This window comes from Pseudaminobacter soli (ex Li et al. 2025), from assembly GCF_003012705.1.
GTDB lineage: Bacteria > Pseudomonadota > Alphaproteobacteria > Rhizobiales > Rhizobiaceae > Pseudaminobacter > Pseudaminobacter soli.
In genome coordinates, this window is record NZ_PXYL01000028.1 from 1 (window position 1) to 45606 (window position 45606).

Annotated in this window: 43 protein-coding genes and 4 pseudogenes; 23 read left to right on the plus strand and 24 right to left on the minus strand. The window is 59.3% G+C overall.

Features of this window, described 5'->3' with window-relative positions:
* Positions 1 to 741: 741 nt before the first annotated feature.
* A complete protein-coding gene (locus C7I85_RS27670; RefSeq protein ID WP_106727229.1) occupies positions 742 to 2097 on the minus strand; it encodes an epoxide hydrolase family protein in 1356 nt (451 codons plus the stop codon).
* A gap of 242 nt (positions 2098 to 2339) precedes the next feature.
* Positions 2340 to 3083: an SDR family oxidoreductase gene (locus C7I85_RS27675; RefSeq protein WP_106727230.1), complete on the minus strand. Its 744-nt coding sequence runs from the start codon at positions 3081 to 3083 to the stop codon at positions 2340 to 2342.
* 98 nt (positions 3084 to 3181) lie between these two features.
* Here C7I85_RS27675 and C7I85_RS27680 point away from each other — a divergent pair, with 98 nt between their 5' ends.
* Complete coding sequence (locus C7I85_RS27680) at positions 3182 to 4120, plus strand: AraC family transcriptional regulator (RefSeq protein WP_106727231.1); 939 nt, start codon at positions 3182 to 3184, stop codon at positions 4118 to 4120.
* Between the two features lie 962 nt (positions 4121 to 5082).
* On the opposite strand, the gene C7I85_RS27685 is transcribed toward C7I85_RS27680, so the two are convergent.
* The 11 genes from C7I85_RS27685 to C7I85_RS27735 all read right to left on the minus strand — a co-directional run bounded on the left by C7I85_RS27685 (position 5083) and on the right by C7I85_RS27735 (position 15642).
* Positions 5083 to 5817 carry an SDR family oxidoreductase gene (locus tag C7I85_RS27685; RefSeq protein ID WP_106727232.1) on the minus strand — a complete coding sequence of 245 codons (735 nt, stop codon included), beginning with the start codon at positions 5815 to 5817 and terminating at the stop codon, positions 5083 to 5085.
* 62 nt (positions 5818 to 5879) lie between these two features.
* On the minus strand, positions 5880 to 6773 hold the full coding sequence (locus C7I85_RS27690; protein WP_106727233.1) for a 2-keto-4-pentenoate hydratase: 894 nt from the start codon (positions 6771 to 6773) through the stop codon (positions 5880 to 5882).
* A complete protein-coding gene (locus C7I85_RS32395) occupies positions 6707 to 7372 on the minus strand; it encodes an RraA family protein (RefSeq protein WP_106727234.1) in 666 nt (221 codons plus the stop codon). The genes C7I85_RS27690 and C7I85_RS32395 overlap by 67 nt, the downstream gene beginning before the upstream one ends.
* Before the next feature lie 35 nt (positions 7373 to 7407).
* On the minus strand, positions 7408 to 8601 hold the full coding sequence (locus tag C7I85_RS27700) for a PLP-dependent aminotransferase family protein (RefSeq protein ID WP_181257422.1): 1194 nt from the start codon (positions 8599 to 8601) through the stop codon (positions 7408 to 7410).
* A 137-nt stretch (positions 8602 to 8738) separates the two neighbouring features.
* Positions 8739 to 9938, minus strand: coding sequence for an ABC transporter substrate-binding protein (locus tag C7I85_RS27705; RefSeq protein WP_106727235.1), 1200 nt, complete (start codon positions 9936 to 9938; stop codon positions 8739 to 8741).
* 52 nt (positions 9939 to 9990) lie between these two features.
* Positions 9991 to 10989 carry a branched-chain amino acid ABC transporter permease gene (locus C7I85_RS27710; RefSeq protein ID WP_106727236.1) on the minus strand — a complete coding sequence of 333 codons (999 nt, stop codon included), beginning with the start codon at positions 10987 to 10989 and terminating at the stop codon, positions 9991 to 9993.
* A 12-nt stretch (positions 10990 to 11001) separates the two neighbouring features.
* Entirely contained in the window at positions 11002 to 11874 is an 873-nt protein-coding gene (locus tag C7I85_RS27715; protein WP_106727237.1) for a branched-chain amino acid ABC transporter permease, read from the minus strand.
* Between the two features lie 12 nt (positions 11875 to 11886).
* Positions 11887 to 12594, minus strand: a complete 708-nt coding sequence (locus C7I85_RS27720; protein WP_106727238.1) for an ABC transporter ATP-binding protein — start codon at positions 12592 to 12594, stop codon at positions 11887 to 11889.
* Positions 12591 to 13337, minus strand: coding sequence for an ABC transporter ATP-binding protein (locus C7I85_RS27725; RefSeq protein ID WP_106727264.1), 747 nt, complete (start codon positions 13335 to 13337; stop codon positions 12591 to 12593). The genes C7I85_RS27720 and C7I85_RS27725 overlap by 4 nt, the downstream gene beginning before the upstream one ends.
* A 355-nt stretch (positions 13338 to 13692) precedes the next feature.
* Entirely contained in the window at positions 13693 to 14706 is a 1014-nt protein-coding gene (gene dmpG, locus C7I85_RS27730) for a 4-hydroxy-2-oxovalerate aldolase (RefSeq protein WP_106727239.1), read from the minus strand.
* Positions 14707 to 14709: 3 nt separating this feature from the next.
* Complete coding sequence (locus C7I85_RS27735; protein WP_106727240.1) at positions 14710 to 15642, minus strand: acetaldehyde dehydrogenase (acetylating); 933 nt, start codon at positions 15640 to 15642, stop codon at positions 14710 to 14712.
* 395 nt (positions 15643 to 16037) lie between these two features.
* Between C7I85_RS27735 and C7I85_RS27740 the strand changes: the two genes are divergently transcribed.
* The 4 genes and pseudogenes from C7I85_RS27740 to C7I85_RS27755 all read left to right on the plus strand — a co-directional run bounded on the left by C7I85_RS27740 (position 16038) and on the right by C7I85_RS27755 (position 18462).
* Entirely contained in the window at positions 16038 to 16835 is a 798-nt protein-coding gene (locus tag C7I85_RS27740; RefSeq protein WP_181257423.1) for an AraC family transcriptional regulator, read from the plus strand.
* Positions 16836 to 16929: 94 nt separating this feature from the next.
* Positions 16930 to 17024, plus strand: a pseudogene (locus tag C7I85_RS27745) (IS6 family transposase); the annotation flags it as partial.
* A 329-nt stretch (positions 17025 to 17353) separates the two neighbouring features.
* Positions 17354 to 17827: a GAF domain-containing protein gene (locus tag C7I85_RS27750; protein WP_181257424.1), complete on the plus strand. Its 474-nt coding sequence runs from the start codon at positions 17354 to 17356 to the stop codon at positions 17825 to 17827.
* A gap of 11 nt (positions 17828 to 17838) precedes the next feature.
* Positions 17839 to 18462, plus strand: coding sequence for a GGDEF domain-containing protein (locus C7I85_RS27755; protein ID WP_245445137.1), 624 nt, complete (start codon positions 17839 to 17841; stop codon positions 18460 to 18462).
* A 363-nt stretch (positions 18463 to 18825) separates the two neighbouring features.
* On the opposite strand, the gene C7I85_RS27760 is transcribed toward C7I85_RS27755, so the two are convergent.
* Complete coding sequence (locus C7I85_RS27760; protein ID WP_106727244.1) at positions 18826 to 19473, minus strand: glutathione S-transferase family protein; 648 nt, start codon at positions 19471 to 19473, stop codon at positions 18826 to 18828.
* A 673-nt stretch (positions 19474 to 20146) separates the two neighbouring features.
* On the opposite strand from C7I85_RS27760, the gene C7I85_RS27765 reads away from it, so the two are divergent.
* Entirely contained in the window at positions 20147 to 20566 is a 420-nt protein-coding gene (locus C7I85_RS27765) for a tyrosine-type recombinase/integrase (protein WP_245445138.1), read from the plus strand.
* A gap of 14 nt (positions 20567 to 20580) precedes the next feature.
* On the opposite strand, the gene C7I85_RS27770 is transcribed toward C7I85_RS27765, so the two are convergent.
* The 3 genes from C7I85_RS27770 to C7I85_RS27780 form a co-directional block, all read right to left on the minus strand.
* The gene (locus tag C7I85_RS27770) at positions 20581 to 21012 is read right to left on the minus strand and encodes a hypothetical protein (RefSeq protein WP_181257425.1); all 432 of its coding nucleotides are present in this window, start codon (positions 21010 to 21012) and stop codon (positions 20581 to 20583) included.
* An 84-nt stretch (positions 21013 to 21096) separates the two neighbouring features.
* Positions 21097 to 21330, minus strand: a complete 234-nt coding sequence (locus tag C7I85_RS27775) for an excalibur calcium-binding domain-containing protein (protein WP_106727245.1) — start codon at positions 21328 to 21330, stop codon at positions 21097 to 21099.
* A 47-nt stretch (positions 21331 to 21377) separates the two neighbouring features.
* Positions 21378 to 21800, minus strand: a complete 423-nt coding sequence (locus C7I85_RS27780; protein ID WP_106727267.1) for a thermonuclease family protein — start codon at positions 21798 to 21800, stop codon at positions 21378 to 21380.
* Between the two features lie 387 nt (positions 21801 to 22187).
* Here C7I85_RS27780 and C7I85_RS27785 point away from each other — a divergent pair, with 387 nt between their 5' ends.
* Complete coding sequence (locus tag C7I85_RS27785; RefSeq protein WP_106727246.1) at positions 22188 to 22562, plus strand: hypothetical protein; 375 nt, start codon at positions 22188 to 22190, stop codon at positions 22560 to 22562.
* Positions 22563 to 22645: 83 nt separating this feature from the next.
* Entirely contained in the window at positions 22646 to 22915 is a 270-nt protein-coding gene (locus tag C7I85_RS27790) for a hypothetical protein (RefSeq protein WP_106727247.1), read from the plus strand.
* Between the two features lie 109 nt (positions 22916 to 23024).
* On the opposite strand, the gene C7I85_RS27795 is transcribed toward C7I85_RS27790, so the two are convergent.
* Positions 23025 to 23558, minus strand: coding sequence for a hypothetical protein (locus C7I85_RS27795; RefSeq protein WP_106727248.1), 534 nt, complete (start codon positions 23556 to 23558; stop codon positions 23025 to 23027).
* A gap of 116 nt (positions 23559 to 23674) precedes the next feature.
* Positions 23675 to 23947 carry a hypothetical protein gene (locus tag C7I85_RS27800; protein WP_106727249.1) on the minus strand — a complete coding sequence of 91 codons (273 nt, stop codon included), beginning with the start codon at positions 23945 to 23947 and terminating at the stop codon, positions 23675 to 23677.
* Positions 23948 to 24088: 141 nt separating this feature from the next.
* Here C7I85_RS27800 and istA point away from each other — a divergent pair.
* From istA to C7I85_RS31235, 3 genes and pseudogenes are all read left to right on the plus strand, one after another.
* Positions 24089 to 25618 (plus strand): annotated as a pseudogene (gene istA, locus C7I85_RS27805) (IS21 family transposase).
* A complete protein-coding gene (gene istB, locus C7I85_RS27810; RefSeq protein ID WP_106727250.1) occupies positions 25608 to 26420 on the plus strand; it encodes an IS21-like element helper ATPase IstB in 813 nt (270 codons plus the stop codon). Before istA ends, istB begins: the two are co-directional and overlap by 11 nt.
* Before the next feature lie 484 nt (positions 26421 to 26904).
* Entirely contained in the window at positions 26905 to 27051 is a 147-nt protein-coding gene (locus tag C7I85_RS31235; protein WP_181257426.1) for a hypothetical protein, read from the plus strand.
* A gap of 207 nt (positions 27052 to 27258) precedes the next feature.
* On the opposite strand, the gene C7I85_RS27815 is transcribed toward C7I85_RS31235, so the two are convergent.
* Together C7I85_RS27815 and C7I85_RS27820 are read right to left on the minus strand one after the other, a co-directional pair.
* Complete coding sequence (locus C7I85_RS27815; RefSeq protein ID WP_106727251.1) at positions 27259 to 29025, minus strand: hypothetical protein; 1767 nt, start codon at positions 29023 to 29025, stop codon at positions 27259 to 27261.
* Positions 29026 to 29109: 84 nt separating this feature from the next.
* Positions 29110 to 31488 carry a phosphotransferase gene (locus C7I85_RS27820; protein ID WP_181257427.1) on the minus strand — a complete coding sequence of 793 codons (2379 nt, stop codon included), beginning with the start codon at positions 31486 to 31488 and terminating at the stop codon, positions 29110 to 29112.
* 442 nt (positions 31489 to 31930) lie between these two features.
* On the opposite strand from C7I85_RS27820, the gene C7I85_RS27825 reads away from it, so the two are divergent.
* Complete coding sequence (locus tag C7I85_RS27825; protein ID WP_106727253.1) at positions 31931 to 33040, plus strand: POTRA domain-containing protein; 1110 nt, start codon at positions 31931 to 31933, stop codon at positions 33038 to 33040.
* A gap of 56 nt (positions 33041 to 33096) precedes the next feature.
* Here C7I85_RS27825 and C7I85_RS27830 read toward each other — a convergent pair whose 3' ends face one another.
* Complete coding sequence (locus C7I85_RS27830; protein ID WP_146148988.1) at positions 33097 to 33414, minus strand: hypothetical protein; 318 nt, start codon at positions 33412 to 33414, stop codon at positions 33097 to 33099.
* Between the two features lie 534 nt (positions 33415 to 33948).
* Here C7I85_RS27830 and C7I85_RS27835 point away from each other — a divergent pair.
* The 5 genes from C7I85_RS27835 to C7I85_RS27855 all read left to right on the plus strand — a co-directional run bounded on the left by C7I85_RS27835 (position 33949) and on the right by C7I85_RS27855 (position 39277).
* Entirely contained in the window at positions 33949 to 34752 is an 804-nt protein-coding gene (locus tag C7I85_RS27835; protein WP_106727255.1) for a glycosyltransferase family 2 protein, read from the plus strand.
* A gap of 8 nt (positions 34753 to 34760) precedes the next feature.
* On the plus strand, positions 34761 to 35693 hold the full coding sequence (locus C7I85_RS27840) for a glycosyltransferase (protein WP_210203096.1): 933 nt from the start codon (positions 34761 to 34763) through the stop codon (positions 35691 to 35693).
* The gene (locus C7I85_RS27845; protein ID WP_106727256.1) at positions 35690 to 36979 is read left to right on the plus strand and encodes a glycosyltransferase; all 1290 of its coding nucleotides are present in this window, start codon (positions 35690 to 35692) and stop codon (positions 36977 to 36979) included. Before C7I85_RS27840 ends, C7I85_RS27845 begins: the two co-directional genes overlap by 4 nt.
* A 70-nt stretch (positions 36980 to 37049) precedes the next feature.
* Complete coding sequence (locus tag C7I85_RS27850; protein ID WP_106727257.1) at positions 37050 to 37307, plus strand: hypothetical protein; 258 nt, start codon at positions 37050 to 37052, stop codon at positions 37305 to 37307.
* 896 nt (positions 37308 to 38203) lie between these two features.
* The gene (locus C7I85_RS27855; RefSeq protein WP_181257428.1) at positions 38204 to 39277 is read left to right on the plus strand and encodes an acyltransferase family protein; all 1074 of its coding nucleotides are present in this window, start codon (positions 38204 to 38206) and stop codon (positions 39275 to 39277) included.
* Between the two features lie 654 nt (positions 39278 to 39931).
* Here the strand turns inward: C7I85_RS27855 and C7I85_RS27860 are convergent.
* Positions 39932 to 40555, minus strand: a complete 624-nt coding sequence (locus tag C7I85_RS27860; protein ID WP_106727259.1) for a CGNR zinc finger domain-containing protein — start codon at positions 40553 to 40555, stop codon at positions 39932 to 39934.
* Positions 40556 to 40720: 165 nt separating this feature from the next.
* On the opposite strand from C7I85_RS27860, the gene C7I85_RS27865 reads away from it, so the two are divergent.
* The 5 genes and pseudogenes from C7I85_RS27865 to C7I85_RS27880 all read left to right on the plus strand — a co-directional run.
* Positions 40721 to 41425, plus strand: coding sequence for an alpha/beta fold hydrolase (locus C7I85_RS27865; RefSeq protein WP_106727260.1), 705 nt, complete (start codon positions 40721 to 40723; stop codon positions 41423 to 41425).
* A gap of 52 nt (positions 41426 to 41477) precedes the next feature.
* A complete protein-coding gene (locus C7I85_RS27870) occupies positions 41478 to 42323 on the plus strand; it encodes an alpha/beta fold hydrolase (protein WP_106727261.1) in 846 nt (281 codons plus the stop codon).
* 149 nt (positions 42324 to 42472) lie between these two features.
* Positions 42473 to 42685 carry a hypothetical protein gene (locus tag C7I85_RS31875; RefSeq protein WP_245445139.1) on the plus strand — a complete coding sequence of 71 codons (213 nt, stop codon included), beginning with the start codon at positions 42473 to 42475 and terminating at the stop codon, positions 42683 to 42685.
* Between the two features lie 127 nt (positions 42686 to 42812).
* Positions 42813 to 42998: pseudogene (locus C7I85_RS31880) on the plus strand (zinc-binding dehydrogenase); the annotation flags it as partial.
* A 63-nt stretch (positions 42999 to 43061) separates the two neighbouring features.
* A pseudogene (locus C7I85_RS27880) lies at positions 43062 to 43448 on the plus strand (MBL fold metallo-hydrolase); the annotation flags it as partial.
* Positions 43449 to 43517: 69 nt separating this feature from the next.
* Here the strand turns inward: C7I85_RS27880 and C7I85_RS27885 are convergent.
* On the minus strand, positions 43518 to 44441 hold the full coding sequence (locus tag C7I85_RS27885; RefSeq protein ID WP_106727269.1) for an SDR family NAD(P)-dependent oxidoreductase: 924 nt from the start codon (positions 44439 to 44441) through the stop codon (positions 43518 to 43520).
* Positions 44442 to 45054: 613 nt separating this feature from the next.
* Between C7I85_RS27885 and C7I85_RS27890 the strand changes: the two genes are divergently transcribed.
* Positions 45055 to 45309 (plus strand): hypothetical protein, encoded by a 255-nt coding sequence (locus C7I85_RS27890; RefSeq protein WP_106727262.1) that lies wholly within the window; start codon positions 45055 to 45057, stop codon positions 45307 to 45309.
* Positions 45310 to 45606 lie beyond the last annotated feature (297 nt).

Below are 45606 nucleotides of genomic sequence, written 5' to 3' on the forward strand. Positions count from 1 at the left end.
ATAATCAAGGAGGCGGCGGCTTCGACAATAGCGACATTGGCTGGGGCTGGTATGGTTTTGGCGTGCCGTATTCCTACTGCAACCCCTATACCTACGGCTACTATGGCGCCTGCTATCCGGGATACTACCAGGGGTATTGATTGCGCCGGACACACGAAATCAGGCTGAGGTTTCGGCAGCATCTGCACCATGGTGAGCCCGTCCAAGGCGACGGGAAAACAAGCGACGACAACACGTTTGACGGGGGATCACGCGAAGCTTCTGGCGTCATTCGCGGTTTCCACCGGACGCCAGATGCGCCCGTCAACAGTCCGAGCCTTAGCCGCGAATATGCGCGCCTGTTTGGCGTTCCTCCCGCTCGCGACTCGCGAAGCAGCCCTCCGCGCTGGAGACTAAAGACACCGTGATTGGTTTGGCTACCCGACATCACTTCGTTGGGGTCTGCCGCGCCCTGGCGCATGCGAAACTTCTCGCCGTCCCTGGAACCGAGACTTGATCTCAAGCATCTCGATCGCCAGGGGCCCGATCCACCTTTCATTTGGCCCAGCAGACGACGTTACGCGTGGCCTTGCACGAGCGACGTGGGCATCGCACCGCGGAGTGGCCGCCCTTCGGTGCCCCATGGTAGTGGATCCGCTTCGGATACGCCTTCTCGGCTCAGTTCCGCTGAGCGGTATAGATCTCGTACGGGAAGGAGGTCACGGCGATCGGCGCGTGCTACGCGCGCCGATAGCTTCAGATCTAACTGCGCAGAGGCCGAAAGGCGTCGCGGACTTCTCTGCTGAAGATCACTGGTTGCTCCCACGCGGCGAAATGACCGCCGGCCTCGGCCTGATGGAAGTAGATCAGGTTGTGGTAGGCCTTCTCCGCCCAGCTCCGCGGCGCCACGTAGCTCTCGCCGGGAAACGCGGTTACAGCGGCCGGGATCGAGACATTGGCGGGCAGATAGAGATTGGTCTTGTTTTCCCAGTAGAGTCGCGCCGAGGAGATCGCGGTGTTGGTCAGCCAGTAGAGCGAGATGTTATCAAGCACATCGTCGCGGGTCAGTGCGCCGGAGGAATGCCCGTTGACCGCCCGCCCAAGCACGGCCGATTGCATCGCCGAGGCCGGCTGGGCATAGCCGTCGCCATGGTCGAGCAACCAGGTCGCGAGACCGGCCGGCGAATCCGTCAACGCTGAAAGCGTCTGCGGACGGGTGCCCATGATCTGCGCATAGGCACGCCGCTTCGTGAATTGAAGCTTGAGTTGATCGAAGGCCTGTTTCTCTTCGACCGAAAGATTCGCTGGCGGCGCATCACCCGAGGCAATCGCCTTGAAGACTTCAGGTGGAACGACGCCGGGCAGGTTGACATGAATGCCGAGCAATTCGGGCGCGCCAAGCTTGGCCATTTCATGGGAGACCGGCGAGCCCCAGTCGCCACCCTGCGCCACGAATTTCTCGTAGCCCAGCCGCTTCATCAGCACGACCCAGGCGCGGGCGATCCGCTGCGGATCCCACCCCGTCGTGGACGGCTTGCCCGAAAATCCGTAACCGGGCATCGACGGAATCACGAGGTGGAAGGCATCGTCCGCGCTGCCGCCATTCGCCGTCGGATTGGTCAGAGGATCGATGATCTTCATCTGCTCGATGACGGAGCCGGGCCAGCCATGCGTCACGATCATGGGTAGAGCATTTCCATGCTGCGAGCGGACGTGGATAAAGTGGATATCGAGACCGTCAATCTCCGTGATGAACTGTGGCAAGGCATTGAGCCGCGCTTCCACCTTCCGCCAGTCATAGTCGGTCTGCCAGTGGCGGACGAGGTCCTGCATCATTGCCAGCGGCACGCCTTGCGAGTCGTCGGCGACCGTCTCCTTCTCAGGCCACCGCGTTGCCGCCAACCGTCGGCGAAGGTCGAGGATGTCCTCGTCTGGCACGTTGACACGGAACGGGCGGATCGCATCTTCGGGGGCCGCGTACGTGGGAGATGCGGGCCACATTCCGGCAGCGCCTACCGCCATCAACCCCGTGGCTGCGCCAACCAGAAGCCGGCGCCTATCTCGATCGATGCCATCCCGGCCGGAGCCTGATGTGACGGGCGTCTTGGACGTGTCCATCGAGTTTCTCCTTCAGAGAGACGCCAATTGTGCGGCGTGAACGTTCGAGGATGCGCGGCGGTTCCCGGCCAGGCACCTTCGCAATGGTCTCGATCCGTCCCTAAGGTGACATCCACGACAAGCCGCGGGGCGACGGCAACGCCGACAAAGCGGACGTTTGGCCGAGCGCTGGTTCTGCAGCAAACCGGATGATTTCGGGGCACCGATCATGGCGACAAAGCCCATGATCGATGCCAGGGCAATTAGGCGACCCGAGCGAGGGCAACGGCGTCGGAACCAGCCGGATAGTGCAGACGATCCGAAGCGTCTGTGGCTGCTTGCAGCACGGCCGCGGCCACGTCACCTTCTTTCGTGGTCAGCGCCGGGTTGGCGAAGGCGGCAAAGATTGGTCGCGCGAAATCCGCATAGGCCTCGGGGATCAGGTCCATGACAGGAATATCAGTGTTTGCCGTGAACCGCGTCGATGGCGCATAGCCGGGCTCCACCAGCTTGACCCGGACACCCAAAGCGCCCAGTTCATGCGCCAGCGATCCGGTGAAACCTTCGATGGCCTGCTTACTGGCCGTATAGGCCGCCGCCAGCGGCATCGATGCGAGCGTCACACTGGAGGTGACATTCACGATAACACCCGAACGGCGCGCCCGCATCTGCGGGATCACCGCCTGGGTCATCGCCATCACGCCGAAGGTGTTGGTCTCGAACACCTTGCGCACATGGGACATCGGCGTCACCTCGAACGCCCCGACCACGCCGATCCCGGCATTGTTCACCAGCACGTCAATTGATCCCGCGGCCTCCAGCGCAACCGTGATGCTTTGCGGGCTGGTGACATCGAGTGGCAGGACGCGGAGGCGCTCCGACTCGCGAAGCACTGCCTTGTGTGGATTGCGCATGGTGGCAATGACGTTCCAGCCCTGCTCGTGAAAGCGGCGGGCGGTTTCCAAACCATAGCCGGACGAGCAGCCGGTAATGAGGACGGTTTTCATGTCGGTCTCCTATGTTTAACGTTGACGCGACAGATCATAGCGGCATGATCAGGACTATCATCAATCATTGGTCCGATTTTTGTTTGAGATAGTCCGAAATGACCGATCCGCTTTCCGATGTGATCCAGCTTCTGCGGCCCCGCGCCGTGTTCTCGAAAGGGATCAGCGGTGCCGGACGCTGGGCCGTGCGCTATGCCGAGTTCGGCCAACCGGGCTTCTGCGCCGTGATCGAGGGGCGATGCCGCCTTGCCGTCGATGGCGAGCCGGCAGTCGTCCTCGAAGAGGGCGACTTCGTTCTGCTGCCCGCGACGCCAGCCTTCACCATGTCCGGTTTCGAGCCCACGCCCCCCTTGCGCATCGACCCGAAAACGGCCGTGCCGCCCGACGGAGAGATCCGGTACGGCCGGCTGGCCGGGCCGCCCGATGTCCGGCAGTTCGGGGGCTATTTCTCCTTCGGCTCACCCGACGCCGCACTACTCGTTTCGCTCCTGCCGCGCATGATCCACATCCGCGGCATTCAACGACTGACCCAGTTGGTGCGTCTCGTTGGCGACGAGGCGGCGCGCGACGACATCGGTCGCGACCTCATCCTCGAGCGCCTCGTGGACATCCTGCTGATTGAGGCGCTTCGAGCCGCCCCGGCAAAGGCAGCCCAGCCCGGCCTCCTCCGCGGTCTGGCCGATCCCCGGATCGCCGCCGTTCTGCGCGGCATGCACGGCGATGTCGAGCGGTCCTGGACCATCCCCGACCTCGCACGCGAGGCGGGCATGTCCCGTTCGGCATTCTTTGACCGCTTCGTCCGCATGGTGGGGGTCCGGCCGATGCAGTACTTGCTAGCTTGGCGCATGGCCATCGCAAAGAACCTGTTGCGCAGCGGAGGGATCGGGCTCGACGAGGTGGCCAGACGCGTCGGCTACGGCTCCGCGAGCGCGTTCAGTACAGCCTTCAGCCGCCATGTCGGCCTGCCCCCCGGCCGCTTCATGAAACGTTCGGATGCGCAGAACGAAAATACATGCGCTTTGCCGGCTGGGAACTGACCGCGGCGTCAGCCAGGGATGTCATCTATTGCCTCTGTGATCTCCTCAATAGCCGCTAGAATTTGCGTGATTTTGGCGTCTGCTCTGGACCGTCACCAGACAGGCGGCTTTCGGTCGAAGCACGGGGGAAGCAGACGTCTCAAAGCGTGCTGACCCAAGCCGTGGCGCTCCCGAAATAATCAGCTTGCTCGAATAGCAACTGCCAATGCCTCGCCTGCGCGAAGCGGACACGCGCGGCGTCTCAAAGGGCGAGAAGGTGAGCGTGCTTTGGCCGACGACCAAGAAGCTGTGACAGCGTTCCGGAAGGCAACCGAGACGATAGGGGCGCTGTCGCAGTCCACGGCTGCACTCTGGTCATGGCGGCGGCCGGAACCAGCGGATGGGTTGGGTGACATCGGCAGGTTGCACAGATCGGCGGTAGCCGGCGGTGGCGTGGGCCAAACAACACGGCGGCAATTGGCACAAATCACATCTGACTCGCCTCAACAACGTGTATGGTGCTGAAGAATTTTGCTTCAACTATGGCGAGAATGGCCGGCTGCTTTCCTTCATTTTTGCGAGGCCAAGAATGAGTTTGGCGCAAGGCGGCTAAAGTTTCCGAAACAGCCCGATCACACTACACGCGGTGACAGAAAAAGCGCTCGGAGGTGCAACACCCATATCCCAAAAGCTATTTCCAATAGTGGGGAAAGTTGGAAGATGGGGCCACGCATTGTTAAAACGACGGGTTCGGCGCGGCCCGCGCAGTCCGACGAAAGCGTCTGAGTGAATGCCGCGCTCCAGATATGCCTTACCGAGGCGGCCAAGTGCGAAAATCTTCCCACTCGACATTTTGACTGTGGAACGTGCTGGTAACGGCCGAGATCGAGTTTGAAAAGTTCGCGGAGCAGCACCGAACGGGCGCGGGGTCATGTCCTCCCCGCGCGAGCCGGGCCGCAGATCAAGCGTTGGCCATTCTCAATTCAAATCGACCACAAGGCGCCGCCGTCGCAGGCGATCGCTTGCCCGGTGATGTAGCTTGCCCTGTCAGACGCCAGAAACGTTGCGAGTGCAGCAAACTCTTCCGGCTGGCCGATGCGCCCCATGGGGATCATTCCGGCGACCTTTTGGAGGTCGAGCTTCGCCTCCGCAAGCCGCTCCGTCATGGTGTAACCCGGCATCAGGGCATTGACGGTAATGCCGTTGGCGGCCAATTCGCGACTCAGGGTCTTCGTCAATCCATGCAGTCCGGCGCGCAAGGCGTTCGAGATGGTGAAATTGTTGATCGGTTCCTTAGCGGCGATCGACGTCACCAGCAGGATACGACCCCAGTTGCGTTCGCGCATGCCGGGTATCGCCGCCCCAATAGCATCGGTCGCGCTCATGAACAGCCCCTCGAAGGCACCGCGCCAGTCATCGGCGGAGATACTTTCGAACGGCATCGTCGCCGGTCCGCCCGTGTTGACCACAAGGATATCGACCGAGCCGAGTGTCGCGGCCGCCTGCTCGACCAAGCGCCGTCCCGCACCGGGCTGTCGCAAATCGCCGACCAGGGCAGTTGCCCCAAGCCTCTCCGCGGCCCCTCTGAGTCGAGCTTCATCCCGCGCGCAAATGGCGATTTTCACGCCTTCGGCGGCCAGTTCCTTAGCTACGGCAAAGCCAAGCCCTTTCGACGCGCCCATGACGAGGGCGGACCTACCGCTCAATCCGAAGTCCATGAACAGCCTCTTTCTTCAGTGCACCATTGAAGTCTGCCCAAAGACAGACAGCCCTGCCGGGGTCAGGCCCCCCTGACCTTGACGCTGCCAATCCCGGAGACATCGAAGCGATAGTTGAAAGGTCCAGCCGGGAAGCGTGTGGTCACGATGCTGCCCGTCATGACGACATCGCCCTTGCGCAAGATTTGGCCGGAGGCCGCGAGATGGTTGGCGAGCCAAGCCAACGGCACGAATGGGTGCCCGAGCGCATCCGCGCCACGGCCGCGCGCAATTTCAACGCCTTCTTGGTAGGCGATGCCCTCGGCTTCTTCCATGCGGGCCGGCGGCGATACGAATGGTCCGACCACGATCCCCGCATTCCAGGAATTGTCTGCCACCAACGTCTCACAGTGGAGAACGCTGTAGTCGGCATGGCGGTCATCCACCAGTTCGATTGCTGCGGCAACCGCATCGACAGCAGCTCCCGCACTTTCGGGTGTGAACGGAACACCGTTCGGCACCAGGTCATGACCAAGCCGGACGCAGATTTCGAATTCAAGGCCGAGATGGTGATAATCTGCCAGTGACAGGTGGACGTCGGAACCGAAGACACGATTTGTGAAGACGGATCCCCTGATGGGCTGGTCGATGCCGCACATCTCCTGCATGCGCTTTGATGTCAGGCCAATCTTGTAGCCCGCTGTGCCGTTTTCGCCGATGATCGCGGCGACATAAGCATCCTGCACCCGATAGGCGTCGGACAGGTCATTGATTCCGTCCAGCCTGTGGAATTTGGTGCCGTCGTCATGTTCGGCAACCAGCTTTCTGGCGATCTCGCCGATAGCCTGTGTCAAATCCTCGTCCTCCGATTTCGATAAAATCGTTTTCAAGCGCGCAATAAAAACAGCCTCTAGATGGCGTCCGGGACGCTGAACACATCGAGCAAAGTCCTGCCCTCCGCCAGTTCCGCCGCCCATTGTTCTTCGAGGCGAACGCGCTCAAGAGCCAGGGCGAGAAGGGCTTCGGCTTCTTCCGCTGGAACGATGGCAAGACCATCATTGTCACCCAGAACGACATCGCCGGGCCTCACTGGAACGCCGCCGAAAACAATCGGCCCGTTCACGAAGCCGCGCTCCTTCGACAAGGGTCCGCGCGCAGTGGTGCCAAGACAATACACGGGAAAATCGGGCCAGTTTGCGATTGTGTCGATGTCGCGAACGGCACCGTTGACGATCAGACCGGCAATCTTCTTTCGGCGAGCGGCACCGCACAGCAGTTCGCCGACATATGCCGTGTCAATGCTGCCGCCAGCATCAATGACAACGATGTCGCCTTCCCCGGCAATGTCGATCGCATGCAGCGACGGTCCGAAGTCAGCGCGTTCGCACCACGCAGTGACAGCCTGCCCGAACATCCGAGTGCCGAGCTCGAACGGGCGGAGCGGCCTTATCCGGCTATCCGTCAGCAGTCGGCCGCTAGTCACGTCCGACAAGATCGTCACGGGGACCGCGGCCCAGCCTTGCAGAACGTCATGCGCCACGCTGTTTGGACGTGTGCTGTGGATTTTTGTAGGCATCGGTTCGTTCCTTGATTGCAGGCAGCCGGCAAAGGTCAGGCGTTGCGCCTTGCAGTCAGCAGCTTGCCAAGCGCGGTGATCCCCTGGACGATGACTTCGTCCGTTTGAGTGGAATAGCTGACGCGCGCGTGATTGACCTCCTGCTCGAGCGGGAAAAACGTCGCGCCGGGAACGTAAGCAACCTTCGCCTCTGGCAATGCGTGGTCAGCCATGAAGCGAGCGGTGTCAAATCCTTCCGGAAAGGTCAGCCAGGTGAAAAGGCCGCCGCTCGGTTCGGTGAATGCAACGTCCTGTGGGAAGGTGCGCCTGATAGTGTCGAGCATCAGGTCCTTCTTGTGGCGATAAATCTGGCGGATAGACGCGATGTGCGCATCGATGTCGTATTTTTCGAGAAACAGGGATACCGCCGCCATGTTAAGCGTGCTGCACTGCGTATCGGCGGCAAGCTTCAGCAGGCCAAGCTGCTGGATGAGTTCCTCGGAAGCGACGGCCCAGCCCAACCGCAAGCCGGGCGCGAGAATCTTGGAGAAACTGCCGAGATAGATGACGCGGCCTTCGGTGTCGAAGCTCTTGATGGGCGGGATCGGCTCGCCCTGATAGCGGATTTCGCGATAGGGCGTGTCTTCCAAGACGACGAGATCAAACCTGTTCGCCAGTTCGACCAGTTTCTTGCGGCGCTCCAGGCTCAGCGTCACGCCGGTTGGGTTCTGAAAGTCGGGCACGGTATAGATAAGCTTGGCCCCTGGGCTGCGCTCAAGCGTCCGCTCGAGGTCGTCCATGTCCATGCCGTCATCGTCCATCCGCACGGCGGCATAGCGGGGTTCGCAGGGGTTGAAGGCGATGAGTGCGCCAAGGAAGGTCGGATTTTCCGTGACGATGACGTCGCCCTTGTCGACCAGCATTTTTGCCACGAGATCCAGCCCCTGCTGGCCGCCCTGCAGGATCAGCACGTTGTCGGCCCCGCAGGCGATGCCGTCGCGCGCCATTCGCGTAGCGATCTGCTCGCGTAGCTTCGGGCTGCCGTTGGAGACGGTGTATTGCAGCGCTTCCCGGCCATTGCCAGCGATTGAAGCGCGGAAGACTGCCTCCAACTGTTCGAGCGGGAACAAGGAAGCGTCGGGGTAGCCTCCGCCAAAGGACATGATGCTGGGGTCCGCACCGAGCCGCAAAAGCTCGCGGATGGCAGACGGCTTCACTTGGGACATGCGGTTGGCAAGCCGGATGTTCATCGTCACACTCTCACTTCATCGGCAGGGGCCGTCAGCAATGTTGCCACGGGCGCGCACCTACTTATCGTCCGATCGCGGTCGCCTCGAGGGCGGAATAGTGTCGGCGCGACGGGTTCGAACCCGCCGCGCCGGCATGGTTATTTCATTTCGGTTTCAACCGCCCAGTCGTCACCTGCGACCTTGAACAGGGCGTAGCTGCCTGGGACGTCGCCATTGGCGTCGAAGTTGAGTTCACCGGAAGCGCCCTTGTAGTCGATCGCCTTACCGGCAGTGATCAGTTCCTTGGCCTTCTTCCATTCGCCGGGAAGAATGGGCTCGCCCTCGCCGTTCGAAACGGCACGCAGCGATTCCGACAATTTGGACTTGTCGCCGCCGGCTTTCTCAATGGCCAGCGCCAGCAGAAACACGGCATCGTAAGAAGGACCGACATAGCTGGCGTTGATGTCGCCGCCAGCTTCGGCAAATGCCTTGTTGAAGATATCGAGAGCCTCGGACTTCGTGCTCACCGGCGCGGAGGCCATGAACGTCGTAAGATTGTCAGCGCCGATCGCCTTGACTGGAGCGGATGTCTTCATGCCCTCGGCACCAACGAACTTCTCGAAGAAGCCGTTTTCGATCGCCTCGCGCAGGACGGTCAGGCCGGACGTATCGCCATAGTCAAGCAAAACCAGTGTGTCGGCACCGCCCTGGGCCAACCCTGCAAGGTCGGCGCGGTAGGACGACTTGTTTTCCTCATGCGCCTCATAGCCGGCAATCTCTCCGCCCTTGGCTTCGTATTCCTTCTTGAACGCTTCGGCGATGCCCTTGCCGTAGTCGTTGTTGATGAAGGAAACGGCTACTTTCTTGGTGCCGCGGTCCAGCAGCGTCCGCGCCAGCGCCTGGCCCTGATATTCGTCCGACGGAATCGTCCGGAACACCAGGTCGTTGTCCTTGAGTGTCGTGATCTCGGGCGACGTCGCGGCCTGCGAGATCAGGATGACACCGGCCGGGATCGTCGCCGAATTGACAGCCGCCATCAGCGCTCCCGAGCACAAGGGCCCGACCACGCCGATGACCTGGGAGACGTTGACGAGCTTGGTGGCCGCGTCGGCGGCGACCTGCGGGCTGCACCCGTCGTCGGCCATGATGCCGACCAGCTTTTCACCCTGCAGGACGCCGCCCTGTTCGTTAATCTGATCCACCGCGAACTGGAGCGACTTGGTTATTTCCGGCGCCATTGCAGCGGCGCCGCCGGTAATCCCGTTCAGCAGGCCGATATTGACGTCGGCAAGCGCCGGCGTCGCCAGGGCACTCGCCCCCAGCAACAGCGAGGCCAGTCCAAGGTGCTTCGTTTTCATTCCATCCTCCATCGTTGTCAGGTCGGCGAGCCATTCGCCTTGGTGGGTAAACTCAATTGATGATGTTCCCGGTGGCCTGTGTGGCGGAGGCTTGTTCCCCCATCGGCCGCTCCTCCCGGGATTCTTTGCGCAACTTCTCCGGCAAGATCCCTTCGGGCCGGAAGCGAAGCACGAGTTGCAGCAGCAGCCCGATCAGGAACATGCGGCCGTATTTGGCTTTCAAGGCGTATTCCGACGGCAACTGATCGGTCACGATCTCGGATGTGGACCAAATGACCCAGACGATAATCGCCCCGAGCAGCACGCCACGGTTGTTTCCCGCCCCCCCCAGAATGACCATGATCCAGACCAGGAATGTGATGAGCATCGGGTCGATGGCGTCCGGCGTGATGGTGCGGGCGAGATGGACATACAGCGCACCCGCCAGGCCCATCAGCGCCGAACCCAGGATGAAGGCTTCGAGGCGGCGGTAAGGCACATCCTTGCCCATGGCCTGAGCCGCACTTTCGTTATCGCGGATAGCACGCATCATCCGGCCCCACGGCGAGACGGCCTGTCGCTGGACAAGCACATAAGCGACGAGCAGGATCAGCGCGGTGATGCCCAGATAGACCAGTTGTGCCTTGGCATAAGGCAGGTCACCGAAAGGCCGAGGGATGGCGCTGATTCCGCGCGCGGAATTGGTCAACCACTCCTCGGAGCGCGCAACGAGACGAATGCCTTCGGCCACGCCGATCGTGACGATCGCCAGATAGTCGGACCGGAAGCGCAGGCATATCTTACCGATCGGCCATGCGAGCAGGCCGGCCAGTAGCATCGCGCCGACGAGCCCAACGGGAAATGGCAGGTCAAAGCCGCCGAGGCGGCCTTCGGCCCATGGCGACGTCAGGATCGCCGAGGCATAGGCGCCGATCGCGAAGAACCCCGCGACACCGGCATTGAAAAGGCCCGCATAGCCCCATTGAATGTTCAGCCCGATGGCGAGGCAGCCGTAAATGCAGATGAAGATCGCCAGATAGACCGGGTAGTTGAGGACGGTGATCCATTCCATGAGACGTCCTCCCTAGAGTACCTTGCCGCGGAACAGACCGGTCGGGCGGAAGAGCAGCACGAGTAGGAGTATCCCGAACGCGCTCATGACCTTGTATTCGCCGGGAATGACCAGGACGGAGAGTTCTTCCGCGATCCCTACGATCAACCCTCCGACAATCGCGCCTTCGATCCTCCCTACGCCACCCAGGATAGCGGCGGCAAAGGTCGGCAAAAGGATGTTCCAGCCCATCAGAGACTTGAGCTCGGTGTTCAGGCCGAGGAAGAAGCCCGAAGCCGCACACAGACCTCCCGCGATGATCCATGTGAGCGCGATGACCTTTCCATTGTCGACGCCGGAAAACAAAGCGAGTTCCGGGTTGTCGGACATGGCGCGCATTGCTTTGCCCCATTTGTTCCTTGTCAGGAACAGATGCAGCGCGACGACCAGGGCAATGGCCACCAGAAGCGTCACGATCTCATGGCTCTTGACCCGGATTCCGAACCAGTTTTCCGGCCGGGTGATGCCCCGCGTGTAGCTGGTCGTATTCACACCCCATACGACCTGGACGAAGGAGCGCAACATCAGCGCGACACCGAAGGATGCAATCGTGGTGATGATTTTGGGCATGGCGCGCAGATGCGCATAAAACAGCCGGTCTAGGGCCACGGCAAATACGCCGGTGGCCAGCACCGCGAGAGGCAGCGCCGCATAAGGCGACAAACCAAGGACCGTGGTGAAGGCAAGTGCGATGAAGGCGCCAAAGGTGGCGAGGTCGCCGTGGGCGAAGTGGCCGTAGCGCATGATGGCGAAGACAAGGGTAATGCCTATCGCGCCCAGCGCGTAGATGGAGCCCTGCACGATGCCGGGAAGCAGGAAAAAGTTGATGAAGCTGTGCATGTCCATTGCGATTGCCGCCTATCCGCCTAGGAACATTTCGGCGATATGACGGTCCGCCAAGAGCTCGGAGGCCGGACCTTCATGTCGGTTACGGCCGGCAGCGAGCACATAGCCGCGATCGGCAAAGGCCAGAGCCTGCTTTGCATGCTGTTCGACTAGAAGGATCGCCACGCCGCTATCGCGGACATCGCGGCTGATCTGGAAGATCTGCTCCATGTATTTTGGCGAAAGGCCGGCGGTCGGCTCGTCCAGCAGTAGAACCTGCGGATCCAGCATCAATGCCCGCCCCATGGCGACCATCTGGCGCTGTCCGCCCGACAGTCTGCCGGCTGTCGCTTTCTGCTTCGTCCTGAGATCGGGGAAAAGGTTGTAAACGCGATCAAGCGCGGCGCTGTAGTCGCCTTTGCGAAGAAAGGCTCCCATCTCGAAATTCTCATGAACGGTCATTTCACTGAAGATATTCTTCACCTGCGGTACGTAGCAGATGCCGGCCTTGACGATGCGATTTGGAGCCCAGCCGGTAATGTCGGTTTCGCCGATAGCAATAGATCCCGCGCGGATATCGAGCAGGCCGAAGATCGACTTCATGGCCGTAGACTTGCCCGCTCCGTTCGGTCCGACGATGGCCACGATCTCACCCTTGGCGACCTCGATAGAAAGATCGAAGAGGATGTCCGAGTCTCCATACCCGCCACGCAGGTTCTTCATCGTCAGCAGGGCAGTCATGTGGCAGCTCCCTGCCTCTCTCCCAGATACGCCTCGAGAACGCGAGGGTCGGAACGCACCGTCTGGAAACTCCCCTCGATAAGCACCTTGCCCTCGGCCATGCAGATGACCGGCTCGCATAACCGCTCGATCATTTCCATGTCATGCTCGATAAGGATGAAGGTGTAGCCGCGCTCCCGGTTGAGATACTCGATCTTCTCTTCCAACTTCCTGAGCAGGGTGCGGTTGACGCCGGCAGCCGGCTCGTCGAGCAGGACCAGTTCCGCATCCGTCATGATGGTCCGCCCCAGTTCGAGGAGCTTCTTCTGGCCGCCCGATATTTGGCCCGCGCGCTGGTGTGCAACATGGGTCAGTTCCAAAAACTCCAGGGCCTCCCATGCCCTCCGCGAGGTCTCCGCCTCGGCTTTCCTCACCCTCGCACGGCTGAACCAGTTGCTTAGGAGCGTCTCCCCCGGCTGTGCCGGAGCCACCACCATCAGATTTTCGATGACGGAGAGATGATGGAATTCGTGGGGTATCTGAAAGGTGCGCACGGCCCCCTTGTGAAACCGCCGATCGGGAGCGAGCGCAGTTATATCCTCGCCGCGATACGCGATCCTGCCACCGCTCGGACGCAAGGCCCCGGCGATCATGTTGAATACCGTGGTCTTGCCGGCCCCATTAGGTCCGACAAGACCGGTTATGGAACCCTTCGCAACGGAAAATGAACAGCCATCAACGGCCCGAAAAGAGCCGAAGTCCATCGTCAGATTCTCGCAGGAAAGAATCGGAAATTCGTTCGTCACAGTGCTTTGCGGGCTCCGCCAGATCGAGCACGCCCGGCGAATGGGCGACAGATCGCACCGGCAGAAGCCCTTCTCCCACTTCCAGGCCTGTTCAACGGCCAACCGCCCCCGATCAGGCAGTTTGCCCTCTCTGCATGCCGCGTCATCATGGTTTTTGTTTCCCCCCTCACATACCGGCGCTCACAGTGGACGTCTGCCCCTTTGCCGCCGATTTGCAAAAGGCACCATAAACTTTCTGTCCGCGGATTTTTTCTTTCAAAAGGTCGGAAATTTCACAGGCAGGCCACAGCGTAATTCCTTCCCGATGTCGGCCCTAGGCATTGGCCCGCTCGACCAGATCGAGCGCCACATCCACGATCATGTCTTCCTGCCCGCCGATCAAACGCCGCCTGCCGATCTCGATCAGGATCGCACGCGGATCGAGATCAAATTGCTCGGCAGCTTTCTCCGCATGGCGCAGAAAGCTGGAATAGACATTGCCATATCCGAGTGTGAGCGTCTCGCGATCCACCCGAACCGGACGATCCTGGATCGGACGCACGAGGTCGTCAGCCGCATCCTGAAGCTTGAACAGGTCGCAACCGTGTTCCCATCCATAGAGATTAGCCACGGCCACGAAAGCCTCGATCGGACAGTTGCCGGCGCCAGCGCCCATGCCAGCGAGCGAAGCATCGACCCTGGTTGCGCCGTTTTCCACCGCGGTGACCGAGTTCGCCACCGACAGGGAAAGATTTTCGTGGGCATGGATGGCCCGCTGCGTATCGGCATTGAGCACGGCGTCGAAGGCCCGGAAGCGCTCGGCAATGGAGCGCATGGTCAAGCCGCCCGCCGAGTCCGCGACATAGATGCAGTCCGCTCCATAGCTTTCCATCAACCGCGCCTGTCCGGCCAACCCGTCGGCGGAATTGGCCGAAGACATCATCAGGAATCCCGAGACATCGAGCCCCATCTCCTTGGCCGCCGCGATGTGCTGCTCGGAGACATCCGCCTCGGTGCTGTGCGTGGCAATGCGGATCGACTGTATGCCGGCGTCGCGCGCCCGTTTCAGGTCGTCGATCGTGCCGATACCAGGAAGCAGCACGGTGGTCAGCTTTGCGCGTTTGCAGACTTTCGCAGCCTCCCTGATATAGGCGATGTCAGTATGGCGACTGAACCCATAGGCAATGCTGGAGCCGTCCAGCCCGTCGCCATGACCGACTTCAATTCCATCGACACCCGCCTCGTCGAGCGCTCCTGCTATTTCGCGGACATGACCCAGATCGTACTGATGGCGGATTGCATGCATGCCGTCACGCAGCGTTACATCGAGGATGAACAGTCTCGTCATCGATCAATTCCAGTGGCGAAGTTCGGCGAGGCGCTCGGCAGTCCGCAGCGCTGCCGACGTCATGATATCGAGGTTGCCGGCATAGGCCGGCAAATAGTGCGCGGCACCTTCGACTTCGAGGAAAACGGAGACTTTCAGGCCCGTGAACGGTGCGTCGCTGTGCGGCATGCGCAGCGGAGCATCCGCGCCGATACGCTGAATCTGGACTTCCTGCTTCAACCGGTAGCCAGGAACATATTCCTGGACCGATCGGACCATGCTCTCGACGGACTCCTTTATCAGCCCCTCATCGGCGGTGTCGCAAAGGCAGAACACCGTGTCTCGCATGATCAGCGGCGGCTCAGCCGGATTGAGAACGATGACCGCCTTTCCTCGAACCGCACCTCCGACGCTTTCCAATGCCCGCGAGGTCGTATGGGTGAACTCGTCGATGTTTGCCCGCGTTCCAGGACCTGCCGACTTCGAAGCGATCGAAGCCACGATCTCGGCATAATGCACCTTCGCGACGCGGCTTACCGCCGCCACGACCGGGATCGTTGCCTGCCCGCCGCAGGTGACCATATTGACGTTTTGCGTATCGAGATGGCTGTCCAGGTTAACCGGCGGGACGACGTAAGGACCTATGGCAGCCGGGGTGAGGTCGATGACCTGTTTGCCATGCCGGCGCAATATCGCATTATGCTTCGAATGTGTGCCGGCAGAAGTCGCGTCGAATACGATACGAATGTCCTGAAATTCGGGCATGCGCAGCAGGCCATCTATGCCGTCGTGGCTCGTTGCGACACCAAGGCTCGCCGCGCGCGCCAGACCGTCGGAACTGGAATCGACGCCTATGAGCGCAGCAACCTCCAAAGTCGTGGAGTTGCGCATGATCTTCATCATCAGGTCGGTCCCGATGTTGCCTGAGCCAATTATCGCTGACTTTATCTTTGGCATCCGCTTCTTTCCTGGCGCACCGACGTCGGACTCGTCCTCCTACGTCAGGGCTGAGGCTCGATGCTCGACAATCCTCCCCAACCTAGCCCCATGGGCGTGGCCGTGCTTGCTCCATAGAGCCATTTTTGACAGTAAATCGCCAATTGAAGCGGAGCCGCGCCAAGGGAGGGCCTATTGCCTAGTCACGGCGTTCCGCTTATCAACGCGCCGGCAATTGTGCACAACCATTGTAGGCTCTTTCTCGGTGGCAGGGCGGCCAGATGCAAAGGAATTCTCGGTCAGGGCCTCCAATGTCGAATAGCGCGTGGAGCGACTATTCGGACTTTTATCAGGGGTCGGGTTACGGGAAATTCCCTCAAGAGCATCGTCGTCCCAGGGGGCGACTTGCGTTCCGCATGATACTGGTCGAGCAAGGGCCTCACGATTTTAGCGATCCGGCATTTGACGAGACAATTCTTGCCCTTCCCCTCGAGGTCCAAAATGATTGCAATTGGGGCTGGAAGATCGGCGAGTATCGTCATCGCCAGAAGGCGGAGGCCGGCCGAATGCTCGTCGTCCCGGCCGAAACCGAGAGCAGATGGGAAGTAGACGGCAGCCGCAAGATCTTGGTTCTCGCGGTTCCCAACGATACCATTCGCAACGTCCTTGGCGCCGCATGTCCGCGACAGATCGGAGCGGCATTCTGGAAGCTCTGTGAACATACATGGGCCGACCCCTTCATCGAAGTGCTGATGAACAGGCTTTGGGAGACCACCGCCGGACACGAGGTTGCCCACGACCATTTGGCGGATGGATTATTGACATCGATCCTTTCGCAATTGCTGCTCAGGGCCGGGACGGATCTTCAACCGAATACGGCGATAGCGCTACCGCAATGGCGCCTCAAGCGCGTCAAGGAATTCGTCGACAACAACCTCGGGAACGAGATCGGCCTGGAGCACCTGGCTGACGCTGCGGGCCTCAGCCGAAGACATTTCGCCCGCAGCTTTTATCAGGAACTGGGCGAAACTCCGCATCGTTGGCTCATGCAGGAGCGCCTGGAAAAGGCAAAGGAATTGCTGACCGGCACCAACGCTTCCATCTGCGAGATTGCCGAAAACTGCGGCTTTTCCAGCCAGAGTCACTTCACCACCGCGCTGAAGCAATCCACCGGCATGACGCCGCATCGTTGGCGCCAGCTTTTTCGCCGGTGATATGGCTTTGCGGGCCGCGCCCGTTTTTAGGAAACGGTCGAGCCTACCACTTTGGCCGAAATGGGCGCAAAGCCGCCATGCGGTCAGCGTCTGCCTAGGCGACAAATGGCACCTGGACGAGTAATCACCATCAATGGCAAGAAACAATGGCTCTGGCGTACCGTCGACCAGGACGGCTTCGTCCTCGACGAGCGCTTGACCATATGTTGCCAGACGATCCTTCGTAGCTGCCAGCGACCTGTCCCATGTGGTCCTGCCTCCGGCACAACGCGGCCGCAAAGCTCGCAATAGCTCCGGGCCGACTCAATCAACAGGCCGAGGGAGCTGACTGCCTCTGGCCAGAAGCAGCCGCTCTCGATAAAGGACAGCGAACCTCTGGCTTGTTCGCGCACCGCATGGAGCCGCAGGCAAGTTGACTTCGATGCGGCAGGCCGCACAGGTTTGCAGTGGCATAGCGGTCGGAGCTTCCGCTTGGCAATCACTACTACCCCCCCAGCATGCTGGTAAGCGAGGTACCTATGCAGTTGCAACAAGACGTGTTCGAACAAGTGAGCGCCGATGTAAATCGTCTCGCCGCGCTTCGGGAGCTCGACATTCTCGATACGCCGCGCGAACTGGCCTTCGATCGCATATCGGAGCTGATCAAGCTCATTTTCGATGTCGAGATAGGCATCGTGTCCATGATCGACGCGCACCGGCAATGGTACAAGTCGGTGGTCGGTTTGCCGACCAGTGAGGCCTCGCTTGACGAAACGTTCTGTCGCTACACCCTGCAGCTTGGTCGCCCCGTGATCGTGCCCGACGCTACCAAGGACCCCCGTTTCTACGACAACCCTCATGTCACCGATGGACCGCGCATTCGGTTCTATGCAGGCGCGCCAATAACCACAAACACCGGCGTGGTTATTGGCACGATTTGCGCGATCGATGGGAGGGTCCCGATGAAGCCAATAAGCTTCTCGCGCTCGTCAGCCGCCACGGCATGCCCTTGAGCTGCATTGCCATGGATGTAGATCACTTCAAGCGCATCAACGATACTTATGGACATGCAGCCGGAGATCAGGTGCTGACCGGCATCGTTCGAGGCCTCAAAGCCGAATTGCGACAGAGCGACTTTGTGGGCCGAGTAGGCGGCGAGGAGTTTGCTGTGCTACTGCCGCAAACGGACTCAGCAACTGCTGTTCAGGTTGCGGAGAAGCTTCGTCAGCGCATCAAAGCGCTACAGTTTCCTGGGAGCGATCTACCCATAAAAGTCACCATCTCGTTAGGTGTCGCCAGCTACCATCAAGGCGATGATGTTGAGAGCCTGGTGGCGAGAGCAGACAAGGCACTCTACGAAGCCAAACGAACGGGCCGCGATCGCACATGCCGCTCTGATGGCCCGGCGGATCCCATAAAGATCAACCGACGCAGGGTACTCAAGGCGGGCCAGATCATCTTCGATAAAGGCAGGTCGGTTTACGACTGCACCATTCGGGCCTTCTGGGACAACGGAGCTGAAATCGCAGTGCCGCTTCCAACAGATATTCCGGATCAGTTCGAGCTGCTTGTCAAAGACACCGCAGATCGACACCATTGCAGATTGATTGGCCGGGATGCCGGTTCTGTCGAGGCTACCTTCGCGTAGAACTCCGTCTTATCATTGGGCAGCGCTTTCATCGATCTCCCCCTTATCGACGCGTCCTCGACGGCCTTCTGAAAAGCCAAGAAGCGGATATGTGGTGATGTCAGGTCAACTGGCAATGAAGCTGTCGGCCGGTAGCCGGCGGTGATGTTTCAGCCCCTTGTCTTCACGCCGAGGGAACTGAGATCTGAGCTGTGTTCCCGCTCTGCCTGCCGAGGGGCCGGCATGGGACCGGTTCCGGACCGTCCGCTGCTAGGCAGCAATGAGCGGATAGCTGCCGTTCCGCATCCGACCCAATTCAATCATACGCGTGGCGTGGACGCTGGCTTAAAACCTGCCGTAGGTCCAATTTCGTGCGGACACCTTTCAGCAAGTTGTTGGGGCGTTGATCGCCAGTTGCGCGGCGAAAGCTCGACGATAGGCCGGTCGGGCTTCGCCGCGAGCGACGTAAGCGGCTAGGTTCGGATATTCGTCCAAGATGCCCGACATTCTCAATCGGAGCAGCACCGACACCATCAACAGGTCGCCCGCGCTGAATGCACCGTCGAGCCAATCGGCATCGCCCAGGCGAGTGGACAGTTGTTCCAGCCGGGCACGGATGCGGTCAATAACCAGCGGCAGGCGCTCCTCGCTCCAAGACCTGTTGCCCTCGACTATTCTGGCAGTGACAAGGTCGAGGATCGGCGGCTCTACCGTGTTGAGGGCGGCAAACATCCACGTGATAGCGCGCGCCCGGGCATTTGCATCTTCGGGCAGCAGGCCCGCATGCTGCTCAGCAATGTGGAAGACGATCGCGCCTGTCTCGAACAGGGTAAGATCGCCTTTCTCGTAAGTGGGAATCTGCCCGAAAGGATGGAGAGCGAGATGCGCGGGCTTCTTCGTCTCGGCGAAAGAAACCAAGCGAACTTCGTAAGGCTGGCCCGCTTCTTCAAGCGCCCAGCGCACACGTGTATCTCGCGCCAGTCCTTTGCCGCCATCAGGCGACCGTTCAAAGACGGTAATGGTGCTGATCATTGCGTCTGTCTCCATGCTTGATCCATTGGCTTTGGTCCACGGAATGATGACGAATGAGATTGCCGGAAATCGACATGTTCTCTGAAATACATCGCTGACGCACAGATTGGCTGCCGTCGGCCGAAGTCTTGGTCGACGCATGACCAGAAAGACGACACTGCTCGTGCCGGCTCCCCACCAGTTGTCCGCTTCTGTGGGTAGCATCCTGAAAGCGGACCGGGATCTAACCACCAATAAATGCCGTACACGTCACGCCGAACTGCTTCCAACGCGGTAAATGGTATACTGTGCCCGGTCTGGGCCGGTTTCAGACTGTCCGGTTTCAGGCACGGCGGACAGGTAAGCTGACATTCTCGTGACCCTTCGGCGATAGTGGAAAGCGCCTTTATCCTCCATCCGCGTCAAAGCTTGGCGACAATGCGTCACATCAGGCCTACTCGCGTCTTCTCGGCTTCGAACGGGATATCTGAGCATGAAGTGGCGGCGACCCTCCGCAGGACCGCCGAAAGCACGTCGCGTATGCCGATCGCCCCGACGAAGCGCGACTGCTCGTCGAAAAGCGCCACCGGCGCGCTTAAGGGCAAACGCGATCGGGCCCTGCTACTGCTGGGCTTCGCCGGCGCCTTCCGCCGCTCCGAGCTCGTCGGGATTAAGGTCGAGGATCTGACGGTTAATGGATGTCTTCCTGGGCCGCTCCAAGACCGACCAGGAGGGCAAGGGGCAGTCAGTGGCCATCCTGAACGGAAAGGCTCTGCTCCCCGTCCAGAGCCTGCAGGAGTGGCTTTCCGCAGCCGGGATCATCGAAGGACCGGTCTTCCGCGGCGTCGGCCGTGGCGACCGCCTGAACCCGGAACAACTCACCGCTCAATCGGTGGCGCTAATCGTGAAGCACTATGCCGACGCGGCGGGGCTCGACGTCGACAAGCTGTCAGGGCATTCGCTGCGGGCCGGGTTCATCACCTCGGCCGCCGACAACCGCGCCTCGATCAGCCGGATCATGGAGGTGAGCCGACATCGGGATCCTAGATCGGTCGAGACCTATGTAAGGCGCGCCGATCGCTACAGCGATCATGCTGGGGATGGGTTCCTGTAGCTTCCAGCCGGCGATCACCGCATTACCGAGACGTCGATGTACTCGCCTACTGATCCTCGGCCATAGATTTCGACCAGAATCATCGCGCCGCCGCTCACGAGATCACGGGCAGCGCGTGCCTGGATGGTGCCCCGCATCAGCATGACCTCCTTAGCTGCGCGGTTTCGTTCATCCGCGAAGAAGGAGTCGTATTGGTCGGCTCGGTCAGCTTTGCCGTATCGATGAAAATTCGCTCGGTCCTGCCGCAGGATTTGCCAAGGTTCCGTAAGCCGAATGCCTCGCGAGTTGTAGAGATCCTGTGGGCCGATATAGGCGATGTAGGATTCCAGCAGTCGAGGTCCTGGATCCACTGATCGGATCGTTGATTGCGCAAAGCTCGGCGACGTCGCAACTGCGACACTTGCAATGACCACTAAGTATGCGGCTGCCTTCCTGAATTTCTGCATTCCTGCCCTCCCACGCCAATATCGCGATCACAGTTTGCACGAGGGCTACTTAACGGCCGGTAGCGGCCTTACCGACCCTGTCGTCTAGCAGAGGCTCTCACACGGGCGACCGTCACCGTCACGGTCCAGCCGTCCACCCCAGGAACAGTTCTGCAGGTACCAATACGCCTCGTCACATGAGGCGATCTGTTTGCAGGTTCGACGCGGCGAGCAAGACCATGACTGCGCCGTCTCAGTCGGCCGCTCTGTCCAAGGGACGTCGCTGCTGACGCTGAACAGCGACAACGATGCCGATAGAACTACGAAAACCACTCCCATTGCTTCCCCCCTCCTAATACCCGGCGCTTTAGACGCTGCAGCCGGGGTTACTGCGATCTGGCTTTCCTCGCCTCCCAGGGCTCGATGAAATCGCCCTGCCAAACCCCGGCCTTCTCACGTCGAGCGGCCGCTTGTTCCGTCGCGTATTTCCCGCGGCTGTATCTGGGCCAGTCGAGAGCGTGACCTCTCCGGACAAGCCAGACATTGACGTTGCTGCCATCAGCACGCCAGCACTCAGCTACGACCCGACCGTATCGGTCCCGGTCCACCTGTCGGCATTTGGTTGGTCTGGACGCTGCCAAGAACCCGTCCAGAGCCTCGGCGGCAGTCCTGCCGCACCGATAGCTCTTTCCAGCCTGATCGTCGCAGAGCTGCCAGCTCTCAGGCGCATCGATCCCGTTGAAGCGGATACGGGTGCCGTGGATTTCGATCGTGTCGCCATCAACTACCGACGCCCGGCCGACGATCATCGTATCGGCACTCGAGGGAGTCGTGGTGGCCAAGACGGCCAAGAAAGCAAAGCTAGACCACTGCAACTACAGCCCCCTCACGGTGTGCTCCGAATCGGCAGAAGAGATTACCGACGGCCGAGCGCACAAACCTGAACTCAAAACGTAGCTGGCGGTCAACCGTGAGACGATCGCCGATACCCGTGTTTCTTTGTGAGGACAGTTTGGGCCATTGCAGGCTTGGCAACGAACGAGCGATTGTTGTGCCATTCGTCGCAATCACGACCTAGATCAGTGATCTATCGGGGCGAAAAACATGCGATCACTTGCAGAATTATCCATATTTGTCGTACATTCTTCGAACACCTCTCCGCTCGACGGTCAATTTTAATCCCATTGCAAGGCAGTGTGGCGTCCGCCGTCGTCGACGCCGCCGACAACCGCACAAGCGGGCGCCCTGCAGGCCCCTGCTCGTGCAAAGCCACCGTCAGGGCAATAGTCGATGATCACGGCGAGGCTCATCTCGCACTATGCTACCGCCTCTGCACCGAGACCGGCAACGGCCTCGAGCTCCATGCGGCTACGCTGCAGGCGATTTCGAACCTCATCTACACCGGGGCCGTGACCGTGGACTCGGCTCTGTTCGACGCCTTCGACAGGATCGACCTCGGTCGTCTTCGCGCGCTGGCGAGAGCCCTGCCGGGTAACAGTGCCGATGTCCTGACCGGCCTCCTGTACATGGCGCTGGACCGTCGGGACGTCGCATTGAGGGCTGCTGCATGACCGCCAGGCGCGATCCCCGGTCGACGTTAACGGCATGGATATTCCAACGCCCCATGCGCGGCTGGCAACCCTGGGAAAAGGGAATGGGCGAGCTTAAGATCGAGTCCGTCTGGTGGGAGGCGCGCGATCTGCATTTCCCACTCGATAATGCCACGGTCTATTTCGACGGCAGCCATCTCGTCGGCATTCAGCTATGGGGCGCCCACGGCAACCATTGTTGCATGAGGAAGCCGCCGGCCGACTGGAAGCCGCGGCCGAAGGATCCGATCGAGCAGGACCGCATCTGCAAGGAATGGATCAACAACCGAAGGGCAACAAGGGGCGATCCGCCTTTGCCATATAGGCCTGGGTAAGCTCCGAAGTCCCTTCTCGGTTTTCGCTTTTACACGTGAATACCTTCGACAGCAGATCGTCAGCGCGACCGAACCAACGTCGAACTTGCCGCGTCGGCGGCGGATACGGTTAGTTTTCGATTTGAACTTTGCCGCGCCCGGGAGGGTTTTCGACGCGCCGCCGTATGTCCAGAGGTAAAGCGGGAATGATCTCGCGAGCGATGCTGTCCGGGTCAAGCGGTGCGAAATTGACATCCAGGCCTTGTAAGCCCTCGATGGCCGCGGAGATATCCTTGGTGAGTTCGATGATGCCTTGGCGTAGGTCAGGGTATCCCATGATCAGCGGCACTAAAGCGAGTATCGCCCCGATAAAGCTGTTCACCTCGATTATCAGCTTCCCGTCCTTGAAGCGGATGGAGCCACGCTCGATCACCCCGCCGTCGACCCGAGCGGCAAGATGCAAACGTTCTAGGGCCGTTTCGATCCGTAAGAACCGCAACCGGATCGCCGGACCCGGTCCGGGGTCCAGTGCGAGATACCCTTGCAGTGTCATCGGCAAAGACGCCCAAGCGATCGGGTTGAAGCCGTGAATTTCGAATGTGATCGTCCCTACGTCGACGGCCCCCTCTTTGGGCTCGTCTCTCTCCTCAAACTGCATCACCATGTGAAGCCTCCTCCCGATGTCCAAGGCTGGAGTGCGGCCTTCAGTCTGTGATTTCAAACCCTGGCGCCTTCGCTGGGCCGTTCTTGTATCGATAACGGTCGTTCTCGACAGGTAAGTCACGGCTTGCTTTTCGAAGATCCGCGTTCCAGCATGATACCCAGGAATGGGGCTCGCATGGTCGACATGAGGCTCGTGGCGTTCGCCATTCTATTGGTGACGGCATCTACTGCCGCGCAGGATCGGATGATTTCGCTTTTCTTGCGGATTTCGGATATCAGGCGCACGCGAAACTCGCCAATTAGGGCGCGAAACGCCGGCAGAACCGGGGCGGGAACGGCCTTATCCAAGTCATCAACCATCCTGTCGAACTGCTGAAGCTGCTCCTCCATAGCGACCCGGGTGACCGCCGGCCTCTGCCTGTTGATTTCCGCCAGGAACTGACCCGGGATTAGCGGATATTTCCATCGAGAATTGACCCATGTTTGAACCTTGCCTCGCGTGTTTTCAACGGGGGCTATGGAGTGATCGACATGGCGTTATTGAGCGTGATCCGACGCTGGCATTTTCGAGAACATTTATCGATCCGGGAGATTTGCCGCAGGAGCGGATTGTCCCGGAACACATCCGCAAATACCTGCGATCGGGCAGTGTGGAGCCGAAGTTCAAGATTCCGGAGCGGCCGAGCAAGCTCGATCCTTTTGCCGATCGGCTGTCAGCCTGGTTGAAGACGGAGGCGAACAAACCCCGCAAGCAGAAGCGCACGGTGAAGCAGTTGCACGCCGATCTGTGGGCGCTCGGCTACCACGGCTAGTACAACCGGGTGGCAGCCTTCGCTCGAGAATGGAAAGCCGATCGGCAGAGAGAACTGCAGATGTCAGGACGCGGGACATTCGTGCCGCTGGCATTCGAGCCAGGTGAAGCGTTCCAGTTCGACTGGTCAGAAGATTGGGCCATCATCGGCAATGAGCGCACCAAGCTGCAGGTAGCGCATACGAAGCTGAGCTACAGCCGTGCCTTTATCGTCCGGGCCTACCTCCTGCAGACGCACGAGATGCTATTCGACGCCCACAACCACGCTTTCCGTGTCTTCGGCGGTGTTCCCCGGCGCGGCATCTACGACAACATGAAGACGGCTATCGACAAGGTCGGCCGCGGCAAGGATCGCGACGTCAACATCCGCTTCCAGGCGATGGCCAGCCACTATCTCTACGAACCCGAGTTCTGCAATCCGGCGTCGGGTTGGGAGAAGGGGCAGGTGGAGAAGAACGTGCAGGATGCTCGCCATCGACTGTGGCAGCCCGTGCCGCGCTTTGCATCGCTAGAGACTTTGAACGATTGGCTGGAACAGCGTTGCAAGGAACTCTGGGCGCAGACCGCCCATGGCCAGATGCGCGGCAGCATTGCCGATATCTGGGCCGAGGAAAGACAGTCGCTTATGCCGACATCCCGTCCTTTCGACGGCTTCGTCGAATACACCAAACGGGTCTCGCCCACCTGCCTCGTGCATCTGGAGCGCAACCGCTACAGCGTTCCGGCATCCTTCGCCAATCGACCGGTGAGCCTTCGGGTTTATCCGGATCGGGTCGTTGTCGCCGCTGAAGGCCAGATCGTCTGCGAGCATCGCCGCATCATCGACCGTTCGCATGATCGCCCCGGCCAGACGGTCTACGACTGGCGGCATTATCTGGCCGGTCGTGCAGCGCAAACCGGGTGCGCTGCGCAACGATGCACCGTTCACCGAGCTTCCAGACGCATTCCGGGCCTTGCAGCAGAACCTGCTCAAGAAGCCAGGCGGTGATCGTGAGATGGTCGACATCCTGGCCCTTGTTCTTCAGCACGACGAGAAAGCCGTGCTGTCCGCCGTCGAGATGGCGCTGAAGACCGGCGTTCCGACCAAGACGCATGTGCTGAACCTGCTGCATCGGCTCGTCGATGGCAAATCCTTCACCCCGCCGACCATCGATGCGCCGCAGGCCTTGACGCTCGCCAATGAGCCGAAGGCCAATGTCGAGCGCTACGATGCCTTGAGGAAGGCCATGGAGGTGCGCCATGCGTCATAATCCTGCGAGCGGCGCCATCGTCATCATGCTCAGGAGCCTGAAGATGCACGGCATGGCCCAGGCGGTCGGTGAACTGACCGAACAGGGATCGCCGGCATTCGAAGCCGCCCTTCCAGTCCTGTCCCAACTCCTCAAGGCCGAGACCGCGGAACGGGAGGTTCGATCCGTCGCATACCAACTCAAGACGGCGCGCTTTCCGGCCTACCGTGATCTGAACGGCTTCGACTTCACCAGCAGTGAGGTCAATGAGGCGCTGGTGCGCCAGCTCCACCGCTGCGAGTTTACCGACGAAGCCAACAACATCGTCCTGGTCGGCGGTCCCGGCACAGGAAAGACGCATATCGCAACGGCGATCGGCGTTCAGGCCATCGAGCATCACCACAAGCGTGTCCGGTTCTTCTCGACCGTGGAGCTGGTCAATGCTCTCGAGCAGGAGAAAGCACAAGGTCGATCCGGCCAGATCGCCAATCGTCTCGTCCACTCCGATCTCGTGATCCTCGACGAACTTGGCTACCTGCCGTTCAGTGCGTCAGGCGGGGCATTGCTGTTCCACTTGTTGAGCAAGCTCTACGAGCGCACCAGCGTCATCATCACCACCAACCTCAGCTTCAGCGAATGGGCCAGCGTCTTCGGAGACGCCAAGATGACCACGGCACTGCTCGATCGCTTGACCCACCATTGCCACATCTTCGAAACCGGAAACGACAGCTTCCGATTCAAGAACAGCTCAGCGCATGAGACCAAAACCACGAAGGGGAAAAGCAGGACCTTGACCACCACCACCGAACCGAAACATACCTGAAAGGCGGGTCAATTCTCGGCGGAAATCCCGGGTCAGTTCCTGATGGAAATCAACATGGAGGGTAATTCATGACCCACCACCTGATCGCGCGCGGTGGATTTTGCCGAAGCCTCTCTGAACCCGAATAGTGATGCCACGCCGTCAGGGTCGCCGAGTACGAGCCGAAACGTCCGCTTCTAGGTGATGGCAAAGTTTGCCTGAACGTCCGCGATGGGGCGCGAAGCTGACTGGCAGTTTGGGGCCGGTAGCTGTCGGTCCGCTTTCGGAACACATTTGGCTGAAGCGGACATTCCACAGGCACACAACAAGGACGCTCGTGGGAAGGATTCGCGATCCTGCAAGCAGACGCCGAGTCCTTCGCTAGTCAACTGCAGCATCCTACGTCGATTGGCCCTGCTGTCGTCGCAGCCGGCCTCAAAGCACAGATTTCTCTTCGCGCTTGGCTTGCTTGTATGGGCGCCCTTTATCCGGATGGACGCCTCCAATGCTGGTGTTCCGCGATGTGATCGATAGCGACGGCAATGTATGCGAATCGCTGCCGCTGCGGGCCGAAGTCACAAAGGGACGTCATGCGCGGGTGATCTTCCTGAACGGAAGGCTGCGCCGAGAGGCCGAGCGTCATCGGCGGTGACAACCACGCAACGCTAGATTGATGTCAGCTAGGACATGAAGACAGCCGCCGTTGATCTACTTTAGCCTGAGAGCAGACAAGGCATGCCACCTCGGTAAGGTTGAAAACTGTCGGCTAATCGTGCGACGGAAACGAACTCAAAACAGGAGAAAGGGCGGTGACGGAACGCGCATCTTGGGCCGCTCAGCGACAAAATGCCCGTGCTTTTTAGCGAAGGTGTTGATTTAGCTTGAACACCAAGGCGTTCGGGGAGGCCTTGGCAAGCATAAAATGCGGCGAGGCTAGGAGCTTCTTCTCGATCTCGGCCAGCGACCCGACAGGCACGATGCCTTGTGCTTCGAGATACGCTTTCTGGCTGCGTGTTATGATGAAATATGCATCTTGCTTTGTGTCGTCGTTGAGCCACCGCTCAAGTACCCCGACGGGGTCCGCAAGGATACCTGCCCTTTCGTCCGCATCCTCTTCTGAAATCGGGACGTAGGTGAAGTTCTCGTAGTTCAGGAATTGCGACGGATAGCTGCGAGCACCTTCAATCAAAAGGGATCCGGCTGGTGCAGTCGAGTACAGCCAATGGGCTGTCTCAATCTCGTCAGGTGCGAACCAGTATTCGCGGTCCTTGCCATTGTTGGCGAAGAGGAAAGCAATGGCCCCTAGGAAAGCCAGAACCGCCAAGAAACATGAGGCGATTGCCCTTCCGGCGTCTCGTCGCGGGAACAACATTGAGGCGGCAAAAAAAGCGAGCATTGGTAGGGCAAACAAGTAGGCCCTGAATAGAATTTCGCCACCATAGGGGATAATGACCAGGGGAAAAGGAACCAAGCTGAGTACGATGGCAGTGCCATCTCTGTAACCGCGCGCGAGGCGGCGGAGTCCTCCAATCGCGGCAGCCACGACGATGGTCGCCGATAAGGTACGTCCAACCCACACGACCCAAACACGATCAGGGGACATGATGCTGGTATCCGCCATTTGCCCCACGGCTCCCGCGATCTCACCCAACTGCGCGATCTCGGATATCAGGTGCGTCGCCACGAAAGGCGCAGCGAAGTAGAGCGTCCAGGCTAGTTCGCCGATGATTGCAAAGAGTAGGAAGCCGGGGCTTAAGCGTCCAATCAAGGCGAGGCCACCCGTCGCGAGAATGACGAGAAGCGGAGTCAGTTGATGTGTCGAGACTATCGCCGCTATCAGTATAAGGGCAGTTACTGTTGCGAGCGCCTTGTCCCCGGTCGTGTGATAATATTGCCACATCGATGGGGCCCCAACTGCCGACGCCCATACGCGTGTGACAATTCCTAGTCTTTCGGGTACGGCAATGCCGGTGTCGCGACGCAGCGGGCCGAGAAATAGGGCGAGCAGTAGCAGGTAGAAAAGGAATGTCACGCCCTGAGGGGAGAAATAGTCCTGCCCCACCCAATTGCCGACGACGAAAATCCAGGCGGCAGTCATCACCTGCTTGCTGTCGCCACAAAGGTGACGATAAATGAGGATGAGCGTCGCAACGAAACCGAGGTTCAGAACCACCGGCGTAAAGCGTACGATATAAGATAGGTCGAGTGAATTAAGGCCCAGCAGGTTACACAGCCACGCCGTGACCAAGAACAGGGTAGGCCAGTTGTGATAAACCGAAAGGTAATCCGCGATCCGATCCACCGCGCCGTGACGCTGGATGTAGTCGACGATCCCAAGATGTTTCCAGGCCCAAGAATAACGTAGCGTTCCGTAGACAAGCGCGGGAGTGGCATGGAGAATCGACACCAGCCCGACTATGTGGAGTACCGGTAGAAGACCCACAGTTGAACGTGATGAGAGGGCAAGCGCAAATCCGGCCGCTAGAAGCGCCATCGCTCCGTAAAACTGTAACGGCAGAATTGAGACAAGCCCAAGATCCGTCATCCGATCGGGATCGATCGCCGGCAAAATCATCCACCATAGACCCATCGCTGCGACAAGGCTCGCGAGCGACAGTATCTTCATGAGTTGGTTCCTGGTTACTAGGTGATCACCGATGCCTTGTTGAGAGGGGGTGGAAGGAGTTGCACCGTGGTCTATCATGGCTACTTATACGCTGCTTGCTTCTGGGTTTGCGCGCTGAAGGTATGTTCTCAGAACATGTTCGACGTTTACCGCTAGCCAAAGGCGCCCTGTGCGAAATCGCCGTGATTTCCTGAGATTTGCTGCAACATGCTGGAGCCAGGCGAAGCCACATAGCGCTTGGATGATCGCCGGCTCCTTCAGCGAGCCGTACGCGGTCACGCACTGCCGTTCAATTTCGCCGAGCGCAGCGACTTCGTAATTTTGCAGTGCGGGCTTCGACAAGAGTTCGCGCACGACATGTCCAAGCTCTTCGTTCGCCCTCATAGCGCGCTGGGTCATGAGCAAGTGCATCGCATCGATACCGGGTGGCATTTCATAATTTGCTGCCTCCCAGTCGATTACTGCACTGACGTCGACGGCAGGGCCAAAGAGGATGTTAGCCGGACAATAGTCTCCGTGCCCGAGCCCGACGCTAAGTTTTCGGCCTTGCCAGAAGTGCGTTTGTTCTCGAATTAGTGCGTCGATGGCAGCTTTGCGCTGCCCCTCAAGAAGGGTCACGCCGGCGGTCTTTCTTATTATTGCCGCCGGATGCTCAATCCAGCGATCAAGCCACCTCTGGTCTAAGACTGTAGATGCAGCAGTAAATCGATGAACTTGGGCAATCGCATCCATGGCGTTCGCCAACCCAACATTTGCTGATGGCGTCAAGGCAAGTGCAGCTCTTCCATCCGTGGCGGGTAGAACTCGCTCGACGGAGATAGATTCGGATGACGAAAAATCGACCGCTAGAAGGGAGGGCAACTCGAAACCGACTTCAGAGAGACGCTTGTCACAACTGAGCCGCTTGACTTGGTCGACATAGTGTTTCAGGCCCTCCTTGGCCTCGGTGCTTTTGGCAACCTTAACGACTAGGGCCGGCGCTGCAGCGGCTGGCGATGAGGCCCCGCTTTCCGCAAGGAAGATTGTTCGAATATCGCTCTCGCGTCTCGGCTCGGCAACAATGCACCAAGTTGTGAGGTCGCATCCCCCTGCCTTTTCTATCAGCGACAGAAGTTCCGCCGGCAGATTACCTTTAGGGTTCGGTCGGATCGCCGCATCGAAGCCATCTTTAACTTGGGCCAATGCGGAGCCAACGTGCAAGGCTGCCTCGAAGAGGATGCCTACACCTCTCTGCATGATGACGTACGCGATGATACCAATGGCGACTGTCGAATGCGCAATCAACCAAGCAACGGACATACCGACTACTCCGTATCGCTTGAGCAGAATTGAGCCGCCGCCCAGAACGATGGCGCAAGTGATGAGTTCAGCCACCGCAACAAGGATCGTACGTCCCTGGGCGCGGGCCACCGCGAGCGAAAGCGTCACCCACCCCCATGGCAGGCAGGCCAAGGCACCGATCTGCAATAGTAAGGTGGCGTCATGGCCATAGCTGTCGCCGAACAGCTGCATGAGGTACGGCGCACCGGCAACAAGCAATATGACGGCGCTCGCTAACGGTACCATGGTGTAGATCAGCGCTTCCGCCATCAGCGACCGTATCTTGTGCTGCTCAAAGCCAACCTCGGTCAGCAGTGACACCCCCATCGAACGGCCGATCAGGTAGAGACTGTAGGCGATCTGCCAGGCAAGATAGTATCTAGCGAGAGCTGCCGAACCGCTGACATGGAACACTAACAGTGGTGCTACACCGATGGCGGTCATCGACGCCATAGTGCCGATATAGTCCCAGCCGAAATAGGCGGCGATTGTTTTCCGATCGAGTTCGGCATCCGGCCTTGAGACCAAGGTATGACGAGGCAGGAAGCGCCGAAAGATGAACCAATTGGCGAATGCTAAAAGGAATGGGAGCGGCAGAACCCAGGCAGCATAGATGCCAGAGCCCAACACCGAGCTGCCAGAGAAAATGATGAGGAGTACGAGCTTGGAGACGGCGAAGATCGTGTTCTCGATTGGTACAAATGTGGACTGACGCAAGCCTGCGAGAACGCTGTCCTGCAGCGCGAACAGTGTCCAGGCTACCGATGCGAGCACAAACGCGCCGGCTGCTAGAGGCTCGGCGCGAAGAAACGACGCTTCATCGATAAACCACCCCACCGAGTATACCGTCACGAGGGACAGGCAGAACGATGCTGTCGCTGCGCCGAAATAGGCAAGCAGGACGACTTTTCTTGCACCTTTGCCTGCGACAGGCAAAAAGCGGTTCAACACGTTCTCAAGATTTAGTTGGGCGATGTTGCCGAGCGTCATCATCGTTGAGATCAGTGCTGCAGCAACGCCAACTTGTTCAGGACTGTAAAGGCGCGCCGCGAGGATCCAGTAGAGAAGCCCAAGGACTGAAGTGAGGCCGGCGCTGGCGATTAGGGCATATCCATTGCGGATCAGGGGCGAATGGAGGAACATCGCAAGCCGCCGTGGCCTTGCGAAGTGGCCGGATGTACCAGATGCGTTTCTTGCGATCGCGTTCTCGTTCATCAGTCTGCCCAGCGTTAGACCCTGACATAGTTGATCAAGTATTCAATATCTGTTGCTTCCCGTCGACGCGATCTACGTCGAATCTCAGTTCAGTGTCCATCTTCATATGCTTGTATCGCATTCCGCTCAACAGCAGGCATATAACAGTGTGGTTTTCATGCAATGGAGTTAATTAACTCCATCGGCGCTGCTTAAGCGTATGCCGCGGAATGTTTATCGGAATGGTGGCATCGACAAGCATATACGCCTCTAGTTTTATTAATCATTAAATGAAAATATTAAACGTTTTTAAAATCGTTGACCGAAACGTTAGACGTCGTCATTGACCTTTCCCCCTCGGTGACTGATGCCTATGACACAGGATAGACGGATGCTTATGGCATTGTGGTATTTGGCGTTTGTTGTGAATATTTCGCGCGAGCGCACAAGGGCAATTTACGTTTTCCCAATGCTTGCTGCTGCTCTGCTCGCTTCCGGTGCGCTCCCAATGGTGGCCACCGCTGCGGCAGAGGAAGTACATTCCGGTCTCGATCTTAGTCTTGTTCAAGACCCGGAAACAGCTGCTGTGATTAAGTCCACTTATGCTTTACCTGTTTATCTCGGGCTAGAAAAAGCTGTCGCGGATGTCACAAGGGCAAAACTTGATTTCTGGGTTGAGAACGAACGTAGACGATTGCGGAGCCTTCTCCTTTCTCTCGGCTACCTGTCTGGACAGGTCGCCTTAAATATCATCGATCAAGAGAATGGTACCGCGGTGCTGAAACCAATCACGGGGCCCCAGTATCATATTGGTTCTATCGAACTCGATGGCGTAAAGCATGCCGACTTGGACGACCGCACCGCATCTGACTTGGCGACAGTCTTGCTAGCATTCACCGGGCAAGTCGCTAGTAGCGAGGCGGTCCAGAAGATTGCCGATGATGTCATTTATCGCGTGCGCGCAAGGACTTATGGGCTTGCAAGAGTGGTTCGCAGCCAAGCCGTGCCAGACCCGTCGACGCGGCTTGCTCACATCATTATCGAGGTCGACGCCGGACCGGCAGCCACGTTTGGAGGGGTTGTCTTCCGAGGTCTGCGTCGTGTGAGCGGGGCGTCGCTTTTGGAGGTTGCTCCATTTCGTGTGGGGCAAGCCTTTGATTGGGCAAAGCTCGAGCTGTTCGCAAGCAATTTGCGCGCGCTCGGCAAATTCTCCCAAGTGCGAGTGGCGACGGACAAAGCGCTCGATACGGACGGGCAGCTGACGATCCATGTCAACGTTATGGAGAATCCGATTAATTCTGGAGAACTCACGCGCACCGGAATGCTCGGGGCGATCATCGCTGCTGTGGCGATCAGCGTCGTTGGTCTCCGGCAGTTCGGGGTAGCTGTTGGCGCGCAGGCGAGATTCGTACGGTTGATGACCGCCCTAGCCTGGATTGTTGTCCCTGTTTTCTTTGCGGTTGCTGTTCTTAGGGTATTCAGCTTCCTAGCGGGGGGCTAAAGACGTGAACTGACCGGCTTGGCCTATGCGCGGCCCGGATTTCAGGTGGGGTCTTCTTACTTGTCATGCCATGGCTTGGTGCCGGAGACCAGCATGCCGACGACTAACTCTGACTTGATCTGCGGCCGGTTACTGGCAGCTTGCTCGACAAGAGTGTCCATCTCTACCTTGAGAGATTTCAGCCGCTGGAGAGCTTGGTCCTCGACGGCGCGTAAGTCGTCGCTCGGGTGATTACCTAGGCCTTCATCGACCAGCTTATCTTTGAGCGCGGCGAGATAATGGGAATAGGCTATTTCCCATTCGGTTGTCAGTTCAATCCACCTCTCAAAGAAAACCTGCGCTTCCGGATGTCGCATCTTCTTCTGGTTGTGCAATGTAGCTGCCTCTTTGTGCCGAAATCTAATGCAAACCATCTTAGACGAAACAATTGTCATTGTTTAGGGGGGGGCTCAATTCCGATTGAGATGGCCTTCTCCAAACTCAAGATACTCCTGCCAAGGCGGCCGTCCGCAGCTTCGACATCGTGGCGCAGGCTCTCGGCAATACCCGCAACTGAAGATCACATAATGTCGCAACTACTTCAGAGCCGTCGAGATGGGTCCATTCAAATGCGACCTGCGTTAGGCAGCAATGAAAGATTGCAATCTCAAGAGATTGGTACGACTTCCGTCGATCCGGTCATTTGCGCAGAGCATTGAGGTTTCTATTTTAACCATAAAGTAGAAATTAGTTTACAAATTGTTTACAGCCGAATACATGTTGAGCATCTGCGGGGGGTGGATGAAGTACGCGTGTAATTTATATGTTGATATATAGTTATACGCTTTTACCTATCTAATAGTTATTTTTAAGTTGAACTCTACCTCCATGGATGAGCAAGAAGTAACGTTTACCGTGGAGTGACAGTAATGATGAGTTTTGGACATCAGTATCGTCCGAATATTGCTTCTCATATTATGATGGCGATACCTCGAGTCAGCGTCGTCGTCCCGACTCTGAACGAGGCAATGAATCTTCCACATGTATTACCGAATATCCCCGCTTGGGTTGATGAAGTGATCGTTGTGGATGGCAATTCAACAGACGGAACGATCGAAGTAGCAAAGTCGCTTTTGCCAAACGTCGTCATTGTGACTCAAGGCGCACGCGGCAAGGGTGCTGCACTTCGAGCAGGTTTCGATGCCGCTCGGGGCGACATCATCGTTACGCTGGATGCGGACGCATCGGCCGATCCACGCGAAATTAGCGCATTCGTTGGCGTGCTGCTCTCAGGTGCGGATTTCGTAAAGGGGTCGCGGTTTCTCCAAGGCGGTGGAACCCTTGACATGGAATGGTATCGACGTCTTGGAAACTGGGGCCTTCTCCAACTCGTCAATTTCCGCTTTGGTGGAAAGTTCACCGATCTTTGCTATGGCTATAATGCTTTCTGGAAGGACGTGTTGCCACATCTTCGGATCGAAGAGGCATCCGGTTTCGAGATCGAGACGCACATGAACGTCCAAGCACTGCGCGCCAAACTTAAGGTAATGGAGGTGGCGAGCAAAGAATTCCAGCGCATTCACGGTGTCAGTAATCTGCGAACGATCCCTGATGGTTGGCGTGTGTTGAAGACGATAGTCAAACTTGGTGCCGGCAGATCACAGCCATTGCGGATCGGTCCCGAGAGTCAGGGTGCCAGCGCACGTTCGCGTGCGGATAGAGCTGTCGTGTGAGGCCGATCGTGTTGTCGGTGTCGGTCATTATCTGTGCCTATTCGCATGAGCGGCATGCGCAACTCAACCGGGCAATCAAATCCGTCCTTGCGCAAAGCCATCGTGCCGGCGAGTTGATAGTCGTGGTCGATCACAACCTCCCCCTGCTCAATCTCGTAAGTCTTGAGTTCACGCAGGCGAAGGTAATTCCCAATTCCGGTGTTCAAGGGCTGTCGGGCGCGCGAAACACCGGCATTGAACATGCGAGCGGCGACATCATCGCATTCCTGGACGATGATGCTATTGCCGAGCCCGATTGGCTCGCCGCGATGGTAGACCAATACGAAAACCCTTCCGTCATCGGAACGGGGGGTAAAGTAGTTCCGCTATGGCAAGTCAAAAAGCCCCGCTGGTTCCCTGAAGAATTCTACTGGGTTCTCGGTTGCAGCTATCGCGGCCAGCCTACTCATACCGCACAGGTGAGAAATCCGATTGGCTGCAATATGTCTTTTCGCCGGTCGGTGTTTGAGAGAGTCGGCGGATTTCGCGAGGGAATCGGGCGCACTCGGCAAGACGCAGCTGGCTGCGAGGAAACTGAACTTTGCATCAGAGCTCGGCAAGCGATCTCGGGCGCCAAGATTCTCTACGATCCCTCGATGGTGGTCTATCATCAGGTAACTTCGGAGAGATTGCGCTTCGACTATTTCTGGCGCAGATGTCTCGCCGAGGGGCGCTCGAAAATGCAAGTCGCTAATGCGGTGGGCGTTGGTGATGCCCTGTCAAGCGAACGCGCTTATGTGACAATAACGTTGCCGCTCGGCGTGCTACGGTCGCTCGCCGAAGCGTTTCTGCGGTTTGATCTTTGGGGGCTGGCGCGTGCAGGCAGCATTCTCGCCGGCCTGAGTTTTACCACTGCCGGATATGTGTCCGCGCGCCTAGCACAAATGGCGAGGCCTGCATGACGATCTCTTTCCGGCCCATCAAGGTCGCCAGCGTCGATCTTCGCGAGCCCCTCCGTCCGATATCGATGGTGGGAAGCGAGCACGGAGACTATGGATCAGTGCTTTGCCTAATCCGCGCAGGTGCGAAACCGTTGCGCGTAATCGAATTCGATGTGAAAGAAGCCGTCGTTTCCGTCGCCGAACTGCGAGAGCGCATTGGCGAGATTAATCTGGACGAAGGGGAAAAGCTGCCCCTTGTGACGAAAAGGATCAGCATCGTTATTGCGACTAGAGATCGAGCCGAAAGCCTGGCCAGATGCCTCGACTCATTGTGTTCACAGAGCCTTGCCGCGCACGAGGTCATCGTTGTCGACAATGCGCCGTCATCTTCGCAAACGGCGGATCTTGTTGCTACGCGCTGTCAGTCGGACGAGCGTATTCGTTATATTCGCGAGGATGTTCCAGGGCTCGGGCGTGCGCACAACACAGGCGTTTCGGTCGCGACAGGCGATATCATTCTTTTCACCGATGACGATGTGGCTGTCGATCGACATTGGGTTGCGGCAATTGCCAGCAACTTTCAGGACAGCGACGTTGGTTGCGTCACTGGGCTGATCCTTCCTGCAGAGTTGGAAACGCGCGCACAGATTTGGACGGAACTTCACGGAGGTTTCGGAAAGGGCGTAGAGCGTAGGGTCTTTGATCTCGGAAGCAATCGGCCCAAAGGATCGCTTTTTCCTTTTACCGCAGGACAGTTCGGCTCTGGCGCTAACATGGCCTTTACCATGAACGCGCTTAAGTCCATTGGAGGATTCGATCCTGCGCTGGGCGCTGGAACATTGGCGCGTGGAGGTGATGACCTTTCGTCGTTTTATTCCGTAATCATAGCCGGGTTCAAACTAGTCTACGAACCGGCTGCAATTGTTTGGCACTACCACCGTCGCTCGGACGAAGGCATGCGTCGACAGGCCTACGGCTACGGTATGGGCCTTGGAGCTTACCTCACCAAGATAATCATTGATAACCCTTCGACGGCTTTGCGTCTCCTGAGAGTGCTTCCTGCCGGGCTCCTGCACATGGTCGGACCGTTCGCACAAAAGAACCAACGTCTTCCTGACGACTATCCAAGATCGTTGGTTTGGCAAGAGCGCTTGGGAATCGTTGCGGGGATCCTAGGTTATTTGAAGAGCCGAACGCACGCACGGCGCATAGCCTTGCGCACGCCTCTACCGATCTATGATGCTGCCGGCGGAGGCGGACCATTCAAGTCGTCAAGCGGCGGTCGGCGTGGCGGACGCCATGGTTGAATTGACATGTCCGGGTAAATCGGGTCGATCGCTGTTCTTCCTCCTTCATTTCCGACGACGCCTATCACGGATGGGGCGCGATCTATGGCGCGCGGAGCTACAGCGGCAGCAATGCCGCTCCGTCATCTGCTATGGCACCGCCTTCAACTGGCTGAATGCGATGCGCCAGACCAAGTCCTATGTCGCCGTTCCCGCGATGCCAGCCAAGTCGATCCGCTGGTTCGACCGCTTCACCAACACCATCGGCAGCACGATCACGGCCAACATCGCCTTTCGTCGCCCCCTCGATGCCGTGAGGCGTGACAGGATGGTCGCTTCTAGCCCATAGCACACTACAAAGCTGTTGTACGCTCGCGCGCCTCCCCCAAACGTCGCCTTCGCGATGCTGCCTTTGCCTGGTGGGTAAGCGCGTCGAAACTTGACTCACCTTGCGAGCCACTCCGCCCGATTGAATGGGGCTATGGAAACGAGATAAAGGCGACTTTGGGAGTTACGAGCCGAGGGCGTAATGACGAACAGGAAGTGCAAGGCGGCCTCCGGCTTTGTCGCCAAACGACGTCAGCTTTTGGGAAAAGACGAAGGTGGTCTCGACGTCCGATTTGGGGCGCGAAGCGGCCCGGCAGCATAGGGCCGGAAGCGGGCCGGCAGCTTTTGGACCGGGGATGTTCAAGAGTGAACGTTTAGGGGGGCGGCATGGGCCCTTTCCTGACCTAACCGAGCCGGACGTTCACCATGCTGCGTGGGGTCGTCCAATCTTTAGTGATTGCGGGCCTAGCCCCCGCGCTACGAGCACGTTTTCTTTCCGTTCCTATTTTCGGCACGCAATCCTATTTCGGCTGAACTTCACTTGGAGAGATCTCGCCAGACGCGCGGCAACTAATTCGCTGTCGCCTCGGGGTCGGGATCGGTATCGTGGATTGGTATCGAAGTCGCAGAGCTTTTACCCGCCGGCATCCGCAACCGAGATAGATCGAGATCACAAGACGCAAATTCTGGTATCGTCTCGATCTGGATCGTTCGATGGGCATAGACCTGACCCTTCCGGATGACTTTGACGCCGTGCCATCAACCAAAGCGCGCAATTGAGTAGCAACAGACTCGAAGCCAACCTGTGCGTCACCTTCAGGATAGACGGTCAAGGGAAGCGTCTTGTCACGGACAATTCAACAGGCCCGGCGAACTCCGCCCGAGGGGACGGATGCATCTCAGTTGAGATTCTCGACTTTGGACGGGCTTCGCGGCATCGCCGCGCTAGCGGTCTTGCAGTTCCATGCTCAAAACTTGTTTGGCGGACATCTCCGATCAAGCTACCTCGCCGTCGATCTTTTCTTTTTGCTGAGCGGCTTGGTTTTATCACACGCCTACGAAGAACGACTCAAGCGAGGTATGTCAGTCAGACGATTTATGCTCATCCGCATCGTGCGCCTGTACCCGCTTTACATCCTCGGGACTCTCGTTGGCGCGGCCTTCTTTCTTGCAAGTCATGTGTTCGGAACGTCGGAATATTCGCTCGTGGGCATAGCGATCGCGTTTGTATTTGCTGTCCTCTTTATGCCAACCCCAGCGGGCGTTTTTTCCGGTGACATATCTCTCTATCCCTTTGTCTACCCGGCGTGGTCGCTGTTCTTCGAGCTTACGGCCAATTACTTGTATTCTGCGACATTGCCCGCGCAGGCGACTCGATTCCTTATGTCAGTCGTGGGTCTTGGGGCGGTTCTGTTGATTTGGTCGGCTTTTCAGTTCGAGGGTCTCGATGCCGGTATCTCTTGGAGCGGTTTTTCTGGCGGTTTCGGTCGCGTTATATTTTCATTTTTCCTTGGCGTCCTGCTCTTCAGGTTCCCGCTGACTTGGCGAGGGAACGGTCTCCATGCTGTACTGTGCGTCGTTGTCCTGATCCCAATCTTTGCAGTGCCGGTCAGCAAGGACTATCGGGCAATTTTTGATCTCGCGGTTGTGATTTTTGTTTTCCCTACCTTGGCTGCCATTGCGGCGGCCTCAGAGGGCAGTCTTCGATTTCGGCAGTGCTTTGCTTTGCTAGGCAAATGTTCCTATGCGATCTACGCGGTCCATGCTCCTGTGCTCTGGTGGACCACTAGGGTCTCGTCCAGGGTCTTTGGTGTGCAATTGACTGATCTGGCTCCGGCGTCAGGGGTCGCCGTCCTGGTTATGCTATCGCTCCTCGCGTTTGCCTTGGACCGATACTATGATAGTCCGGTGAGGCGGATTCTGATGCGGCGATTAAGTGATAGAAAGCTGCCGGACCAGAACAGCGTAAGCCGTAGTTCGGCGAAGGCTTAGGCAGCGGAAGATCGAGTGAGCCATACCATAATATAGCTGATCCAACAGCGCATTTTCCGTAAGAGTGTTAAGTGGCATCGGCGGAAACGTCGCTATGATTGGTCGATCTATCCAACCTACGGTGGATGTGTTTATTGCGACGGGCATGACCTCGGACCTCCGTGGTTGCCGGCAGACCGGGCCCTTTTTCAACCGACCCCCAGCCTGTCGACCATACCCCTGGGTACCCAGGGAGAACTATCAGCGCCAGCCGAGTGGTAATCTGTCGGCGGGCAGCGACGCCCCGTCGGGTTCAGCGGTCTTGGTTGCGTTCGGCTTTGCCCCGTCTCGCGTCGAAATTCTTTCAGGGCGCGATACATAAGCGCCAGCCGGTTTCTTGCAGCGCCGTTGGCGATAGTTCTGTCGAGCAATTCGAACTGTTGCTGATTGAACGTGAGGACGAGAGTACGCGCGGCCACTTTGTGCCCCTCCGTGCCGGAAAAGGGTTTGTGCCGAGAATCAAGATTGGTGGCTAGTAATCCGGGATTACGCCGCGAACACCTCGGGATGGCCGGGCCGACGAACGGCAGCTATCGGCTCATTGCCGCCCGGCAGCGGACGGTCCGGAACCGGCCCCTATCCAGACATTGGGCACATTACCGTTTGAGCAAAGGGCTACCGAGAGTGTGTCTTGAGGCGCTGTCGGTATGCCGCCTGCTTCGCACGGTTGCCACAGATCGCCATGCTGCACCAACGCCGCGCATGGCCCCGCGTGTGGTCAGCGAAGAGCAGCGTGCAGGCTGGACCCTCGCAAGCCTTCAGATGCGAGAAGTCTTCCGTGCAGACAAGCCGTGCGAGCGCTTCGCCGACCGGGAGGAGCAGCGCCTCGGGTGTCCGCCATCGACGCACAGCCTGAAGCGAGAGGGGGCCTTGACCCGACGGCGGCGGGACGATTCGCGTGAAGGTCTCACCGCGCTCAAGCAGGCGATTGAGCGGCTCCAGCTCCGTTAGCACCTCGGGCGGGAGCGGGCGGCCCTTCTGCCGGTGGACGAAGCCCCGGAACCATTCCCGCAGACTTCTTGCCTGATCCGCGACCGTGTCGAGTTCGCCAGGGAGGGCACGTAGCCTTATCTCCTGGAGCACGTCGCCCGGCGCCAGATGGGCTTGTTCCAGCCAGCTCAGATAGCCTTCGCCGTCGTCGATCCAGTCGATGGGGATATCAACTGGCGTTGCGATCGAATTCAGGAAGTCCAATCCCGGCGCATCACCGACAAAGATCGCAGGTGGACGGTGGTTCATCGCAATTCCTCTTTCCGGCCCTGTGGCTGCCAGCCCTAGCCTTCGTGAATACGTCCATCAGATAACCTCTCCAAGGCAACTTGACAAGTTACGCCCAATGAGAGTAACTACCTTGTAGTTGCCTGCGTGGTTATATCCATCCAGTCCCTTCGAAGGAGAGCAACGATGTCCCTGCATGACGTGAGTGTAGTTCTCGTCCACGGTGCCTGGGCCGATGGATCGAGTTGGTCGAAGATCATCCAGCCCCTGGCGGCGGACGGCATTCGGGCCATTGCGGCGCCACTACCTCTGACCTCGTTTCATGACGACGTGGCGGCGCTTGATCGGGCGCTGGAGCGGGTGCCGGGCCCGGTCGTGCTCGCCGGCCATGCCTATGCTGGGGCTGTTATCGCGGCCACGCGCAGCGACAGGGTCAGAGGGTTGGTCTATGTAGCCGCGCTGGCGCCGGATGAAGGTGAGACAGTCGCAGATGTGTTTTACCGTACGGAGCCTCATCCGCAGGCGCCGAAGCTAGCGCCTGACGACCACGGGCTGATTTATCTACCGGACACAGCCTTCCCCGCGGCGTTTGCGCAGAATGCTGCGGCGGAAGAATTGCAAGTGCTAGCCGCGGTCCAGCGGCCGATCTCACCTGCTTGCATCACCGTCGCAGTGCCCCGGCCGCTCTGGAAAGACCGCCCGAGCTGGTACTTGGTGGCTGAGCAGGACCGCATGATAGTCGAGGTCCATCAGCGCTTTATGGCGGCGCGTATGCAGGCCCAGGTGCATGCCCATCCAGTCGATCACACGCCACTGGTGACTGCCCCGGACACCGTGCTCGACGTCTTGCGCGCGGCGATTGCCGCAGCCCGGTCCGAGTGTGGATCGTAACCTCCATGACCGTGACATTCAGGTTCCAACCAGGGCAACCCGGAGGCAAGTCATGACCACCATCGCCTACCAAACCGCCGACGTCGACGGCCTCAAAGTCTTCTACCGCGAATCCGGCCAGGCGGACGCTCCGAAGCTCCTACTGCTGCACGGTTTCCCGAGTGCCGGCCATATGTTCCGCGATCTGATCCCGCTTCTCGCCGATCGCTTCCACATGGTCGCCCCGGACCTGCCGGGCTTCGGTAACTCCGATCCGCCGGCCGGCGGACATAGTTTCGACCGGATCGCGGCGACGATCGACCGTTTCACCGAGATCATCGGCTTTGATCGCTATGCCCTCTACGTCTTCGATTACGGCGCGCCGACCGGCTTCCGGCTGGCGGTGAAGCATCCGGACCGGATTACCGCAATCATCTCGCAAAACGGCAACGCCTATGCAGAGGGGCTCAGCGACGGCTGGAACCCAATCAGGGCCTACTGGCAGGACCCGTCCGCAGCCAACCGCGAGGCGCTACGCGCTTTCCTCAAGCCCGAGACGACGATCTGGCAATATACGCACGGCGTGTCTGACCCGGCGCGTGTCTCCCCAGACGGATATTCGCTCGACAATTTCTATCTGGCTCGCCCCGGCGTAGAAGAGGTCCAGCTCGATCTGTTCGGCGACTACAAGAGCAACGTCGCGCTTTATCCAACCTTCCAGCAATATTTCCGGACCCATAAGCCGCCTTTCCTGGCGGCGTGGGGCAACAACGATCCGTTCTTCCTGCCACCGGGCGCCGAGGCGTTTAAGCGCGACATCCCCAACGCGGTCGTCCGCTTCTTCGACACCGGACATTTCGCGTTGGAAACCCACGCGGCGGAGATCGCGGCGGTCATCCGCGACTTCCTTCCCGGCTGATCACACCACCGGCTTTCACAACCCATGGAGAGTTCGTCATGCGCGCCATCGTTCTCAAAAAATTCGGCGGCCTGGATAGCCTGGTCTAGACGGACATCCCGGAGCCAGAGTCCAAGCGCGGCCACGTCGTCAACCACGCCGAATTGCATATGCGTCGTGGCGAATGGGCCGAGGCCGCGCCGGTCAGCGGCATCGAATGCGTAGGGATCGTGAAATCTTGCCCCGGCGGCGAGTTCCCGCTCGGCGACAAGGTCGCGGCGCTGATGGGCGGTCTCGGCCGCATCATCAACGGCAGCTACGCCGAATACACGCGGGCACCCGTGCAAACTCGCACTTATCGACGCGGATCTCTCGTGGACTGAGCTCGCGGCGATCCCCGAGACCTACGCGACCGCCTCGACCTGTCTGTTCCGTAAGCTGGAGATCAAGAAGGGACAACTCCTCGTCATCCGCGGCGCCACGTCGTCCTTCGGCCACGCCGCGCTCAAGATGGCGGTCACCGCCGGCGTCCGGGTGATCGCGACGACTCGCAGTCGCGAGCGCTTCGCGATGTTGGAGAAGCTCGGCGCAGAGCGCTGCGAGATCGAGCGTCCAGATCTCTCCAAACAGATTGTCGAGGCGAAGCAGGTCGACGCCGTGCTCGACTTGATCGGCAGTGACTCGCTGGCGATGCTGCGCCGTAGCGGCCGGTCGTGCCTGGCTGGCCGGCTCGGCGGACTCGATCCCATCCCCGATTTTCTGCTCGTCGATGGGGTGAAAGACCGGCTGCGTCCGGACCTGCGGATCCATCTGGCGGCCGCCGAGGCTGAGTTCTGGGCGTCGCCCGATTTCTCCCGGGTCTCCATGCCGCCGGGGTTCCCGGACGCGCTTCGGCGGACGGCCAAGCGGCGTCCATGTAGGTCAGCCGGCGACGCCGTGTTCCAGGTCGGGTTCGAGCACCCCGACTGGTACAACGGGTTCGAACACGACCCCGAGGAGGCGGCCCGAGTCCGGGTCCGTCTTTTGCGGGAGCTGGCGGCGAACCGCGAGTCGCTGGTGGCCACTCACCTGTCGTTCCCGTCCGTCTGCCACGTGGCGGTCGACGGCGACGTCTTTCGATGGGTACCGGGCCCCTGGGAGTACTGACCGCTTGTCGGGTTAGGGCCGAACCAGGACGCGTACTCATAAAACGGAATGGCGCAACTCGCGCGCTGGTCAGCGCTGCTTGAACTCAGCGGCATGGAGCTTTACGAAGTCGCGCATGTTCGTCGGTACTTCGCCGGTGAGCTTGCAGATGGTGTCCGTCATGCGGTCGTAACGCCCCTGCCTGGTCAACTCGGCCATGGCCGAGAGATGCCTGACGACGTGTTCAGGAAACCGCGCCTGACGAAGGCCTTCGCCCCACGCCGGGAGCGGGACGTCGCGATATCGGATGGGCCTGCCAAGCGCCTCGGAGAAGACGCGCGCATAGTGGTCCAGATCGGCCGATTCTGGCCCCGTCAGATCGTAGATTTGCCCGATATGCGGTCGGGGGTCGTCGAGGATCACTGCTACCGCACGCGCCACGTCGACCGCCGAGATCGGCGAGGTCTTACCGCCGCCCATGGGCAGCGCCAACTCGTCGGAGGCCCGTACGCCGGGGGCGGCGAGTTGAAGAAAGAAGCCCTCGAGGAAGACTGTCGGCCGCACCGTGACGACCGGCAGTCCTGACCAGGACAGAGCCTGCTCCGCCAGCCAGTGCAGCTTGTGTTGCGGGCTATCGGTGGTCTCGCTGATGCTCATTTGCGTGACTGTCATCTGCGACATGTTCACGAAAGCCTCGACGCCGTGGTGGCGCGCCACCGCGGCGGTGTTGATCGTGGCCTCCAGGTAGGCGGCCGAGACAGACATTCCGAAATAGATGCGCGCGCAACCTTCGATGGCGCGGTGCATCGAGGCGAGGTCCGTCAGGTCGCCCTCTACGACCTCTGCGCCGAGCCGCCGTAGGGCTTCGGCGCGCTCGTCCTCACGCCGAACCAAGGCGCGCACCTTGTGCCCCCTTGCGAGCAGGAATTTGGTGAGGTTGCGGCCGATGCCGCCCACAGCGCCGGCTGCTCCGGCCACGAGGATCGGGTTGTCGTGTTTATGTTTCGTCGTCATGTCGCTCACCATGGGTTACGTTCAAAAGACGAACTGGCGACGCGGCGCGCGCGCCGGCGGCGCGTCACGGACGGTATGTAGGGTTCCCCCGCCGTTTTGCTTTTCGGCCGCAACCCTCATAGGATAGTTCGCTGCATCTGCTCGCGTCCGTTGTCTGGCGCGACCTCTCCCTTGGCGTTAAGACCAGCAATGTCCGCTTCTGGAGGGACCGGCGGAATAGCCGACATGGTGCGCATTGCTGTCAGGCAGCAAAGGGGCCGTTACCGGACCGGCGGCTTCTGGCGCGCGTATCGCGACAACAGACATTCAGCGAGTCTCCGGCGCGCGCCAGAGAGATATGAACACCGACCCCGGTGGACTGGGAGCGGCCTGTGGCTGGATGATTTCCTGGAGGAGCGTTCACCGAGCTTCGCCCGCCCCAAAGCGCGCGTAGGCACTGATCCCGCTCCTCAGTTCGTCGGTGCGTCTCTCCGAGCATCACGACGCCAATCAAGTCACCACGCCCTTGTTGCCTGCGATCGAATTGATCCGCCGCCCGGGAACTACGGTGCTGACCGCGGGTTTGCTTGGGTCGCATCCACGCGTCGGATCACAGCGAGGAAGGAACTCCGAGATGATCATGAGAGTTGTGACTGCGTTTGCGCTGACGATAGCTCTGATGACCTCGGCGCTGGCTGCCGGGGTCGGTGGCGGTGCCGCAGGCGGCACGACCGACGACATGGGCAGCAGTAGCGGTGGCACCGCAGGCGGCGCTGATATCGGCAGTCCTTCGGGCACTGGCGGTGCCACCGGCGGCGGCAACACCGGGGAGCCCGGGCATCATAAGCACCCCCATCATCACCATCATCATCATCCATCCGCACACTAGGCCCCGTTCGGCACTGAAACGCCCGCTTCGCAGGATTGCTGCGGACGTTTCCATTGTTGAGATCATGTGGGCGGTTGTGTCCTGAGTCGGCGCGCGATCACTTCGAACGCGGTGTCCGAGATCCACATCGCGCAGGTTCCGATCAGGCATGCCGAGGCGCAACTCGAAATGCAAAAAAGAGATCGGATGATTGGGGCTCCCGTGGCGCTCCCGCTGCGGGGGTGACAGGATTTCAATCTGCGGGCAGGCTCCTCAAGCTTAACTGGTCAAGGAGCCCTGCCCATGGATCTGTTCGTC

What these genes read in the sequence shown, in the direction of transcription:
- C7I85_RS27670 (WP_106727229.1), bottom strand. Translation starts at nt 2,097, where the DNA reads ATGGACACGTCCAAGACGCCCGTCACATCAGGCTCCGGCCGGGATGGC.
- C7I85_RS27675 (WP_106727230.1), bottom strand. Translation starts at nt 3,083, where the DNA reads ATGAAAACCGTCCTCATTACCGGCTGCTCGTCCGGCTATGGTTTGGAA.
- C7I85_RS27680 (WP_106727231.1), top strand. Translation starts at nt 3,182, where the DNA reads ATGACCGATCCGCTTTCCGATGTGATCCAGCTTCTGCGGCCCCGCGCC.
- C7I85_RS27685 (WP_106727232.1), bottom strand. Translation starts at nt 5,817, where the DNA reads ATGGACTTCGGATTGAGCGGTAGGTCCGCCCTCGTCATGGGCGCGTCG.
- C7I85_RS27690 (WP_106727233.1), bottom strand. Translation starts at nt 6,773, where the DNA reads ATGGGCGGCGGAACTGGCGGAGGGCAGGACTTTGCTCGATGTGTTCAG.
- C7I85_RS32395 (WP_106727234.1), bottom strand. Translation starts at nt 7,372, where the DNA reads ATGCCTACAAAAATCCACAGCACACGTCCAAACAGCGTGGCGCATGAC.
- C7I85_RS27700 (WP_181257422.1), bottom strand. Translation starts at nt 8,601, where the DNA reads ATGAACATCCGGCTTGCCAACCGCATGTCCCAAGTGAAGCCGTCTGCC.
- C7I85_RS27705 (WP_106727235.1), bottom strand. Translation starts at nt 9,938, where the DNA reads ATGAAAACGAAGCACCTTGGACTGGCCTCGCTGTTGCTGGGGGCGAGT.
- C7I85_RS27710 (WP_106727236.1), bottom strand. Translation starts at nt 10,989, where the DNA reads ATGGAATGGATCACCGTCCTCAACTACCCGGTCTATCTGGCGATCTTC.
- C7I85_RS27715 (WP_106727237.1), bottom strand. Translation starts at nt 11,874, where the DNA reads ATGGACATGCACAGCTTCATCAACTTTTTCCTGCTTCCCGGCATCGTG.
- C7I85_RS27720 (WP_106727238.1), bottom strand. Translation starts at nt 12,594, where the DNA reads ATGACTGCCCTGCTGACGATGAAGAACCTGCGTGGCGGGTATGGAGAC.
- C7I85_RS27725 (WP_106727264.1), bottom strand. Translation starts at nt 13,337, where the DNA reads ATGGACTTCGGCTCTTTTCGGGCCGTTGATGGCTGTTCATTTTCCGTT.
- dmpG (WP_106727239.1), bottom strand. Translation starts at nt 14,706, where the DNA reads ATGACGAGACTGTTCATCCTCGATGTAACGCTGCGTGACGGCATGCAT.
- C7I85_RS27735 (WP_106727240.1), bottom strand. Translation starts at nt 15,642, where the DNA reads ATGCCAAAGATAAAGTCAGCGATAATTGGCTCAGGCAACATCGGGACC.
- C7I85_RS27740 (WP_181257423.1), top strand. Translation starts at nt 16,038, where the DNA reads ATGATACTGGTCGAGCAAGGGCCTCACGATTTTAGCGATCCGGCATTT.
- C7I85_RS27750 (WP_181257424.1), top strand. Translation starts at nt 17,354, where the DNA reads ATGCAGTTGCAACAAGACGTGTTCGAACAAGTGAGCGCCGATGTAAAT.
- C7I85_RS27755 (WP_245445137.1), top strand. Translation starts at nt 17,839, where the DNA reads ATGGATGTAGATCACTTCAAGCGCATCAACGATACTTATGGACATGCA.
- C7I85_RS27760 (WP_106727244.1), bottom strand. Translation starts at nt 19,473, where the DNA reads ATGATCAGCACCATTACCGTCTTTGAACGGTCGCCTGATGGCGGCAAA.
- C7I85_RS27765 (WP_245445138.1), top strand. Translation starts at nt 20,147, where the DNA reads ATGGATGTCTTCCTGGGCCGCTCCAAGACCGACCAGGAGGGCAAGGGG.
- C7I85_RS27770 (WP_181257425.1), bottom strand. Translation starts at nt 21,012, where the DNA reads ATGCAGAAATTCAGGAAGGCAGCCGCATACTTAGTGGTCATTGCAAGT.
- C7I85_RS27775 (WP_106727245.1), bottom strand. Translation starts at nt 21,330, where the DNA reads ATGGGAGTGGTTTTCGTAGTTCTATCGGCATCGTTGTCGCTGTTCAGC.
- C7I85_RS27780 (WP_106727267.1), bottom strand. Translation starts at nt 21,800, where the DNA reads ATGATCGTCGGCCGGGCGTCGGTAGTTGATGGCGACACGATCGAAATC.
- C7I85_RS27790 (WP_106727247.1), top strand. Translation starts at nt 22,646, where the DNA reads ATGGGCGAGCTTAAGATCGAGTCCGTCTGGTGGGAGGCGCGCGATCTG.
- C7I85_RS27795 (WP_106727248.1), bottom strand. Translation starts at nt 23,558, where the DNA reads ATGGTGATGCAGTTTGAGGAGAGAGACGAGCCCAAAGAGGGGGCCGTC.
- C7I85_RS27800 (WP_106727249.1), bottom strand. Translation starts at nt 23,947, where the DNA reads ATGGAGGAGCAGCTTCAGCAGTTCGACAGGATGGTTGATGACTTGGAT.
- istB (WP_106727250.1), top strand. Translation starts at nt 25,608, where the DNA reads ATGCGTCATAATCCTGCGAGCGGCGCCATCGTCATCATGCTCAGGAGC.
- C7I85_RS31235 (WP_181257426.1), top strand. Translation starts at nt 26,905, where the DNA reads ATGCTGGTGTTCCGCGATGTGATCGATAGCGACGGCAATGTATGCGAA.
- C7I85_RS27815 (WP_106727251.1), bottom strand. Translation starts at nt 29,025, where the DNA reads ATGAAGATACTGTCGCTCGCGAGCCTTGTCGCAGCGATGGGTCTATGG.
- C7I85_RS27820 (WP_181257427.1), bottom strand. Translation starts at nt 31,488, where the DNA reads ATGTTCCTCCATTCGCCCCTGATCCGCAATGGATATGCCCTAATCGCC.
- C7I85_RS27825 (WP_106727253.1), top strand. Translation starts at nt 31,931, where the DNA reads ATGCTTATGGCATTGTGGTATTTGGCGTTTGTTGTGAATATTTCGCGC.
- C7I85_RS27835 (WP_106727255.1), top strand. Translation starts at nt 33,949, where the DNA reads ATGATGAGTTTTGGACATCAGTATCGTCCGAATATTGCTTCTCATATT.
- C7I85_RS27845 (WP_106727256.1), top strand. Translation starts at nt 35,690, where the DNA reads ATGACGATCTCTTTCCGGCCCATCAAGGTCGCCAGCGTCGATCTTCGC.
- C7I85_RS27850 (WP_106727257.1), top strand. Translation starts at nt 37,050, where the DNA reads ATGGGGCGCGATCTATGGCGCGCGGAGCTACAGCGGCAGCAATGCCGC.
- C7I85_RS27860 (WP_106727259.1), bottom strand. Translation starts at nt 40,555, where the DNA reads ATGAACCACCGTCCACCTGCGATCTTTGTCGGTGATGCGCCGGGATTG.
- C7I85_RS27865 (WP_106727260.1), top strand. Translation starts at nt 40,721, where the DNA reads ATGTCCCTGCATGACGTGAGTGTAGTTCTCGTCCACGGTGCCTGGGCC.
- C7I85_RS27870 (WP_106727261.1), top strand. Translation starts at nt 41,478, where the DNA reads ATGACCACCATCGCCTACCAAACCGCCGACGTCGACGGCCTCAAAGTC.
- C7I85_RS31875 (WP_245445139.1), top strand. Translation starts at nt 42,473, where the DNA reads ATGCGTCGTGGCGAATGGGCCGAGGCCGCGCCGGTCAGCGGCATCGAA.
- C7I85_RS27885 (WP_106727269.1), bottom strand. Translation starts at nt 44,441, where the DNA reads ATGACGACGAAACATAAACACGACAACCCGATCCTCGTGGCCGGAGCA.
- C7I85_RS27890 (WP_106727262.1), top strand. Translation starts at nt 45,055, where the DNA reads ATGATCATGAGAGTTGTGACTGCGTTTGCGCTGACGATAGCTCTGATG.